This is a genomic window from Bradyrhizobium sp. JR3.5 (assembly GCF_054057015.1).
On record NZ_JBSRYV010000002.1, the window covers coordinates 4,356,474 to 4,414,144 of the forward strand.

The following is a 57,671-nucleotide window of genomic DNA, read 5'->3' on the forward strand; positions in this document are numbered from 1 at the left end:
CCAAGTGCAGCGATCGCGGCGCGGCGGATGAGGCCGGGTAGCACGCTGACACGATACCAGCCCGGCGCATCGACGCTGTCGCGGCCGACGAACTCGTCGGTCAGTTCGGCCGCGGTTCGTGCCGCCGCTGCGGCGTCGAGCGGACGTCCGAGAAGTGCCGCTTCAAGCCGTGGCCATCGCCGCGCGCTCGGTTCGACCGACCCGACCGCAATCCGTGCCGCCTGGACGCGGTTCGCCGCATCGACGCTGAGCGATAGGCTGACGATGGCGACCGGATAATCGCCCGATCGGCGCAGTGGCAGGCGGGCATGGGCCGTCTTGCGCTCCGCCCGAGGCACGATGATCCGTGTCACCAGGCGGCCGGGTGCGAGCGCTGATCGGACCGCGAGGAAATCCGCGAGGCCGATGCGGTCGCGACCGTCGCGGCCCGAGATCTCGACATCGGCATCGAGACAGAGCAGCGCCGGCACGCAATCCGCCGCGGCGAATTCCGACGCCGCGAGATTGCCGCCGATCGTCGCCATCGCGCGGATCGCGGGGTTGGCGGAGCCTCCGGCGGCGGCTGCGAGGCCGGCAAATTCCGGAAGGCCGGCCAAAGCTGCCGCAAGCGCCGCGTGCGTGACCGCCGCGCCGATCTCGATGGCATCGCTGCCGATCCGGACCGCGGTCAGCTCGGCGATCCTTACGATGGCCACATAGTGGCTCCTGAGCGGTTCGTGCCGGATCGGCGATCGCATGATCCATGTGCCGCCGGCCAAAGGGGCGCCAGCGGCACCATATTCGCTCAACGCGTCGAGTGCGGCGGCGAGCGAAGGCGCGACATAGATCGATGCCGGCGCATCGCGCGCTGAGACCGGGATGTTCTGGATGGGAGAGCCTGATATCATTGGCGTCGCTCCTGCCGCAGGCGATCGAGCAGCACGCCGATGATGACGATCGCACCGAGCACGACCATCTGGACGTATCCGTCGATCCGGGTGAGGTTCATGCCGTTGGAGAGAATGGTGATGAACAGGGCGCCGAGCACGGCGGTGCCGACGCCGCCGCGGCCGCCTGCCAGGCTCGTTCCGCCGACCACGGCGCCGGCAATCGCCTGCAGCGACAGCGCGCCGCCAAGGTTCGGTTCACCCGATCCGGTCCGCGCCGTCATCATGATCGCGCCGAGCGCGGCAAGCCCCGAGCACAGCACATAGGTCGCGACCAGGATGCGCTTGACCGGCAGGCCGGCGACCGCCGCGGCACGCGGGTTGGTGCCGATCAGATAGAGCGACCGGCCGAACACGGTGCGCGCCAACAGCAAATGAAGCGCGATGCCGACCGCGAGGGTGATCACAATCGCCGCCGGCGCGCCGAAGATGCTGCCGCTGTAGAAGATCTGCGAGAACGGTGCCGGCACGCCTTGTACCGGCCGTCCGGCCGAAAGTGTGGTCGCAATCCCGATCGCGATATTGTAGCTGCCGAGGGTCGCGACGAAGGGATTGACCCCGAGCAGCGCGACGACGACGCCATTGAAGAGGCCGCACGCGATGCCCAGGGCGAAGCCGGCGCCGAGCCCGGCGAGCAGCACGGCGCCGGCGCCGTGACCAGACGCCGTGGCGCCGGCCATCGCGAGCGCGCTGCCGACACTGACCATCGACACCGTCGGGCCGAGTGCAAGGTCGAAGCCGCGCGTCAGGATGACCACGGTCTGCGCCATCGCGAACAGCGCCAGATAGCTGGTCTGCTGTGCGATGTTGAGCAGATTGGCCGGCGACAGCACCCCGCGGTCGACCGCGGCGAAGCCGAGCAACAGCACTGCCAATGCGACCGGCAGCACCGCGCTCCAGAGCCGGCAGCCCAGCGTCAGCTTCGGGCGGTCGGTGTCCTTGGCGGCAACGGTCAATTCGAGATCAGACACGCGGCTTGCTCCGTCGGCTGAGTTCGTCGAGCGCCACGGCTGCGACCATGATGACGCCGAGGAAGACCGGCTGGAGCCGCGAGTCGACGTGCAGGAGGTTGAGTGCGTTGCCAAGGATGGTGAGGAACAGTGCGCTGATGGCGACAATCTCGATGCGCCCGACGCCACCGCGCAAGCTGACGCCGCCGATCACGGCGGCGGCGATCGACTGCAGCATCATCCGGTCGCCGCCAAAGCTTGCCTGGCCGGAGCCGACCTGTGCCGTCAGCAGAATGCCGGTCAATGCCGCAAGGACGCTCGAGACCACGTAGGTGCCAACGATATGGCGCTGGATCGTCACGCCCGACACCACGGCGGCGTCGACATTGCCGCCGATCGCGTAAACGTAGCGGCCGAACAGCGTGCGCCGCTGCGCAAACACCATCACCAGGATCACGATCAGCGCGACGTGGGCGGCGGTCGGCAGACCGAATGCCTGGGCGCGTCCGAAGCCTTTCACGAATATTTCGGGCATGCCGTAAACGGGAATGCCGTTGGTGATCATGAGGCCGACACCGGCGGTCGCGGACATCGTGCCCAGGGTCACCACGAAGCCGGAGACCTTGAGCTTTGCCACGCAGAAGCCGTTGACAAGCCCGACCGCGACGCCGCAACCGAGCCCGGCCGCGACCCCGCTTGCGATGATCAGGACGTTGGAGCCGGGAAATGCAGCCGCGGTGGCCGCCATGGTCTTGGCCGTGACGACGCTCGCCAGGGCGACCACTGCGCCAACCGAAAGATCGAAGCCGCCCGCGATGATGACCAGCGCCTGGCCGCAGGCGACGATTGCCAGCAGCGAGGCGTTGCGCAGGATGTTGAGGACGTTGATGATGCCGTAGAACTGCGCGTCGACCGCCGACATGCCGGCCACGAGCACCACAAGCAGGGCCGGCAGCAACCCGATCCGGCCTGCGATCGACCGGAGGCTGACCAAGCCCCGTGGCGCTGCGGCTACCAGCGCCGTGTTCATGCGACCGCCGCGGCGAGATGATCGCGGAAGAAGCTCGAAAGCACATTCTGCTCGGTCTTTGCGGCGCCCGTCAGCTCGGCGGCGATGCGGCCCTGATGCATGACGTAGAGCCGGTTCGACAGCGCCAGCACCTCGGGCAGTTCGGACGAGACCACGATCACGGCGGCGCCGGCCTCGACGAGGCGCTTCATGAATTCGTAGACCTCGAGCTTGGCGCCGACGTCGATGCCGACGCTCGGCTCGTCGAACAGGAACACAGTCAGCTCGCGCGTCAGCGCGCGTCCCAGCATCACTTTCTGACGGTTGCCGCCCGACAGCGCGCCGGCGCTGCGCTCGATGTTGGGCGGCCTCAGCTGCAGCTGCTCCATGATGCCCGCGATTGTCACGCGTTCGGCGGCCTGCCGTAGGACGCCGAAGCGGGCGAAGGCGGGCAGGTCGAGCCCGGTCATCGACGCGTTCTCGCGGATCGGACGGGACAGCGCGAGCCCCTCGGCGATCCGGTTGGCGGGGAAGTAAGCGACGCCGCGCTTGAGGCTTTGTCTTGGCGATGGAAATTCGTAGGGCGCGCCGTCGATCCGGATCGCGCCCGCTGACGCGCGCTCGATGCCGTAGATGGCGCGGATCAGCTCCGACTTGCCGCAGCCGACGAGGCCCGCGATGCCGGTGATCTCGCCGGCCCGGGCATGAAAATTGACCTCCCGGACGCTGCCGTCGGCGAGCGTCAGGTTCTCGACGTCGACCATCACCTTGTCCGGTTGGTGGGCGATGGCGGGAAACAGCAGGTCGATGGTGCGGCCGGTCATCAGTTCCACGAGTTCGCCGTCCGTCGACCTCGCGGCATCGAGGGTCCCGATGTGACGGCCGTCGCGAAGCACCGTCACACGGTCGGCAAGGGCGCGGATTTCGCGCATGCGGTGCGAGACGTAGATCAGCCCGACATTCTGGCTCTTCAGGCGCGCGATCAGCTCGAACAGCCGCCCGGTCTCGCGTTCGGTCAACGAGGCGGTTGGCTCGTCGAGGATCAGAAGACGGACGCGGCCGAGAAGCGCTTTGGCGATCTCGGCCATCTGCTGATGCGCGCGGGACAGATCGTCGATCCGTTGCGCGGGATCGAGGTCGAAGCCGAGCTCGTCGATCAACGCCCTGGCCCGCTTGCGCATCTCGCGTGCGCGCAAGACGCCGCCGCGGGTGACTTCGCGGCCAAGGAACAGGTTCTCTTCCACGGTGAGGCTCGGGATCAGCGAGAACTCCTGGAACACCGGACTGATGCCGATCTCGCGCGCCCGCTGCGGCGTCAGATGTTGGATCTCCTCGCCGCCGAACTGGAACGTGCCTTCGTCGGGTGGAAACGTACCGGATATGACGTTGATCAGGGTCGACTTGCCGGCGCCGTTCTCGCCGAACAGGACGTGAAGTTCGCCGGCACGCACATCGAGGTCGACGCGGTCGAGTGCACGGACGCCGGTGAATCGCTTCGATATCCCCCGCAACTGAAGCAAGGGCTCGGCCGGCCTCGGGTCGATCTCGACGTTCATCCGCTTCTCCGTGAGCCGTGAGCAAGCAGGCGGGAGCATGCTCCCGCCTCGACCGTTCGGGTCGGCTTACTCGGCCATGCTTACTTGGCCTTGACCGAATAAACCGGCGTCCAGCTTGCGGGCGCCAGCACGAGATCCATCTGCAATTTCGGTGCGGAGGTCTTGTCGATCACCGTGGCCACCGGCTGCACCAGGCTCATGACCGGCTTCTTCTCGATGAGACGCACCGCCTGGTCGATCGCGATCGCGCCTTCGCCGACGGGATATTGGGTTGCGAAGGCGAGGATGTCGCCGCGATTCAGCGCGTCGAGCATGGCCTGGTTTTCGTAGGATGACACGATCTTCAGGTCGCTTCGACCCGCCTCGGCAACGGCGCCGATGGCCGCTTCGGCGGTGGGGGCGGTGCCCCAGATCACGTTCATGCTGGGATAGGCCTGCAATGCGTCCTGGATCAACTGGAGTTGCACCGCAACGCCGGAGTCGCCGAACTTCTCAGCCAGAATCTTGGCGTTCGAGTTCTTGGCGATGGCCTTCTTGAACCCTTCGTTGAACGATTCCGCCCAGCCCGAGCCGGCCGGACCGGGGAACGTCACGATGTTGAGCTTATCACCAGGCTTGGTCTGCGCCAGCAGGCCGTCGCCGGTGACCTCGCCCATGGCGACGAAATCGACGTAGTTGGCCGCGGGCAGTGCGTTCGGCGGCAGCGGATTGGTGACGCCGACCACCGGCACGCCCTTGGCCTTGGCCTCCTCGAACTTCTTGCTGAGCCCCGCGCCGGAGATCGCGCCGACGATGATCGCGTCCGGTCCGCTCGCCATGCAGTCATCGAACTGCGAAAGCTGCTTGGGCAGGTTCTCGTAGCCGCCGGCCTCGTAGAGGTTCATGTTGACGTTCATCGCATCGGCCTGTTTCACGATGCCGTATGCGACGGCGACCCAGAAACTGTCCTTCATGTGTGGAAACAGCACGCACAGCCTGTAGGGCTTCTCGGCCTTCGGCAGCGGCGTGTAGTCCGCCGGCTTCGGCGTGCCGGATGACGCGTCGTAGACCTTCATTGGAAACCACGGTGTCTCGGTCCCGGCCGCCGCCGGCGTGGCGGCGCTGGCAAGAGCGAGGGCCGCGGCGATGCCGAGCACGGAGCGGATCGGCCACAGTCGGTTGGAAGAAAGGCACGTCGTGATCGTCATAGCGCTATCCTCATGGTTTGAATGAAAGTGCAGGCGATGCGGGGGAGGCGACGGCTCGAATCCTCTTTGGTGCATGGACTGCGCCGTCTGCCAGCGGCGCGGCTGCCGGTGACAATCAGCCCGCTTTCCACATCGCGACCGAGCGCCGCTCGAACGCTTCGCGGAACTGGCGGGTGGATTCGGGAAGCAGCGCACCGGTGCCCCAGTCGAGGATCACCGCGTGGCTGCGGATCACATCGAACGCGTTGATCTCTCCGTTCCGGTAGCGCTGTGCCACCTTCTCCGGATCGAAACGGGCATTGGCGACGCGCTCGGAGCGGATCTTGGCGCGGAGCGCCGCGGTCGCGACCTTGTCGATTTCGTAGTTGCAGAGCTCGGCGTCGATGGTGTGCACCACGACGCCATAATCCTTGGCGGCACGATCGACCGAGACATAGTCGTCCTTGATGTCCTCGATCACGAGGTTCGGATCGCGCTCCAGCGGATCGCCGAACCCGCCGCCGCCGGCGGTCGGACGCGAAAAGACGTCGCCTTCGCCGATCGGCACGTCCGAGAAGATCGAGCCCAATCGCTCCTCGGCGGCGCTGCCGGCGCGCTTCAAGGTCAGTCCGTGCGGCATCGACGGCAGACCACCCTCGATGCCCCACACGATGGCGCGCTCGCGGTCGCAGATATAGGAGATCACGGTCTTCTCGGCCTGCAACATCCGCGACGTCTTCACCACGCCGGCGCCGCCGCGCCATTTGCCGGGGCCGGGCGAGTCCTTGAGGATCTCGCATTCGGTGGTCAGGATCGGGTTGGCGCGCTCCTGGCCTTCGACCGGCTGCGACATCAGGCCGGTGCCGAAGCAGGCGGTCGTGACATTGCTGCCGTCCTTGCCGTTGCGTCCGCCCCAGCCGCCGGGCAGCCAGTCGTAGAACATGAAGATCGGCTTGTCGGCGCTGCGGGCGTCGAGACCGCCGGTGAGCAGGTATTCGAGATTGAAGGCGCAGGCGAGCGCGCGCTCCGGCATTAGCTTCGACCACATTTCGTAAATCGAGTTCATGATCTTCTCGAACGGCATCAGGAAGCCGGTGACCGCGATCGGCCATTTGGCATCGACGATCGAACCTTCGGGGGCGATGATGTCGAAGCAGCGGTAGAAGCCGGAATTGAGCGGCAGATCGGGGAAGAAGGTCTTCATGCCGGCGGCGACAGCGGAAAAGGTCGCGCCGAACGCCGAGTTGTAGATCGAGCCGATGGTCGGATGGCTGCCGGTGAAATCGTAGATCGCGCGGTCGCCCTTGATCGTCATCTTGATGCGGATCGGAATCATGCCTTCGCCGCCCGCCGGATCGCGGTCGATGTAGTCGACGGTTTCCCACTCGCCATCGGGCAGCGCTGCGATGCGCTGGCGTGCCGAGCGCTCGACATAATCCTGTACGGCGGCAAGCCCGGTCTTGACGGTATCGCGGCCGTATTTGCCGACCAGACGCAGGATCTCGCGCTCGCAGACGGCGGTTGCTTCGGCCTGTGCCTGGATATCGCCGATGATCGAGGCCGGGTCGCGCGTGTTGGAGGCGATCAGATGCGCGACGTCCTTGCGCAAGCCGTTCTTGTCGAACAGGCGGACCGGCGTGATGCGCAGGCCCTCGCGGAACATCTCGCGGGCGGCGACGTCGAACGACCCCGGCACGCTGCCGCCGACGTCCGACCAGTGCCCGTTGGACTGGCTGAAGGCGATGATCTTGCCGTCGGCGAAGATCGGACGGATCAGCCGCACGTCGGAAAAATGCGTGCCGCCGGCATAGGGATCGTTGATCGCAAAGACGTCGCCCTCATGCATGTCGCCTTCGAAATGACGCATCACGTCCTTGCAGGTGAAATGCAGCGTGCCGACGTGCACGGCGATATCCTGGTTGCCTTGCGCCGCGCATTCGCCGTTGGCGTCGTGCAACGCGCTCGAGAAGTCGCGGTTGTAGATGACGAAGGAGTAGCAGGTCCGCAGCACCTGCTCGCCCATCTGGTCGACGCTGGTGATGAAGGAATTCTTCAGAACCTCGAAGGTTACGGGGTCGAGCGGGAGAGCTCCGGCCATGGTTCACTCCTTCACGCGGATGATGATGTTGAGATATTTGTCGACCTCGGCGGCGGCGCCGGGCGGCACCACGGTCGTCGCATCGAGCTGCTCGATGATCGCGGGGCCTTGAAAGGAGAAGCCGCAGGGCAGGTCGTCGCGCTGATAGACGGGCGTATCGAGCCCGCTGCCGTCGAACCAGACCCTGCGGCGGCCAACCGGCTCGGGGCTAGCGCCGGTCGGCTGGTGAACGGCAAACTCGGCCTTGGGAACCACGCCGACTGCCTTCAGATTGAGACGGAAGAAGCTGACCGGCGCGCTGTCGCGGCGGAAATTGTACTCGCGCTGGTGCTCGGCGTGGAAGCTCTGCACCAGGTCGGCGATCGCGTCGATCGGCTGCGGCGCGTTCACGGCGAGCGAACGCCACTGGCCGCGGTACATCATGTCGATCGACCGCTGCAGCACGATATCGTTCTGCGCGACGCCCTCATGGGTCAGCCGCGCGAGCGCGGCCTTCTCAAGCTCGGCGAACTGCGCCTCGATCTCGCTGGCGTCTGCATCGGCCGCGTCGACCATGCAGCTCTGCGAGAAATCGTGCTGCATGTCGACGAGCAGGCATCCGAGCGCGGAGGTCACGCCGGGATTGGGCGGCACGATCACGACGGGAATCGACAACTCGCGCGCGACGTCGACGCCATGCAGGGCGCCGGCGCCGCCGAACGCCACCAGCGCAAAGTCGCGCGGGTCGTAGCCGCGACTGATCGAGATCAGCCGCACCGCATCCGACATGTTGGCATTGGCGACCTTGACGATCGCGTCTGCGGCCTCGTGCAGGCCGAGGCCGAACGGCTTGGCGACGCCGCTCTCGACGGCTTTCCGCGCCAGCTCGGGGTCGAGCTTCACCTTGCCGCCGGCGAGATCGGTGCCGAGCCGGCCCAGCGTGACATTGGCGTCGGTGTTGGTCGGCTGGGTGTTGCCGTTGCCATAGCAGGCAGGTCCCGGATGGGCGCCGGCAGATTGCGGGCCGTTGCGCAGGGAGCCGGCGGGATCGGTCCAGGCCAGCGAGCCGCCGCCGGCGCCGATGGTGAGCACCTCGATCGAGGCGAAGCGGATCGGATAGCCGAATTCGATGTGCCAGTCCTTGGTGACGCGCGAGCGGCCCTCGTAGGCAAGCGACACGTCGGTGGACGTGCCCCCCATGTCGAGGCCGATCGAATTGGGAAAACCGCACAGGCCGGCGATATAGCGGCTGGCGATGGCGCCGGCGGCGATGCCGGAGCCGGCGAGGCGCGCCGCGAAGTCCTTGACGCTTGCCGGCGTCATCACCCCGCCGCCAGTGTGCAGCAGCAGGAGATCGCGCGTGTAGCCCTCGTGCGCCAGGCGTTCGCCGAGCCGGCTCGTGTAATTGACGACCACCGGGCTCACGACGGCGTTGGCAACCGTGGTCGAGAACCGCTCGTGCTCGAAGATCTCGGGAAGCACCTGCGAGGAGATCGACACCGGAATGTCGGGCATCTCCGCCAGCAGGATGTCGCGCATCGCGCGCTCATTGGCGCCGTTGAGATAGGCGTTCATGAAGCAGACCGCGACCGCGGCGACGCCGCGACGCTTGAGGATACGGGCGACGTCGCGCGCGGCCTCGACGTCGAGCGGTTCGATCACCTTGCCGCCGGCATCGACGCGCTCGGGCACGGTCAGGCGATCGCGCCGCGGCACGTAGGGCCGGACAACGTCCTTGTAGGTGTCCCAGAGGTCTTCCTTGTTGGCGCGCCTGATCTCGATGACGTCGCGGAACCCCTTGGTCGTGACCACGGCGGTGCGGGGCAGGCGGCGCGTGATCAGCGCGTTGGTGGCAACTGTCGTGCCGTGCGAGAACAGCGCCACCCTGGAAAGATCGATTCCGGCCTTGGACACGCCGCCCATGATGCCCTCGATCGGATCGCGCGTGGAGGAGGTCTTCTCGATGCGGATGAGACCTGTCGTTTCGTCCATAATGCAGATGTCGGTGAACGTGCCCCCGACATCGACAGCCACGCGAAGGTCCTGCACCATGCGTCTTCCTTTCGAACAAGCGTTTCGCCGATCTTAGGCAGAGCGGCGGCCCGCCTTCTTGACGCTGAGCGCAGGAAGACTTGTGCGAGAGAGCGAACCGCATCGCGGGCCATGCGTGCCCGGACCGGCGGCGGGCTGCCCAGGAAGCGGTCAGGCAAACGGTCAGATGGGTGCGGTCGCGATGCCCCGTTCAGGCGTTGGCGGCGCGCGAGGTGGCGCGCGCCTCGCTCGGGGTGCAGCCGAACCGGCCGCGATAGTTGCGGCTGAATTGCGCCTGGTCGGCAAAGCCCCATTGGTAGGCGATTTCGGAGATGCTCTTGCGGCAGCTCGCGTCGCGCAGCAGGGCGTCGCACATCGATAGCCGCTGGTTGCGGATGTAGGCGCAGACGGTCAGGCCCTCGCCCTCGAAGATCTGGTGCAGATAGCGCAGCGAAATGCCGCAGCCGTCGGCGACCATCTGTGGCGTGAGCCGCATGTCGTCGAGGCGGGCACGGATGAACTGCTCGCAGCGCAGCAGGTGGCCGTTGCGCACCGAGGACGAGTGGCCGGTCAGCACGCGGTCGTCGGATTCGATGGCCATCGCAAGCAGCTCGATGAGGTGCTTGCCCATCATCGCGCGCGCCGTCTCGTCCATTTCCTCGATCCGCTCACTGGAGAGGCGCAGCGTGTCGACGAACAGCGCGCCGACGCTGCGGCTGGCGTCGAATTGCAGCGTGGCGAGGCGCTCAGGCCGCGAAATCCGGCTGCGCAGCACCGCGCTCGGGATCTTCAGACACCACAGCGCCGTCGGATCCTGATGGCTGAACTCGTAGGGGAGGTGGCTGCGCTCGATCAGGAACGCGCCCGGCCGGCAGTGCACGACCTTGCCGTCCTGCTCGAAACGGATTTCGGCAAGTTCGGGCACCGTGATCAGGAAGGATTCCTCGCGCTCGTTCAGGAGGTGCCGTTCATGGCGCTTGTACAGCAGGCCGTTGGCGATGTTTCGCGAGACCGAGAGGGGACCCATCGACCAGGCGCCGAGGCGCGCATTGAAGTCGCGCGTGCTCGGGAAGCGCAGGTCGAGCGAGTAATAAGTCTTCGAGACGACCTCCTGCCAGTACTGGCGGCGGGTCTGCAACGGGATGTCGTTGGTCGTGTAGGTGACTTGCATGTCTCACTCCCCGCCGCCGGCTGTGCCTCCGGTCGTCGTGTCCCGGCCAAAGTTTGGCGAGGACTGCCGGACGGCGTCAAGTCGAATAAAACGGAAACAGATATTCTAGATTTCGATCGCCTCCTCGGCCGGGTGCCGGTGATCCATGCTGAGAGGAGGCCGGGCCGGCCCCACGCCCGCAACCGCAAAGCGCATGAAATCGCGGAACGCCATCGCGGCTTCCGACGGCTTGGTGTCGCGCCGCCAGGCTAGACCGATATCCATGCTGGGCACCTCGTCCTCGATGACCCGGGTCTCGATCCGCTGTCCCTCCAGCGACCAGGGCCGGTAGATCAGGTCGGAGAGAATGGCGATCCCCATGCCGCCCGCGACCATGGAGCGCACGGCTTCGACCGAGGAGGTGCGGAAGATCGTCTTCGGTTCGAGCGAGGCGTTGCTCCAGTAGCGCATCGAGGTGTGCTTGGCCTCGTCGACGGTGAGCATGACGTAAGGATAGGTGGCGATCTCAGCGAGATGGACCCGCTCGGCGCGAGTCAGCGGATGCTCGGGCGCAAGCCACAGGCGGCGCGGCGATCGCAGCAGCGTCTCGCTGGTGAGCTTGGCGTTGTCGCGCAGGTTCGAAACCAGCATCACCGCGAGATCGAGCGCGCCGTCGACGAGCGCGCGTTCAAGCACGTCACGCGGGGCCTCGAACAGCTCGATCGTGATACCGGGAAAGCTCGCCTGGAAGCGCTTCTGGTGACGCGGCAGGAAATAGCCCGACACGGTGTAGGTGACGCCGATGCGGACCGTCCCGAACAGTGGTCCCGCCGATATCTGCGTGTTCCGCACCGCTTCGGCGACGGCGGCGAGGATTTGACGGCCCTGGGACAGGAAGCGGCTGCCCTCCATGGTGACGGTCACGCCGTTCGGCGCGCGCTCCAGGAGGCGGGCGCAGACGGTCGCTTCGAGCTGTTGAATGGCCGCGGTGACCGCGGATTGCGAGACGTTGAGGTCGATGGCCGCCTGGCTGATGCGCCCGGTTTCGGCGGCGGCGACGAAGTAGCGGATCTGTTTCAGAGAAACGGACATCGCGGTTGTTCCGATGTTGCCTAACTTATGAGCGGTGTTTCTCAGCCCGGCTGCATTCGGTGCAACTCTCGTGCCGACAGGTACAGAGCTCGCGGTGACGTCAATATCAGGCGCGAGAGGCCGCAACCGACGGCCTGAAGCCTGGAATACGCGCGGCCACCCCGATCGGTGGCCGCGGTCTTTGGCGGATAGGGGCAGCGGCTGTCGGCGGCTACGCCAGCGCGTTGTGCAGCTTGCCCAGCAATTCCGACCGGCTCTTGCGGGCCGCAAGCGCCTGGTTCATGTCGACCTTGACGAACTTCACCGGCGTGTTGGGCTGCAGCTGGCCGATCAGGTCCATGTCCGCGGCGATGACGGTCCCGACCATGAAGTAGCCGCCGCCGGAGACTGCGTCACGATGCAGCACGATCGGTTCGGTGCCACCGGGAACCTGGATCGAGCCATAGGGATAGCAGGCATCGGTGATGTTGGACGGGTCGGAGCCGGCGCCGAATGGCGGTTCGCGCGGAACGAATTCGAGCGGCTTGCCGCCCTTGAAACGGTAGCCGATCCGGTCGGCTTCCGGCGCCACCTTCCAGGTGTCGGAGAAGAAGCCGTTGCCGGCCGCCTCGGTGATGCGGTGCCAGTAGAGACCGGGCATGGCGCGCAGTTCCGTCGGCATTCCTGCCGGCTGCCCGCGCAAATCCCTGGCAACGGTGCGTCCATCCTTGCCCGTCGCGGCAGCACTGCCGATTGGCAGCTCGTCGCCGGCCTCGAGCTTGCGACCCTTGAAGCCGCCGAGCGCGCCGAGCGCGTAGGTCGAGCGCGAGCCGAGGACGACGGGCACGTCGATGCCGCCAGCGACCGCGATGTAGCCGCGCGCACCCTGCTTGAGGAAGTCGAAGGAGAGGATCTGGCCGCGCTTCACCCTGAAGCTGGTCCAGGTTTCGCGCGGCTCGCCGTCGAGTTTCGGCGGCAGCTCCGCGCCGGTGACCGCGACGGTTGCGTCCGCGGTGAATTCGAGCTCGGGTCCCATGAACACGGCTTCAAGCACGGCGGCGCCTGCCTCGTTGCCGACCAGCAGATTCGCTGCGACCAGCGCGTGACGGTCCATGGCGCCGGAGAGCGGGATGCCGATGTGATAATAGCCCGGACGTCCGAGATCCTGGACGGTGGTCGCAAGACCCGGCTTCAAAACCCTAACGGCCATGGAGAACTCCATCGAGCTTGGCGTTGTAGGCGTCAACGTCGCGGTTGAAATCGGTCAGCGAGAACGAGACGTCGCGGATCACTGGCGCAAAACGGCCGGCGTCGACGTCGGCGACAGCTGCGTCGTAGGCCGCCCGGTCGATCGGCTTCCACTTTACGATGTCGCCTGGTTTGAACAGGCACATGAAGTCGCGCAAATAGCTGATGTTCTGGTTCGGATCATAGATCGGCATCGGCGTGATGCCGAACATCTGATAGCCGCCGGCGCCGCGTACCGAGTAGATGCAGCTGAAGCAGCCGCCATGTCCGACAGTGAGCTTCGGTGTGTCGGTGCGCGGGCGCAGATATTTCGGCGCCTGAAGCTGTCGCTTGCGCTCGACCATCTGGTAGAGGAAGGGCAGTCCGGCGACGAAGCCGACCATCGAGACGAACCAGGGCGCGCTGGAATGCGCCTTGATGAAGGCGTCGACGCTATCGAGGCCGTTGATGCGCGCGGCGTATTCGAGGTCGGTCCCGTTCGGATCCTGATGACGCTCGCGGAAGCGCATCAACGTCTCGTGCGTCCAGGGATCGTTGTACAGCACGGGAATCTCGATGATCCGCGTCTTGATCACCGGTTCCGATTTCTCGGATGCGGAATCCAGCCGCTTCAGTTCGGCCAGCAGATCGTCGGGCTTGATCTGATCCGGATCGAACTTGACCTGATAGGACGCGTTTGCCGGGCAGATCTCCGTGACGCCCTTGATCTTGGCGTCGCGCACCGCATTGGTGATGAAGAGGCTCTTGAAAAAGGCCTCGAGCGACATCGCTTCGCCGACCTCGGCGAAAATGTGTTCGTCGCCGCCGAAGGAAAATCGAGTTTGCATGACTAGCGGCCTCCTGTTGCTGACGGGGCGGATTCTCTCGCCATCATGGCGCGACCTTCACGGCCGATGGCGGCTGAGCGGTGGCAAGGCCGGCGGCGTGGGATTCCAGCCATGGTTCGAGCCAAGCCGTATGGAAGCGTCCGGCCTTGACGTCGGCGTCGCGCGCCAGCGCCTGGTGCAAGGGCTTTGTCGTGGAAATGCCCTCGACGCTGAGCTCGGCAAGCGCGCGCTCGAGCCGTCTGATGGCGCTCGGTCGATCCTTGTCGTGCACGATCAGTTTGCCGAGCAGGCTGTCGTAGAACGGAGGCACCGTGTAGCCCTGATAGAGCATGCTGTCGAAGCGCACACCATCGCCGCCGGGCACGCTGAGCGCACTCACCGTACCCGGATTGGGCAGGAAATTTCTGGCGGGGTCCTCGGCGTTGATGCGGACCTCGATCGAATGACCGCTGACGCGCACCGCGTCCTGCTGGATGCGCAAGGGCTCACCGCCGGCGATCCGGATCATCTCGTACACGAGGTCGATGCCGGTGACCATTTCGGTGACGGGATGCTCGACCTGGATGCGGGTGTTCATCTCGAGGAAGTAGAATTCGCCGGTCCTGTCGTCGTAGAGATATTCCAGCGTCCCGGCGCCACGGTAGTTGACCGCCTTGGCCAGCGCCACCGCGGACGTGCAGAGTTTTTCGCGCACGGCCTGGGTGAGCGAGGGCGAGGGGGCCTCTTCCCAAACCTTCTGGCGGCGCCGCTGCAACGAGCATTCGCGCTCGAAGCAATGGATCACGTCGCGTCCATCGCCGAGCACCTGGACCTCGATGTGCCGTGCGCCCTCGATCAGCTTCTCGACGTAGAGCCCGCCGTCGCCGAACGCCGCGAGCGCCTCGGCCTGCGCCTGCGGCATCAGATGATGAAATTCCTCGGCGGACCGTGCGATGCGAATGCCGCGTCCGCCGCCGCCCGCAGCGGCCTTGATCATCACCGGGAAACCGGTTTTCTCGACCAGCGCGAAAGCCGCATCCGCCGACTCCAGCCGCCCCTGACTGCCGGGAACGGTCGGCACACCGGCCGAGGCGGCGGCCTCGCGCGCTGCGACCTTATCGCCCATCAGCCGGATCGATTGCGCAGTCGGGCCGACGAAGATCAATCCGGCTGCTTCCACCGCGGCCGCGAACTCGGCATTCTCGGCCAGGAAGCCGTAGCCGGGATGAATGGCGTCGGCACCGGTGCTCTGCGCCGCAGCGAGGATGGCCGCCTGGTTGAGATAGGATTTTGACGCCTGCGGCGGACCGATGTCGACCGCTTCGTCGGCGAGCCGGACCGCGAGCGAATCCTTGTCGGCCTTGCTGTAGACCTGGACCGTCGCAATGCCGAGATCGCGCGCTGCGCGGATGATGCGCACTGCGATCTCGCCGCGGTTGGCTATGAGGAGCTTCTTGATCGCCATGGCTGGTCGGAGGTCAAACGTCGATTTCGGCGATCGGCTGGCCGGCCATCACGGCATCCTCGTTCTCAGCCAGGAAGCGAACGATCTTGCCGGCGGCGCCGGCCTTCACCTCATTGAACGATTTCATCACCTCGATGAGCCCGATCGTGTCGCTCTCCGTGACGACGTCGCCGTCGTTCTTGTAGACTGGCTTGTCGGGGGCGGGCTTGCGGTAAAAGATGCCCGGGAGCGGCGAGAAGATCTGCTGCGTTGCCATGGTTTCCTCGTGGGTAATTGGTTTTTTTCGCGACGGCTCAGCGTGCGGTGAGGTAGGGGCGAACCGCTTCGCGGACGGCTTCCGCGATGGCGACGGCGTTCGGCGTGTCGGAGTGAATGCAGATCGAATCGGCGCCGACGACGATGTCGTTTCCCGCCACCGTGCGCGTCTTGCCCTCGTTGACGGCTCTTGCGCAGCGGGTGGCGGCCTCGGCCGGGTCCTTCGCCTCGTGCTCGCGGGTGATGATCAGGCTGCCGTCGGCATTGTAGTCGAGGTCGGCGTAGTATTCGGCGACGAAGGCGTGGCCGCGGCGCTCATAGACCTGCTGGTGCAGCGTTCCCTTCATGCCGAGCAGCGGTACCTTGTAGACATCGGCTGCGTCAGCCACGGCTTCGGCGATGTCCTCGTTGCGCGACGCCATGCCGTAGAGCGCACCGTGCGGCTTGATATGATTGAGCGCCATGCCTTCGGCATCCAGGAACGCCTTGAGTGCGCCGATCTGGTAGAGCAGGCAGTTGGTCAGCTCCTCGCGGCTGATTTTCATCTCCCTGCGGCCAAATCCCTGCAGATCCGGCAACGAGGGGTGCGCGCCGACCTTGACGCCGAACTCCTTGGCGAGCTGCACGGTCTTGCGCATGTGGTTGAAGTCGGAGGCATGAAAGCCGCAGGCGACGTTGGCGACGTCGATATGGGGCATCAATGCCTTGTCGTCGCCCATCTTGTAGAGGCCGTAGGCCTCGCCCATGTCGCAGTTGATCACGACCATCCCCTGATTTCCTTCCAACTGGCTTTGCATACGACCGTCGCGGCCGCCCCGGGGTGCTTCTGACGCACCGGGGCGGCGCGTTGCCGGGTTACTTGGACACCAGATAATCGAGCGGGATCTTTTCCGAGATCGTCCACTGGTCGACCACCTTCGGCTTGCCGGCCTCGGTGTCGACGATCAGGTAACGGCCCTGGTTCTGGTGGTGGATGTCCTTGGTGAAGGTGCGCGGCCCGAACAGCGTGGCCTCGTTGTTCATCTTCTCGAGCTCGGCGACGACGGGCGCCGCATCGGTCGATTTGGCGCGTTCGACCGCCTTGGCCCAGACATCGATCAGGACGTAGCCCGGATAGACGTATTGGCTGGACGGGTCGCCGCCGGTGACTTCCTTGTACTTCTTGTTGAACTCGTTGACCTTCGGGTTCGGATCGTCGCCGTAGACCGAGCCCTGCACGGGAACGTAGAAGTTCGACAGGTCCGGAACGGCGTTGATCCAGTAGCTGCCGTCGACGCCCGAGCCGTTCAGGATCATCGACTTGATGCCGGCGGCGCGGATCTGCTTGATGGCGGACACGGCGCCCGGCATCATCGTGCAGAGCATGATGGCGTCAGGTTCCTTCGGCAAGCTCTTGATCCGCGTGATCTGCGAAGCGATCGAGGCATCGTCGTTCTTGAAGGTGTCGCTGCCGACCAGCTTGGCCTCCTTCAGGCGCGGCAGCATCCAGTCGAAGCCGTCGCAAATGCCCTTGTTGTAGACGGTCCAGCTGTCGAGCAGCCGATAGAAGCTGCGCGCGTTCTTCTTGGTGTACGCCCATTCCGACATGGTTGCGCCCTGCACCGGTGCCAGCACCGAGGCCGAGAACGAGAACGGGCCGACGCCGGGGATGCCGGCCTTGATCGATTCGGCGCAGAGGAAGAAGGAAACCTTGCCGGCGGCCTGCGCCTGCAGCGCAGCGGGTGCGCCGAAATCGTAATCGCAGGAGACGATCACGAGGTCGGCGCCTTGGTCGAGCACCGCAAGACCGGCTTTGGCGCCCTCGGCCTGATCGGTCTTGGTGTCGGCAAACACCGGCTTGATCTTCTTGCCGAGCAGGCCGCCGGCCTTGTTGATCTCATCGATCCGGATCAGCGCCGCGTCCTGCGCCGGCTTGTCATAGGCCTGCATGAATCCGGATGCCGCGGTCGCAAAACCAACGACGATCTCGTCGGCCGCCTGGGCCGGCGTGAACCAGAGCGCGGATGCTCCGGCCAGAATGCCGAGTAATGTCGTAAAGCGCATATGCCACTCCTCCAATTTTACAAACGAGCGTCAGTGCAGTTCCTTCAGTGCGGTCTGGACCGGCCGGGTCAGGCGCCGCTGCAACGGCCATCGGCGCCAGGAGAACTCCCGGTTGCGGGTCAATCCCGTCGGCAGGTACATCAGGATCACGATGGTGATGATGCCGATCGCTATCTCCTGGACGCCGTTCGGCAGGCCGATGGTGTGCCCGCCCAGGCTGACGCCCTTTTCGAGATCACGGAACAGCTCGATCAGCACCGATATCGCGACTACGCCCGAGACCGCGCCGCTGAGGCTGTACATGCCGCCGACCACCAGCATCGACAGCGTGATGAAGGTGGTCCGCAGATAGAATGCGCCGGGATTGACGATGCTCAGGAAATGCGCGTACAGCGCGCCGGCGAGCCCGATGATGAAGGCGCTGACGACGAAGGCGACCAACCGCTCGCGGACGATGTCGATGCCGGAGGCGCTGGCGGCGACCGCTTCGTCGCGAGTGGCGCGCAGCGCGAGCCCCGAGCGCGAGATCGAATAGAGATAGGCGATCGCGATGGCCACGGCGCCGCCGATCCATGCGGTCCAGACATTCATGGTGGGCGGAATGCCGACGATCGAACCTTGTCCGCCCGTCACTGAATCCCAGTTCGAATAGACGTTGTTGATGACGCCGAGCAGGCCGAAGGTCGCAATCGAGGCGGCAATGCCCGACAGGCGCATGATGACGCGCCCGACGATCAGCGCGAACAATGCGGCAAACAGGCCGGAAATCGGCGTCGCCACCCACATCGGCAGTTGCGCATGGAGCAGCCACGCCGGCAGGCCCTTGAGCGTGATCGACTTCATCACCGGCGGAATGGTGAGCCAGGCGGTCATGTAGGCGCCGAGGCACATGAAGCTGATATGGCCGAACGACAGCAGGCCCGAATTGCCGACGAAGACGTAGAGGCCGACCACCACCATGATGTTGATGAACATCTCGACCACGGTGCGGTTGAAGGCCCGGCTGCCGAACTGATAGGAGAGGGCGGCCATGATGAGCAGCGCCACGATCAGCACGATCGGCGTGATGATCGTTTGCCGGATGACGGACGGCCGCTGCGACATCGATCAGACCCTCTGCTTGGCGGATTTCGGTGCGAACAGGCCCTGCGGCCGCACCAGGAGGACGACGATGACGGCGCCGTAGACGAAAGCGTCCCGGAACACGCGGGCGTCGTGCGGCAAGGTCGCCTGGAACACGACGCTGGCCGCACCGATCAGGAAGCCGGCGGCAACGGCGCCGGGTATGCTGCCGAGGCCGCCGATCACGGTCGCGATGAACGCGATCAGCATCACGTTGGCGCCCATGCCGATGTCGGCGGTGCCGGAATTGGTCGCCAGGATCAGGCCGATCGCCGCCGCCAGCATGCCGCTGATGGCAAAGGCCAGCAGGATCACGCCGTTGGCGCGGACCCCGAGCATGCGCGCCATGGTGAAATTGTCGGCCGCCGCGCGCATCTCGAGCCCATAGCGCGTGCGCTTCAGGAACAGGACGAGGATCGCAAGCACGGCCAGCGTGATGATGATGGTCACGACCTGAAGCATCGGGATGTGCGCGCCGAAGACTTCGACCGGCAGCCCGAGGCTCGGCCACAGCGTGATCGACTTCGGCCGGCTGGAAAACAGCATCAGCAGGACATGCCGGATGACGAAGCCGAGCGCGAAGGACGCGATCATCATCGTCGCCGGATTGGCGTTGCGGAAGCGGCGGAAGACGACGACCTCCGACAGGATGGACAGCGCGGCGCCGATCAGCAGCAGCAGCGGGATCAAAAGATAAAACGGCAACTGGCCGGCAAACACGATCGCCGCCGCATCGATCGACGGCCACAGCATGGCGAAGACGCAGAAGGCGATGAAATCGCCGTGGGCGAAGTTGACGAGCCGCATGACGCCGAAGATCAGGGCGATGCCGAGCGCGCCCAGCGCATAGAGGCTGCCGAGGCTCAGCGCATCGAAGATGATCTGGAGCAGCTCGCGCATCTCAGTGATCTCCGAAGCCGAAATAGGTCTGCTTCAGGCGATCATCCCTGACCATGTCGGCCGCGGGGCCCTCGAGCACGATGCGCCCGCCGCGGATCAGGACCATCCGCCCGCCCGTCATCATGGCGCGCGTCGAGCTCTGCTCGACGATCAGCAGCGTGAGCTTGCGCTGGGCCCGCAGCCGCAGCAGGATCTCGTAGACTTGGTCGATGATCTTCGGCGCGAGACCCAGCGACGGCTCGTCGATCGCCATGATGCGGGGCGCGGCCATCAGCGCGCGGCCGATGACCAGCATCTGCTGCTGGCCGCCGGAGAGCATGCCCGCAGGGCTGTGGCGGCGCTCCGCCAGCATCGGGAATTCCTGGTAGACCCGATCCAGGTCGCCGGCGATTGTCTTGCGATCGGCGCGCATGCCGGTGCCGACCTTCAGGTTCTCCTCGATCGTCAGCGCGCCGAAGACGTTGCGTCCTTCCGGCACCAGCGAAAACCCGCGCCGCGCGATGTCTTCGGGCGCGGCACCCGTGATCCTTGCGCCGTCGATCATGATGGAGCCGGAGCCCGGCGGCACGACGCCTGCGATGGCGTTGAGCAGCGTCGACTTGCCGGCGCCGTTGGGGCCGGTCACGAACAGGATTTCGCCTTCGTCGACCGTCAATGTCACGCCGCGGAGCGCCGTGAGGCGCCCATAGCTGACCGTGATGTCGTCGACGACGAGTGCGGTCATGACGCCACGGCCGCTTCGGCTGCGACCGGTGGAATCAGTTCGTCGCGCTGCGTGCCCATATAGGCATGCCGCACGGCATCGCTGTTGCGGATCTGGGCGGGCGGGCCGACTTCGATGATCTCGCCGGAATCGAGCACGAAGATGCGCTCGCAGAGCTCCAGCACGAGGCCGATATTGTGCTCGATCAGCAGCACGCCGACATTGAGCTCGGATGCGATCCTGCGGATGATGGCGGCGAGCTCGTGGCTCTCATGCTCCGACATGCCTGCCGCCGGTTCGTCGAGCAGCAGATATCGCGGCGTGCCCATGATGGCGCGGCCGATGGCAACGCGGCGCTCATCCGTATAGGGCAGCGCGCCGGCAATGCTGTTGGCGAGATGCGAAATGCCGAGCCAGGCCATCACCCGCTCGGCCTCGCTGATGGCGTCGGGACGGCCTTGGCCGAGGCCGACGCCGGTCACTTCCAGGTTGTCCATGACAGGGAGGTCGCGGAAAAGCCGGCCTGACTGGAAGGTCCGCGCCACGCCTTTGCGTCGCAGCATGTGCGCTGCAATGCCGTTGAGTGGCTCGCCTTCCAGCTCCACAGTGCCCGCGCCGACCGGCTGGAAACCGGTCAATACATTGATAAGGGTGGTTTTGCCGGCTCCATTGGGGCCAATCAGTCCGGCGATATGTCCCCGCGGCACGGCCAGTGTGACGTCGGACAGCGCTTTCAGGCCTTCGAATTGGACGCTGACACCGCGCGCGACCAATTCCAAACCTTCGGACATCATCCCAACGCCTTCTCACCCGGAACCGGCGGATTGATCTTTCCGTTCCGTCGGGGGATTGTAAAATTCGAAATATCGTTCGCTGATATCGGAAATTTTTATGTCTCTGACGTTCCGTCAGGTTCGGCACTTCATCGCGACGGCGGAGAGCGGACGCGTTTCCGCAGCTGCGGCAGCTCTGAACGTGACGCAATCGGCGGTCACGTCGTCGATCAAGGCCCTCGAGGCCGAGCTTGGCCGCAAATTGTTCGACCGCCATTCCAACGGCGTGACGCTGACTTTTGACGGCCACGAGTTCTTGCAGCGCGCCCGCGCGATCGAGGCGAGCGTGTCAGATGCGACGCGGGGGCCGCATCGCTGGGGGACACAGGTCGACGGCACCGTGGACGTGGCCGTGAGCTATACCGTTGCCGGATATTTCCTGCCGCCGTTGCTGACGCGGTTCTGGCGGTCTTTTCCCGGCATCACGGTCCGGCTGCACGAGTTTCAGCGTGATGCGATCGAGCAGAGCCTGATCAGCGGCAGCGTCGATGCGGCCATCATGCTGATTGCGAACCTGCATGACCGCCACTCCATTCGCTCGCGGCTGCTGTTGCGCTCGGCGCGTCGGTTGTGGACATGCGTCAATCATCCGCTGCTGCGCAAGGACAACATCAAGCTGACCGACCTGGCGAGCGAGCCTTATCTCATGTTGACCGTCGATGAAGCCGAGCGCTCCGCAATGCGCTACTGGCAGCATACCGCGCACGTGCCCAACGTCATCTTCCGCACCCTGTCGGTGGAGGCCGTCCGCAGCATGGTCGCGACCGGGATGGGGATCACCATCCTGTCGGACATGGTCTACCGGCCCTGGTCGCTCGAGGGACATCGCATCGAGCTCAAGACGCTCGATGACGACGTCCATACCATGGATGTCGGGCTAGCCTGGAAGGGCAACGCGACGCTTTCACCGGCGACCCGCGCCTTCTGCGAGTTCGTCGCCCATTCCTATCCCGGATCGGAGCCGTTCAAGCTCGACTGAGGTCCCGGAGAGGCGCCATTCCAACTCAGCCATGGAATTATTCGACCGGATGGTCAATAAATGCTGGCTCGGACGCGGCCCGGCGCAAGCAGGGCGGTGGTCCCGAATTTTGCCGTCATTTGATTCGCACCTCAAGACGAGAGCCGAATATCCGGCCGAATAGAACGGAAAGACATGGCTCGATCGCGCGCCAAGGACTACGATGACAAGCGCCTCTCGATGCTGCATCGCTCGGCCGAGCTGTTTGCCGCATCGGGCTATGTCGGCACGTCGATGAACACGATCGCGGATGCGTGCGGTGTCTCGAAGGCGCTGCTCTATCACTATTATCCGGACAAGGAAGCGATCCTGTTCGATCTCCTGTCGTCGCATCTCGAGAAGCTCGTGGCGGCGGTTCGGAAGGCGAGCGCACAGGCCGGCGATCCGGTCGAGCGCTTCCGAACGATCGTTGCGACCCTGCTCGAACTCTACCGGCATGCCGACGCCGAGCATCAGGTCCAGATCGCAAGTCTGAATCTGCTGCCGAAGGACAAGCAGCAGCCGCTGCTTGCGAGCGAGCGGATCCTGGTCGGGATCATGTCGGATGCGCTCGCCGCGGCCGTGCCGGCGGCGAAGCAGAAGCGCGTCCTCAAGCCGCTGACAATGAGCGTGTTCGGCATGCTGAACTGGCATTATATGTGGTTTCGCGAGGGCGGGCCGATGACTCGCGCCGAATACGCCGACTTTGTTGCGCAATTGGTGTTGGCGGGTGCCGCGGATGCCGCCGCCAGCCGGCCGCGCAGCAAGGCAAAGCCCGCCGGCCGCAGCCGGCAGGCCGAGTTGCTCTGAGCTGCGCGTTACGTTCGCATCGCATTCATCGTCAGAAGTTCATATGTCGCCGCGGTCTCGCCGGTCCCGGTCGTGATCTCGACGTCCCAGCGCACCTCGCCATACTGCTTGTTGCGCGGCGTCTTCTCCTTCGCGGTCAGCCGCACCTGGATCTGTTCGCCCGGTTGGACCGGCTTCACGAAGCGCAGGCTATCGAGGCCGTAATTCGCCAGCACCGGCCCGTAGTCGGGATCGACGAACAGGCCGGCCGCAAACGACAGCAGCAGGTAGCCATGCGCGACGCGGCCCGGGAAGAACGGATGTCCCTTGGTCGCTTCTTCGTCCATATGGGCGTAGAAGGTGTCGCCCGTGAAATGCGCGAAGTGCTCGATGTCGTCGAGGGTGATCTGCCGCGCCTTCGAGACCAGCGTGCGGCCGATCTCGAGATCGTCGTAGTGATAGCGGAACGGGTGCAGATCACCTTCGAGCATCGGGCTGCCCTTGAACCAGCGGCCGGTGACGCCGCTCAGCATGCGAGGCGAGCCCTGCAACGCGGTGCGCTGCATGTAGTGCTGGAGACTGCGGACGCCGCCCAGTTCCTCGCCGCCGCCGGCGCGGCCGGGGCCGCCGTGAACCATCTGCGGCATCGGCGAGCCGTGTCCGGTGTGTTCGGCCGCGCAGTCGCGATCGATGATCGCGAGACGGCCGTGAAAGCTGCCGATGCCGAACGCGAGCTCGGTCGCGGTCGGAATGTCGTGGGTGTAGACGGACGCGACCAGGCTGCCGCCGCCGCGATTGGTCAGCGCGATGGCCTGGTCCAGATCGTCATAGCCCATCACGGTGCAGACCGGCCCGAACGCCTCGATCTCGTGGACCGCGGTTGCGGTGAGCGGTTTCGCGCAGTGCAGCAGCAGCGGCGGAACGAAGGCGCCGCGTTTGGCGTCGGCGTCGACCAGCTCGAAGTTGTCGGGATCGCCGGCCACCAGTTCGGCTTCGGTGCGAAGCCTCGCCACGTGAGCAAGCACATCGCTGCGCTGGGCGAGGCCGACCAGCGGTCCCATCCTGACCTTCTCGTTCTCGGGATTGCCGATCGTGACTTTGGCGAGACGCTCGCGCAGCGCCGTAATGACGGCGTCGATCTGCGTTGATGGCGCCAATGCGCGGCGGATCGCGGTGCATTTCTGCCCGGCCTTGACCGTCATCTCCTTCGCCCCCTCCTTGATGAAGAGGTCGAACTCCGGACTTCCCGGCACGGCGTCCGGCGCCAGGATCGCGGCGTTGAGCGAATCCCGCTCGGCGATGAACCTGACGGCCTCGCGCGCGATGACCGGATGTCGTTGCAGCTTTTGCGAGGTGTCGGCCGAGCCCGTAAAGGACACCACATCTTGGCAGGTGAGATGGTCGAACAGGTCGCCGGTCGATCCGACGATGAATTGCAGGGTGCCTTCCGGCAGTGCTCCCGATTCCGTGATCATCCGCACCAGCTCGTAGGCGACATAGGAGGTGACGGTTGCGGGCTTGGTGATGACGGGAACGCCGGCGAGCAGTGCGGGCGCCAGCTTCTCCAGCATGCCCCAGCACGGGAAGTTGAACGCATTGATGTGCACCGCAACGCCGCGCAACGGCGTGACGATATGCTGGCCGGCGAACGCGCCGCCCTTGGAGAGCCCCTCGACGTTGCCGTCGAGCAGGTATCTGGTGTTCGGAAGCTCGCGGCGTCCCTTGCTGGCATAGGCGAACAGCGCGCCGATGCCGCCATCGACGTCGATCATCGCGTCGGTGCGGGTTGCGCCCGCATGGAGCGACAGTTTGTAAAGCCGCTCCTTGTGCTGGCTGAGATGGTCGGCCAGCGTCTTGAGCAGGCCCGCCCGCTGATGGAACGACAGCTTGCGGAGATTCTTGCCGCCGACCGCGCGGCCATAGGCGAGGATTTCGCGCATGTCGAGATCGCTTCTGGTCGCGAGCGCCACGACATCGCCGGTGACTGCGCTGTGAATTTCGGCGACCGGTTCGCCGGAACCGGTCCAATGTCCACGGACGAAGCTGTTGAGCTTCATGACGGACTCTCCCGTTCGCGCGCCGCTGGATTGAGGCTGTGTCATTGAAATCGAACCCTTTGACCTGTGATCTATGTTGCGTCTTGCCGTGGCGGCAGAATGTTCAATTCTGCGCCTAGGCGCGTCCGACGAACCGCGGCGCGCGTTTCTCGAGGAACGCGGTCACGCCCTCGGCGAAATCCGACGTCCGCCCGGCGCGGCCCTGGAAATCGCGCTCGAGGTCGAGCTGCGCGTCGAGCGTGTTGGTCTCGGACGCATCGAGCGCCCGCTTGATCAGCGCCAGGCCATCCGTGGGTTGCGTCGCGAGGTTGGCGGCGAGGGCGTGAGCCTCGGTCAACAGATCCGCATCCTCAACCATCTTCCAGATCATGCCCCATGACTGTGCCTGTTCTGCGGAGACAGGCTCGGCCAGCAGGGTCAAGGCGCGCCCTCGGGCAGGTCCGACCAGCCGCGGCAGGAACCAGGTGCCACCGGAATCCGGGACCAGGCCGAGCTTGGCGAAGGCCTGAATGAACTTGGCCGACCGTGCGGCGATCACGATGTCGGAGGCAAAGGCGACGTTGGCGCCGGCGCCGGCCGCGACGCCGTTGACCGCGCACACGACCGGCATCGGGATGCTGCGCAGCTTGCGCACCAGCGGGTTGTAGAATTTTTCAATTCGCACGGAGAGATCCGGCGTCTCGCCCGGCGTGAAGACGCCGTCCGAAAGATCCTGGCCGGCGCAGAATCCGCGTCCGGCACCGGTCAGGATCAGCGCGCGGCAGGATCTGTCCTGCTCGGCGTCCGTCAACGCGGTGAGCAAGGCGGTGTGCAGTTCGGCGCTGAATGAATTCAGGCGAGCGGGCCTGTTGAGCGTCAGGACGCGATATCCGTCGCGGATATCGGTCAACACCAAATCGCTGACCATGATTACCTCCCGTTGCGGCTTCTGATGCCCGAAGGTCGCGTGACCTGCGTTTGGATTACTATTGACCGTCCGGTCAGTCAATTATAATTGTCCACACTCCGACATGGACGGCGTCTTCCGGTTTATCGATCGAGGACGATTCTATTCCCGGTCGCGATCTCGCGCACGACGTCAGATGAGCGTCGCGCGCGCTGCGCTGCGCATTTGCGAAGCTTATGCGCGATGCTTGACACTTGTCAGATCGAGCCATCGGCGGAACCCGCGAAAGGTTCACGTTTGCAGCCGCGCTGCATGGCGCCCAGGCTGCGCTGTGCGCCGCCACAAAACAGCCGTATATGAGCGGCGACTTCCGCCACCATGAGGGCGAGCCGATGACAATGCAGTCGGGCGGTATCACAGGGTTTCGATTCTCGACCGCGCATTTCGGCGAGCGGGACCGCTTGCCGATTTTTCGCGAGCAGATCGGGCGGATGATCGTCAAGCTCGATCCGGAGCCGCTCGACGACGGCGCGTTTCATGCCGAAGCGAATGTGCGCGAATTGTCCGGGCTCGGTATCGGATCGTGGGCGTGCAGCAATCTCAAGCTCGCAAGACCGCGCGAACTGCTCGACGGCACCGACGACCTGATGCTGACGATCATCACGAGCGGCAACACCCGTGCTTCGCAGCGCGGCCGCGATATCGAACTCGGCCCGGGCCAGGCCGTGCTGCAGTCGAGCGCGGAAGCCGGCACCATGGTGGCGCCCGTGTCGCCGAGCCGCTTCGTCGGTCTCCGGTTGCCGCGCAAGGCGCTCGCCTCGCTGGTCAACGATCCCCAAGACATGCTGATCCGCCCTTTGCCGGCGAACACCGAGGCGATGCGGCTGCTGGCGCTTTACATCAGGGAGCTCGATGACAGCTACCAGCTTTCGACTCCCGAGCTGCGCGGCGCCGTCGTCAAGCATCTGATCGATCTCGGCGCGCTTATCATCGGCGCCAACCGGGATGCGGCGGTTGCCGCGGAGGACGGCGGATTGGCGGCTGCCCGGCTTGCCGCGGTCAAGGCCGATATCAGCGACAATCTCAGCTACGGCGACCTCACGCTGCCCGCGGTGGCTGCGCGGCTGAAGCTCACGCCGCGCCATATCCAGAGGCTGTTCGAGAGCGCGGGTTCGACATTCTCGGAATTCGTGCTCGGCCAGCGCCTGGCGCGCGCGCATCATCTGCTGACCGATCCGCGCCACAGCCGCACCACCATTGGCACGATTGCGTTTGAAGTCGGGTTCGGCGATCTGTCCTACTTCAACCGCACCTTCCGCCGGCACTACGGCGTGACGCCGTCGGATATTCGCGCGGTGCCGCGGCGTTCCTGACCGACCGTCTGAATTCCCCTGATGCGGCCCGACCGTTCCTTACGGCTCTCCGCAACCGATCACGGCCCGTGCGAGGCGGTGATCATTAGCGGCCGGTGGAGGCGCGCACAAGCGCCACACGTTGAGGCGGCAGCACCGGTCGGAGCCGGCGTCAAGCCGGCAGAGCCCGAGCCATTGGTGCGGCCGTGATCGGACAAGCCATCAGCCATGTGCTGACGCGCGCACAGGACGATTCCAGGCGCCAATGCACGGCAACGTGTTTCACATTGTTGCCCGATGTCGCATATGTCCAATCCCCCGTCGCCTCAGTCCGAGCCTGCTGCTCATCGCGCGCATACAAGGCAGCCCCCGGTGATCGTTGCGGCTGGCGAGACCAGTCGATTGCGATGCATTGAGGCGACTTGAGACCATCGAGGAGAATATGATGAAGTTTGCACTTCGAGGATACTTTCTTGCGCTTGGCACGAGCCTGGCATTGTCCAGCGCGGCCATGGCCCAGGATATCAGCGTTGCCGTGGTTGGGCCGATGACTGGCTCGGAGGCGAGCTTCGGTCAGCAGTTCAAGAACGGTGCTGACCTCGCCATCGCCGACATCAATGCGGCGGGCGGCGTGCTCGGCAAGAAGCTGAAGCTGGAGGTCGGCGACGACGCCTGCGATCCGAAGCAGGCGGTGTCGGTTGCCGAGAAGATGGCCGGCGCGAAGATTCCGTTCGTGGTCGGGCACTTCTGCTCGTCGACCTCGATTCCGGCCTCGGACGCCTATGCCGAGGGTAACGTGCTGCAGATCACGCCGGGCTCGACCAACCCGCTCTTCACCGAGCGCGGATTGTGGAACACGTTCCGCGTTTGCGGCCGCGACGACCAGCAGGGCATGGTCGCGGCCGCCTATATCATCAAGAACTACAAGACCAAGAACGTCGCGATCATCCACGACAAGACGACCTACGGCAAAGGCCTTGCCGACGAAACGAAGAACGCCATCAACGCGGCGGGCGTGAAGGAAAAGCTCTATGAAGCCTACACCAAGGGCGACAAGGATTTTGCCGCGCTGGTGTCCCGCTTCAAGAAGGAATCGATCGATTTCGTCTATGTCGGTGGCTACTACGCCGAGGCGGCATTGATCCTGCGTCAGATGCGCGAGCAGGGCGTCAATGCCGTGCTGATGGGCGGCGACGCCTTGGTCGACAAGCAGTTCGCCGCGATCGCGGGTCCGCTTGCCGAGGGCTCGCTGTTCACCTTCTCGCCCGATCCGCGCAAGAAGGTGACCGCGGCCGCGACCTTGAAGAAGTTCAAGGACAAGGGCATCGATCCGGACGGCTACACGCTCTACAGCTATGCCGCCTTCCAGATCTGGAGCCAGGCCGTCACCCGCGCCCAGACCACGGACGCCAGGAAGATCGCAGCGACCATCAAGAGTGGCAACTGGGACACCGTGCTCGGCAACATCAGCTACACGCCGAAGGGTGACATCACCCTGATCGACTACGTCGTCTACCGCCGCGACAAGGACGGCAACTACGCCGAGTTGCCGGCCGCCGGTCAATGATCGCTGGCCGCGACATCGGCCGCTCCTCCCTGATCGATGTCGCGGCTGTGCCGGCTCACAGCGCCAACGGACCAACCCTCTGCCAGCCCCGAGGTGTTGGCGCTGTGACGCCTGGTTTCCGGCGGCCAAGCTGCCCTTGGGCAGGTTGCCGCATCAGTCACCGCGTCGAGCTGATCCCGCAACAACGATCCCTTTGAATCCAATTTCGATCGATCACGGCAACCCAAGAGGCAGCACGTGTCTGACATAAGCCTGAGCAATGGCGGCGGCCGCGGCGGTTCAGCCGATTGGCACGCTGCGGGACAATCCCAAGGACCGTCTCAAGGACCGTCCCACTCCTACCCGCTGCTGGTGCGTGATCACGGTCTTGGCACCGCGCTGAAGCTGTTGCTCGAGACCCTGCCTTATGCGCTGGCGCGATGGGGCGTGCTGCTGGGCTTTGCCGCCGCGTGCGTGGTCTGGGCCATCGTCGCCGTGGGCGGCGCGGTCTGGCTCGGCACCCATGTCGCCAGCGTGTTCGGCTATTGCTGGCTGCTTGGCATCCTGCTGCTCGGCGGATGGATCTGGGGCGCCATCCTGCGCTACACGCTTCACATGATCGCCTGCGGCCATGTCGCCGTGCTGACCGAGCTGATCACGCATGGCCGCATCGGCAACGGCAGCGAAGGGCAGTTCGCCTACGGCCGCCGGATCGTGATGGACCGGTTCGGCGAGGTCGCGATCCTGTTCGGACTTGGTGCGCTGATCCGCGCCGTGCTCCGCGCGTTTCACAATGCGCTCGATACGCTTGGCGATTGGCTGCCGGCGCCCGGCATGAAGGCGATCGTCGGTCTGCTCAACACCATCCTGTCGGCCGCGACGCGCTATCTGGACAAGGTGGTGCTGTCCTACGACCTGGCGCGCGGCGGCGACGATCCGAGGCGCAACATCCAGGACGGACTGGTCTACTATAGCCAGAACGCCAAGCCGATCCTGGCGACGTCGGTCTGGATGGTCATCGTCGAGCGGATACTGAGCATCCTGCTGTGCCTGCTGCTGCTGGTCCCCGCCGGCGTGGTGACGGTCTGGTTGCCGGAGGCTGTCAGGGAATATGGCGCCATGGTCACCGTCGTCATCGCGGCCCTGTTGGCGGTGACGGTGCGCGCGGCATTCATCCAGCCGCTATTTTTGATCTGCATGATGATCCGCTTTCACGCGCTGATCGAGAACCAGCCGATCAATGCGACCTGGGTCGGTTATCTCGACGGCCTCACAGACAAGTTCCGGCAGATCGGACGCTGAGACCGGCGGACGGCAGTTCATGCCGAACTGCAAGCCGGCGGGCCGGTGCCGGATGCTCATGGTATTTCGCAACGGAGATGTTCGGTGACCGATATTGCGCTCGACAATGACGGCGTCAGGCTTGCGGCTTCGGTCGATGGCCCGCCGGACGGTGAACCGATCCTGTTTCTGCACGGCCTGTCGCTCAGCCGGGACACATGGCAGGAAACCGGCGGCCGGCTGAAGGATCGATATCGGGTCTGGACCCTGGATTTCCGGGGGCACGGGCACTCGGATCGGGCCCCGAGCTACGCGCTCGCCGACTATGTTTCGGACGCGGCGACCGCATTGGCGGCAATCGGGCGTCCGGCGGTGATTGTCGGGCACTCACTCGGCGGCTGCGTTGCCGGTGTGCTGGCACAGCGCGGTGATGCCAATGTGCGCGCCGCATTCCTCGAGGATCCGCCATGGTATCTTGGCCAGCCGGGCGAGTGGGAGAAATCGGCATTCCCAAAGCTGTTTTCGATCGTCAGCGCGCGTCAGACGGTGTGGCAGCAGGCGCGCGCGCCACTCGGCACCTACCTTGCGTTCCTTGCAGACTCTCCAACGCCCATGGGCGGGATCGGCAGCGATCATTTCGGCTCCCGTCATCTGTTGAGCCATGCGTCTGCGCTGCAGCGGCAAGATGGGCGGTGCTGGGCGGACGGAAACGTTGCGGCCTCGGTTCTTGCGGCGATTCCGACCGAGCGGGAATTCCTCTGTCCGGTCAGGATCGTTCAGGCCGATCCCGGATGCGGAGCGGCGTTGCTGGAGGACCACGATGCGCGCTTCGCGCACGACAATCCGCGTGCCGACATCGTTCGCTATGAGGGATGCGGCCATTCACCCCACCGCGCCATCGCGTTCGAGCAGCGCTTCGCAGCGGATCTGCAAGCTTTCTTGTCGGGCCTGCAGCCTGAGTGAGCACGGGCGCGGCCGCCTCCATTCACGAACCGAAGCGGGTAGATCCATGCAAGAGACGTCCGGCTACGATCCGAACTATGTGATGGGGCGTTCGACCGCGGAGACCGACAGGCTCAAGCGCCAGTCGCAGCTCTACGATACGTCCACATGGCAACTCCTGAAAGAGGCCGGGCTCTCGCGGGGTATGAAGGTCCTCGACGTCGGAAGCGGAGCCGGCAACGTGTCGTTCATTGCCGCTGGCCTGGTCGGCGAAAGCGGGGGGCGGTCGTCGGGGTCGACAGCAACCCCGCCATTGTTGAGGAAGCCGCGGGCACGGCGCGCTCGCTCGGCCTGAGCCAGGTCTCGTTCCGGGTCGGCGATATCAGCACGATCGAGCTCGACCGGGATTTCGATGCGGTCGTCGGCCGGCTCGTGCTGATCTATGTGAAGGATCCCGCGGCGCTGATTCGACACTTGCTCGGGCACGTCAAGCCTGATGGCATCGTGGCGTTCCAGGATCTCGACTGGGGCGAGGGGCCGATCGCCAATCCGCCGTCGCCGCTGCTGTCGCAGGCGTGGGGCATTGTGAAGGAGATGTTTCACCGGGCGGGTCTGAACAACCGCATGGGATTGTCGTTGCACGGCGCCTTCGTCGCAGCCGGGCTTCCCGCGCCGCGCATGAGCCTGTTTGCGCCGGCCGGAGGCGGGACGGATTTCGACGGTTACGACTACATGGCGAGCGGCCTGCGCAGCAATCTGCCGCATATCGTCAAGCTCGGCGTTGCCACGGAAGCGGATCTGGCGCTGGACAGTTTTGCCGAGCGCCTGCGCAGCGAGGTGGTCGCCACGCAGGGCGTTTTTGCGCTGCCGACCTTCGTCGGCGCGTGGTCGCGCAGGCGGCCGGGCTGAACCGTGATGTCAGGCGTTGCCGACGACCGCGTCGACGAACGTCGTGGCCAATTCCCTCAACTGCTTGCGGCTGTATCCGGCGCGCTCCATCACGGCCAGCCCGCGCGTGTACGTCACGATGACGCGCGCCAGCCGGTTCGCATCGGCCGCGCTGCGCTTGCCCGGCGCCGCACTGACAGCCTTGCCGATCAGATGCTCAAGCCGCGTGAGCACGTCCTGCACCCGCTGACGCACATCCGCGCTTGAAATGGCTGCGTCGAGCGCCGTGCGCGTGGTCAGGCAGCCGCGCGGCGGCGAACCGTCAGTCATGTTGACGATGATCATGTCGAAGAAGTGCCTCAGCCCCGCCGCGGCGTCGCCGTGGGAGAGCGCGTCGCCGGCCGCCTCCAGGAACTGCCCGGTATACTGATCGAAGGCGCGCAGGAAGATCGCTTCCTTGTCGCCATAGGCGTTGTAAAGGCTGCCGCGCTGCACGCCGGTCGCCGCCGCGAGGTCCTGCATGGTCGCGTCGTGCAGCCCCTTGCGCCAGAACACGTCGAGCGCGGTTGCGATCACCTCGTCCTCGTCAAACTGACGCATGCCTACCATTCGGTTTGCTCCAGCAGACCATTATTGACACTATCGTCAAGATTGACAATCATGTCAAGAATGATGCCCAGGAGGTCCAAATGATCACCGCCGTCACGACGTTCAGATTGCCGAAGCCGGTCAACCGCGAGGAAGCGCGCAGCATCTTCCTGAGCACCGCACCGCTCTATCGCGACGTGCCGGGGCTGTTTCGCAAGACCTATGTGCTGTCCGAGGACGGCATGACGGCCGGCGGCATCTATTTCTGGAACTCGAGGGGTGAGGCGGAAGCGCTGTACACCGCTGCGTGGCGCGCCCGCGCCCGCGAGAAATACGGCGCGGATGCGACGGTCACATACTTCGAGAGCCCCGTCGTGGTCGACAATGTCGCCGAGCAGATTGTTGCCGACCGGTAGCAACAACGCAGCGACGGCGGAGGCACATCACAGCGCATTGAGCACCCTGCGCGAGGGAGCGAGCGGCAGCCATTCCGGAATCTGTCGCTTGGCGAGCCAGTATGGCCGCCAGATTGCGCGCCAGGTTGGGCGGTCGAGTGGCGCAGTGCCCCATTTGCGTTGCGCCATGTCGATCCGCAACAGGTCGTGCGCATGTAACCATTGGCGCGCTGCCCACCAAATCTCGCGCGGCACGGCGGTGTTTCGGATTCCATTGAGCTCGACGATGCTTGGCAGTGGATCCGCAAACTGGACCGCAATCCTGAGGGTGGCGACGCGTTGTCCACAACGCCTGACGCTCCAGAGCCGCGAGCGATTATGAGCGAGATTGGAGCCGTAGGTGCGGAGGCAATTCTGCATGGCCTCGGCTTCTTCTGCGATATCCGCCGTCGAATTCAGTGGGATGAAGTGGTAACCGGCAACGTGACCTGGCTGCAGCCACATATCTGCGATCGGCTGAGAGCCGAGGCTGACATGCAGCGCAACCATTGTGCGCCACGCGTTGGCGGCCGCGAGCGCCGAGCCGATCTGCATGTTCGGTGTCCATCTCCGGTCGATCAGCGTATGCCCCAGCGTGGTCGGCTGGGTGGAGAACCACGCCCACAGACTGACGAGCCGCAGCCGCCCAGGATCGGTACGCGGCGGCACCCGGACCAGCTCGCGCGCGATCCAGACGGCTGCCGGTGCATGTGCGAGTTCGGCAACCGTGGCGACGGATTGCAGCCAGATCGGCGTGAGCTTGGGCAATTGCGGCAGGTGGTTCGCGATCTGTCGGCGAAACAGTTCGTCATCGGGTAGCGCCGTGATCGGACGTGTGAACGCTTCCGGAGGCAGCCTTCGCAGCCAAAGCGGAATGCCTGCCGCGTCTGCGGCATCCGCGAGGGATTGGCCATCGATGACGCGTGTGATTGCACGCGCAGGGTCGAGCGCGGTCCGCGGCACGGCCAGCGCAAGCAGCAGGCCAGGAAAGCTTGCGGCAAGGTCGGCAAGACGCGTGTGCCGCATGGCGAGCGCGCGGATTTTTCCCTGAACGTGCGGGTGATATCTCCGCAGCTGTCGTTCGAGCAGCGCAGAGCGTTTGGCCTCCCGACGAGAGGCCACCAGAAGCGGCAAGGTCATGACAATGGTTTCCGCAAGCGCGGAGCCGTATGGCTCGCGGTAGATTAGATTGCGTATGGGTGTTGCGATTTCACCCGGGATTCGATCCCGGGACGCGCGTCAAATATCGCGCGGCGAACCCGGGAAGCGTACAAACCTGAACATCGTCGCCTCCTTCATTGGAATTGCGGAGCGCTCCCATAGCCCATTTCCCACCAATAAGCAACGTGAAGTTGTCGATCGCGTTTCAGCGATACGTCCTGTGTGCGATGAGTCTCACCGCGAAGTTGGTGACCAAGGTCTCTTCACGATCCCGGTCAACGACGCTAGTCTTGTCAGAGGGGCTAACAAGAAACGTAGGTGGGAAACTCCAATGACCCAACAACAACCCTCCGGTCCAGGTTCCCCCGCGCTGCCACGCCGCAGGCTCGGCCGCACCGGGCTCGATGTCTCCATTCTCGGCTTCGGCACCGCGCCGCTCGGCGACCTCTTCGCGCGGCTCGACGACCCTACCGCGATCGCAGCAGCGGAGCGCGCGTTCGCGCTGGGCGTGAACCTGCTCGATTCCTCACCGCTCTATGGGCATGGTCTCGCCGAGCATCGCTGCGGCACCGCGCTGCGCCGCGTGGCGCGTGACGACATCGTCGTCTGCACCAAGGTCGGGCGCTGGATGGACCCGTTCCATGGCCGCGGCGACGGCTCGAATTTCGTCGGCGGCCAGCCGCATCGCGCGGTGGTCGATTACTCCTATGACGGCACCATGCGCTCGGTCGAACAGTCGCTGCTACGGCTCGGCACCGATCATATCGACTTGCTGCTGATCCACGACGTCGACGTTTGGACCCATGGTGCCGATGCGATCGAAGCCAGGTTCCGCGAGGCGATGGAGGGCGCCTATGTCGCGCTCGACAAATTGCGCGCCGAGCGCGTGGTCAAGGGCATCGGCATCGGCGTCAACGAGGCCGAGATGTGCGTGCGCTTCGCCAGGGCCGGCACGTTCGACACCATGCTGCTCGCCGGCCGCTACTCGCTGCTCGAGCAGCCCGCGCTTGCCGAATTCCTGCCGCAGGCGCAGGCGCAGGGCATCGGCGTGATGCTCGGCGGCGTGTTCAACTCCGGCATCCTGGCGACCGGCGCGGTTGCCGGCGCCAAGTACAATTACAAGGACGCGCCGCCCGACGTGATGCGGAAGGTGGCGGCAATCGAACGCGTCTGCCGTATCAACGGCGTGGCGCTCGCGACCGCCGCGCTGCATTTCGCGCTGGGCCATCCGGCGGTCGCGAGCGTCGTGCTCGGCGCACAAACGCCGCACGAGGTCGAGCGCAACGCCGCCGCCTTGTCGTCGTCCGTCCCCGCCGCGCTTTGGCGTGACCTGAAAGCCGAGGGGCTGCTCGACCAGCACGCGCCGGTGCCGGCATGATGCGGATTGATGCCCATCACCATGTGTGGACCTTGGCGCGCGCCGATTACGGCTGGCTGACGCCCGAACGCGGGCCGATCTACCGCGACTTCGGCTTGGCCGACCTGATGCCGCATCTCGCCGCGGCCGCCATCGAGGGTACGATCCTGGTGCAGGCGGCGCCGACCGAGGCGGAGACGGCGTTCATGCTCGACGTCGCCAAGGGCTCGGAGCTGGTGCGCGGCGTGGTCGGCTGGATCGATTTCGATGCCGCCGATGCCGCGGCGCGGATCGATGCGATCGCCGATCGCGAACTGCTGGTCGGTCTGCGGCCGATGGTGCAGGACATCGCCGATGACGACTGGCTGCTGCGGCCGGAACTGGCGGCGCCGCTCGAAGCCATGGTGCGGCATGGTCTGGTCTTCGACGCGCTGGCGCTGCCGCGCCATCTGCCACGGCTTGTTCAGCTGGTCGATCGCCATCCGGACCTGCAATTCGTGCTCGACCATTTCGCCAAGCCGCAACTCGCGACCGGCGACATCGCGGCCTGGAAGACCGACATCGCAAGCCTTGCGTCACGGTCCAACGTCGTCTGCAAGCTGTCGGGCCTCGCGACGGAGGCGGCGCCGAACTGGCAGGTCGCCGATTTGCGCGAGGCCGTGGATCATGCACTGGCATGTTTCGGGCCGCAGCGGATGCTGTGGGGCAGCGACTGGCCCGTCGTCAATCTTGCCGGCGGCTATGCGCAATGGTTCGCGGCGACAGAGACCTTGCTTGCTGATTTGTCAAGTGAGGCAAGAGCTGCGATTTTCGGCGGCAATGCGGCGCGGGTCTATTTGTCAAGTCGCGGACGGCCAACATCCCGGAAATAGCGCGCGCAAGGCGCCAAATTTGATCCACAGCGCGCCTTGATGAATCATTCCGGGATGGTCCATAAGCGGCGTCCGCGCCATCGGTGATTTGGCGGCGCAACGGGGTGAGAGAGACAGGCGTGGCAAAGATCCATCATCAGATTGCGCAGGAGCTGGGAGTTCGCGACGAGCAGGTCGAGGCGGCGGTGACGCTGCTCGACGGCGGCGCCACGGTGCCCTTCATCGCGCGATACCGCAAGGAGCTCACCGGCGCGCTCGATGACGCCCAGCTGCGCACACTGGAAGAGCGGCTGACCTATCTGCGCGAGCTCGAGGAACGGCGCACCGCGGTGCTCAATTCGATTCGCGAGCAGGGCAAGCTCGATGCCGCGCTCGAGGCCCAGATCATGGCCGCCGACAGCAAGGGCCGCCTGGAAGACATCTATCTGCCGTACAAGCCGAAGCGCCGCACCAAGGCCGAGATCGCCAAGGAGGCCGGCCTCGAGCCGCTCGCCGATCTCCTCTTGACCCAGCCGCAGAACGATCCGAACGAGGCCGCTGCTCCCTTCGTCAATGCCGAGAAGCAGGTCGCCGACGTCGCCACCGCGCTGGACGGCGCGCGCGCGATCCTGGTCGAGCGTTTCGCCGAGGATGCCGATCTGATTGGCGCGCTGCGCGAGGAGATGTGGTCGAACGGCATCATGGCCTCGACCGTCCGCACCGGCAAGAAGACCGAAGGCGAGAAGTTCAAGGACTATTTCGATTTCTCCGAGCCGCTGCCGAAGCTGCCGTCGCATCGCATCCTGGCGCTATTCCGCGGCGAGAAGGAAGAGATCCTCGACCTCGCAATCAAGCCGGAGGCGCAGGAGCCGGTGGTCGGCGTGCCCGGCCTCTACGAGCTCCGGATCATGAACCGCTTTGCGATCTCCAACCAAGGCCGCAAGGGCGACAAGTGGCTGACGGAGACGGTACGCTGGGCCTGGCGCACCAAGATTCAGATCCATCTCAACATCGACCTGCGGATGCGGCTGTGGACCGCGGCCGAGACCGAGGCGGTGCGCGTGTTCGCGTCAAACTTGCGCGACCTGCTGCTGGCGGCGCCGGCCGGACCGCGCGCCACCATGGGGCTCGACCCCGGCTATCGCACCGGCGTCAAGGTCGCGGTGATCGATGCCACCGGCAAGGTGGTGGCGCATACGGCGATCTTTCCGCACGAGCCGCAACGGCGCTGGGATGAGGCACTGGCCATTCTCGGCAAGCTCGCGATCGAGCATGGCGTCGAGCTGATCGCGATCGGCAACGGCACGGCCTCGCGCGAGACCGACAAGCTCGCCGCCGAGCTCGTGAAGCGGCTGCCCGAGCGCAAAATGACCAAGATCGTGGTCTCCGAAGCCGGCGCATCGGTCTACTCGGCCTCCGCCTTCGCCTCGAACGAATTGCCCGACCTCGACGTCACCATTCGCGGCGCGGTCTCGATCGCGCGGCGCCTGCAGGATCCGCTGGCCGAGCTGGTCAAGATCGATCCGAAGGCGATCGGCGTCGGCCAGTACCAGCACGATCTCGGCGAGGCCAAACTGGCGCGCTCGCTCGATGCCGTGGTGGAAGACTGCGTGAACGCGGTCGGCGTCGATGCCAATACCGCTTCGGTGCCGCTGCTCTCACGGGTGTCGGGCATCGGACAGGGGCTGGCGCAGAGCATCGTGCAGCACCGCGACGCCAACGGCCCGTTCAAGTCGCGCAAGGCGCTGAAGGAGGTGCCGCGGCTCGGGCCGAAGGCGTTCGAGCAATGCGCCGGCTTCCTGCGCATCAGCAATGGCGAGGACCCGCTCGATTCATCCGGCGTGCACCCGGAAGCCTATCCTGTCGTGCGCCGTATCCTCGAGGCCACCAAGAGCGATATCAAGGCGCTGATCGGCAATGCCGACGTGGTGCGCGGGCTCAGGCCGCAATCCTTCGTCGACGACACGTTCGGTCTGCCGACCGTCACCGACATCCTGCGCGAGCTGGAAAAGCCCGGCCGCGACCCGCGTCCGGCGTTCAAGGCGGCCGTGTTCAAGGACGGCGTCGAGGAGGTCAAGGACCTCAAGAAGGGCATGATCCTTGAAGGCACCGTGACCAATGTCGCCGCCTTCGGTGCTTTCGTCGATATCGGCGTGCACCAGGATGGCCTGGTGCACATCTCCGCCATGTCCCGGAACTTCATCAAGGACCCGCGCGAAGTCGTGAAGCCGGGCGATATTGTCAAGGTCAAGGTTCTGGACGTCGAGGTCGCACGCAAGCGCATCGCGCTGACGTTGCGGCTCGACGACGAGATCGGGCCGAAGAAGGACAACGCGGGCCCGTCGCGCGATTTCTCGCGCGGCTCGGCCAAGATGACGTCGTCGGCTCCGCGCCGTCCGCAGGAGCAGTCCGGCGGCGGCGCGCTCGCCGAGGCGCTGCGCCGCGCGGCCGAGAAGAGCGGGCGCAGCAAGCCGACCTGAGCCGCAGACGAGGGCGGCAAGCTGCGCTCACCGCCCTGTTTCAAATCGACTGCGTGACGCGTCTGGCCGAGTTGCCTAAGCAATCCCCGTCATCCTGAGGCGCGAGCTCTTGCGAGCCTCGAAGGATGCACGGCCCCATCTCTGGCCGATTCATCCTTCGAGGCCCGTTCCGCGGGCACCTCAGGATGACGGGGCGGCAGGGGACGTCCTGCCTAAAGCTTGCCAGCGGTGGACTTCACCAGCGCGTCCGCCACGCCCTTGCCGTAGGCGGAATCGGCCTTGCTGCAATTCGCAACGTGCCGTTCCTGGATGTGCTTCGACGCCTGGCCGACCTGGCGGGCGGTGTTGTCGAACAGCGCCTGCTTTTGTGCGGCATTCATCTTGCGGAACAGATCGCCCGGCTGCTGCCAGTGATCGTCATCCACGCGGTGATCCCAATGTGCAGCGGCGCCGGTAATCTCGAGCGGCGGCTCGTTCAGTTGCGGCTGGTCGGTCCACTCGCCATGGCTGTTCGGCCAATAGGTCAGCGTGGCGCCCAGATTGCCGTCGGTGCGCATCGCGCCATCGCGGTGATAGCTGTGGAACGGACATTTCGGCGCGTTGACCGGGATCTGGTGGTGGTTGACGCCGAGCCGGTAGCGTTGCGCGTCGCCATAGGAGAACAGGCGGGCCTGCAGCATCTTGTCCGGCGAATAGCCGATGTCGGGCACGACATTGGCCGGCGTGAACGCCGCCTGCTCGACCTCGGCGAAGACATTCTCCGGGTTGCGGTTGAGCTCGAAATGGCCGACCTCGATCAGGGGATAATCCGCCTTCGGCCACACCTTGGTCAGGTCGAACGGGTTGAACGGGAAGGCCCTGGCCTGCGCGTCCGTCATCACCTGGATGAACAGCGTCCAGCGCGGGAAGTCGCCGCGCTCGATGCTATTGAACAGATCGCGCTGGTGGCTCTCGCGGTCCTTGCCGATCAGTGCTTCGGCCTCGGCGTCGGTCAGGTTCTGGACACCTTGCCGGGTGCGGAAATGGTATTTCACCCAGACGCGCTCGTTGTTGGCATTGATCATGCTGTAGGCGTGGCTGCCGAAGCCGTGCTGGTGGCGGAAGCTTTTCGGAATGCCGCGCTCGCTCATGACGATGGTGACCTGGTGCAGCGCTTCCGGCAGCAGCGTCCAGAAGTCCCAGTTCATGTCGGGGTCGCGCACGCCCGTGCGCGGATGCCGCTTGATCGCGTGGTTGAGGTCGATGAAGCGCAGGGGATCGCGGAAGAAGAACACCGGCGTGTTGTTGCCCACCACGTCCCAATTGCCTTCGTCGGTGTAGAATTTCAGCGCGAAGCCGCGGATGTCGCGCTCCGCGTCCGCCGCGCCGCGCTCGCCGGCAACGGTGGAGAACCGCGCGAACATCGGCGTCTGCTTGCCGATCTCCGAGAAGATGCTGGCCTTGGTGTAGCGCGTGATGTCGTGGGTGACGGTGAAGGTACCGTGCGCGCCGGCGCCCTTGGCGTGCATCCGACGCTCCGGGATCACTTCGCGGTGAAAGTGCGCCAGCTTCTCGATCAGCCACACATCCTGCAAGAGCGCCGGCCCGCGCGGACCCGCCGTCATGATGTTCACATTATCGGCAACGGGTGCGCCGGAGGCGTGGGTCAGAAACGGTCTCTTGATTTCGTCGTTCATCGAAAACTCCTTGCTGGAAGTCAGCACTCGTCGTCCCGGCGCCCGGAGGAGCCTGATAAAAGACGATTGCATCGCGGATCGGTTACGGCCGGCGCAACGGGGGAGACCCGGTGATCGACAAATTGTGAACCGGATCTGCGATCCCGCCGCGACGACGTGTGTCTCTTGGATCGGCGCAGGATTAAGAAACCCGGCGGATCGATTCAACAACCGCCATCCGCTGATTCCAGCCAAATGTCCGTCGATCCCGGCCAACGCAGGCGCGGCCCGTGATCCAGCCATTTGCGGCGCGTGCCGGCCTCCTCGCCAATCCTAAATCCGGCGTCAGAATCTGGCGCATTTGTCAGTTGAAGTCGGCCTCACGCTTGCGTCTTCTGATCATGCTCTGCGTGCGGCGACACGAGGTTTGCCGCGGTCCCAATCAGGGAGGATTTCATGACGAGCAGGCTCTTCACGTTTATCACGGCGGCGACGCTCGCTGTCAGCGTTGCGCTTGCACCCGTAGCCTTCGCCAGAGGTGGCGGCGGTGGCGGTGGTGGGCACGGCGGTGGCGGTGGCTTCGGCGGCGGCCATGGCGGCGGTTTTGGTGGCGCCATGGGCGGCGGCATGCACGGTGGCGGTTTTGGTGGCGGAATGCATGCCGGCGGTTTCGGTGGCGGCATGCGCGGTGGAGGTATGGCGTTCGCCGCCATGGGCGGCAGCGGACATTTTGCCGGTGGGCATTTTGGAGGCGCGCGCTTCGCCGGTGCACCGGCGTTCGGCCCGCGCTTCGCCGGCGCCGGATTCCACGGCTCGCGCTTCTTCCATCATGGCGGCTTCTTCCACCACCACCGCTTCCATCGCTTCGCCTTCTTCGGCGGGCCCGCCATCTATGCCGATTACTATGACGGCTGCTACCGCAGGGTATGGACGTCGTACGGTCCGCAATGGATCAATGTGTGCGGGGACTATTGGTGATCGCCCAACGAACCGCACCGTTGTCGCGGCCGTCGCCAGGCGTTCCATCCAGCCCCGGAATGGGATAGTCTGGCGGCGACCGTTGCGGGGCGCTCGGAGAGTTTGAGAACTCGGGGAGTTCAGGACAACTCGGAGAGTTCAAGAACATGACCGGAGCTCACCGCCGCATTCTCGTCGTCGAGGACGATCCGGAAACCGCGGGTCAACTCGTCGAGGAGCTTACCACCAGCGGTTATGACGTGGATCTGGCGGCGAGCGGCCGCGAGGCGCTGAGCCAGGGCGCGGCGCGCGACTATGCTGTGATCACGATCGATCGCATGCTGCCCGACATCGACGGCATCACGGTGATGCGCCAGATGCGCGACGAAGGCATCGCGGTGCCGTTCCTGATCATCAGTGCGCTCGGCGAGGTCGATGATCGCGTACGCGGCTTGCGCGCCGGCGGCGACGACTATCTGGTCAAGCCGTTTTCCTTTGTCGAACTGCTGGCGCGGCTGGAGGCGCTTGGCCGCCGCAGCGAGACCGTTGCCAAGGAGACCATCCTGCGGGTCGGCGATCTCGCGGTCGATCTGATCGCGCGGACGGCAAGCCGCCGCGGCCGCAAGATTCCGCTGCTGCCAAAGGAATTTCAGCTGCTCGAATATCTCGCGCGCAACGAAGGCCGCGTGGTGTCGCGCGCCATGCTGCTGCAGCACGTGTGGGACCTGCACTTCGATCCTTCCACCAACATCATCGACGTCTATGTCGGCCGGGTGCGCCGCAAGGTCGACGACCAGCAAGCCTATCCGCTGATCCACACGATCCGCGGCATCGGGTACTGCCTCCGTGCTCCTGGCTAAGACCCTCAGATCGTCGACGTTCCGCCTAGCGTTGATCGCGATCGGTACGTTCGGCCTGATCGTGTCCGCGATCTTCGCCTATGTCTACTGGTCGACGCTGTCCTATGTGCGCGACAGGTCCGACCGCGCCATCATGACCGAGCAGGCAAGCCTGGATGATGCCTATGCGCGGTCCGGCCGCGATGGCCTGACCGCGTTGATCGCGCAACGCATCGCAAACAAGGGCGATCAGGTTTATCTGCTGGTCGGCCCCGGCTCCGTGGTGCTCGCGGGAAATCTCAAGCAATGGCCGGCCGACACCGCTGTGGACGGCTGGACGGAATTTCGGATCTCGCTGCCGCAGCTGCCTTCGGGAACCGCGCTCGTGCGCGCCGTGACGACGACCTTGCCAGGCGGTGATCGGTTGCTGGTCGGCCGCGACATCAGCGATCTCGACGGCTTCATGGCGCAGATCAGGGCCGCGGGGATCGCGGTCGTCGTGCTGATCATCGGCCTTGCGGCCGCCGCCAGCATCGGGGTCACGCGGCGAACGGTCGGCCGGATCGAGTCGATCAATGCGACCAGCCGCGCCATCATGCTCTCCGGGCTCGACCAGCGCATCCCGCTCCATGGCAGTCATGACGAATGGGATCGCGTCGCGGAGAACCTCAATCTGATGCTGGATCGCATCCAGACCCTGATGGGCGACGTCAAGCAGGTCAGCGAGAATATCGCCCACGACCTGCGCACGCCGCTGACCCGCATGCGCGGCCGGCTCGAGAAGGCCTATCACGCCCCGCGCAACGGGGAGGGCGATGCGGCGCTGATCGGCGACACCATCGCCGATCTCGACGCGGTGCTCGGGATGTTCGCGTCGATCACGCGGATTTCCGAGATCGAGACGCGGGCGCGCAGGGGCGCGTTCCGCACCGTCAATCTCGTCGAGATCGCAGGCGAGGTGGTCGAGCTCTACGATGCCGCCGCCGAAGAGGTCACCACCCATCTCGACCTAGCGGGCGATCCGGCAGTATTGGTCACCGGCGATCGCGACCTCCTGTTCGACGCCATCGCAAATCTCGTCGACAACGCCATCAAGCATGGCCGTCCGGGCGGACGGGTGACCGTGACCTGCGACAACGACGAGGGCGGGCCGGTGATTTCGGTCGCCGACGACGGCCCCGGCATCCCAGCCGAGCAGCACGATCGCGTCTTCAAGCGCTTCTATCGGCTCGAGCAAAGCCGCTATACGCCAGGCAACGGCCTCGGCCTCAGCCTGGTCGCGGCGGTCGCAAGCCTGCACGGCGCGCGCATCGAACTGCGCGACAACGCACCGGGACTGTTGTGCAGGCTCGTGTTTCCGCCGACGGAGACGTAGCGAGTGTTGGCGCTGTCGCGAGGACGCGGACGCGGCTCACAACTCGGACCACACACTCGCCGTCGTCCTGGCTTTCGCAAGGACTACGATGCGGTGAGAGCATGTCAAAACCGCCCCGCCATCTCCGCGAGCCGGCGGTGCGCGGCCTCGCGCGCCGCGCGGATCGGCTCGGTAGGGCCGGTGGTCGGGCCGATCGGCACGAAGCGGACGTCGCTGACGCCGATGAAGCGCAGCACCTCGCGCAGATAGGGCGTCGCCATGTCGATGCGGCCGCGGTTCATGCTGGTGACGAAGTCGCTGCCGCTGGCGATGATCACGACCGTCGGGCGGTCCTTGAGCAGCGGCAGATAGCCCAGCGCCGGATCGAAGCGGAAGGTCAGGCCGGGCTGGATGATGACATCGAGCCACTGCTTGAGCTTGTAGGGGATGGAAAAATTCCACATCGGCGTCGAGATCAGCACGCGGTCGGCCAGCGACAGCCGCAGCGCCAGGCGCTCGGCGACGGCAAAGGCATCCTGCTGCGAGTTGGTAAAGCTCTTGCCGCCGATCCGGGCGTATTTCGCCTCGAGCAGATAACCCTCGAACTCCGGCAACGGCTCGCGCCACAGATTCATCGCGTCGATCTCCCAATCCGGCCGTACCTCCCGGAAGCGATCGAGAAAGATGCGCGCGCCGGCCGCCGATTCCGAATCCGCACGGGGAGAGCAGGCGAGATGCAGCAGCTTTGGCAATGTCCGCCTCTCAGCCGAGCGCCTTGATGACGGTGTCGGCGTTGGTCACCACGGAGACGTTCTGCAGCGCGAAGTTGATCGCAGCGTTGTGCCAGTCGGCATTCATGGTTGAGCAGCAATCTTCCGGCACGATCATGAAATAGCCCTTGTCGGCGCCGGTACGCGCGGTGTGCTCGACCGACATGTTGGTCCAGGCCCCGGTGTTGATGATCATATCGCGGCCGGTCGCTTTCAGGATGGTCTCGAGCCGCGTGCCTTCCCAGGCGCTCATCCGCATCTTCTCGACCACGAAGTCGCCCGGACGCGGTTCGAGACCGGAGACCGGCGCCGCGCCCCAGCTGCCGCGCACCATCGCCTTGCTGTCGACCAGCCCTTCGAACAGCGGCGCGTTCAGCGTCACGCCCGGCGCGCCCGGCTCGACCACGAACCAGACATGGATGATGGCGACGCCGCGCGCACGCGCCGCCTCGGCCACACGGCGGACATTCTCGACGACGTGCTGCTGGCGGGCATGCGCCGGCGCGCCGGAAGAGGCGAACGCGCCGCCATCCATGATGACGTCGTTCTGCATGTCCTGGATGATCATCGCGCAGCGTTGCGGATCGATCTGCATCTCGCCAGCGGCGAGATTGGGCGCCGGAGTGGAGGACGATACGGCGCTGGCGCCGCCACGCTTGCCGTTCATATAGGGCTCATGGCGCGGCCCGACCTTGGTCGGGATCGCGTACACCGAATGGGTCGCGGTCAGATAGAGCGTGCGGAAATCGGCGCCGCCCCAGGCGAGGTTGGCGACGAGCTCGGGCAGGCGGACCTTGCCGAGCAGGTCGCCGGCGGGCGAATAGACCCAGACGCCGCCGGGCGCGGTGACCCAGACATTGCCGCGCTGGTCGCACTTCATGCCGTCGGGCAGGCCGGGTTCGAGCTCGGAGCGGATGCCGGAGGCGAACACGCGCGGATTGGCGAGTGAGCCGTTGGCGCCGATGTCGAAGGCGCGGATCAGTGCCTGCACGGTGTCGTTGACATAGAGGATGCGCTCGTCGGGCGAGAAGCACAGTCCGTTCGGCTGCTCGAACAGATAACGGTCGACCAGCAGTTTCGGCGCGCCGCCGCCCGACGGCACCCGATAGACGCCCTGGAAGCCAAGCTGGCGCGGCCGCTCGACGCCATAGACCGGCATGCGGCCGTACCAGGGATCGGAGAAATAGATGGCACCGGAGGAATGCACGCAGACGTCGTTCGGACTGTTGAGCTCCTGGTTCTCGTAATGCGAGGCCAGCACCTCGCGCTGCCCGTCAGGCCGCTCACGGATCAGCGACGACGTCGCGTGTTCGCAGACGACCAGATTGAGGTCCGCGTCATAGGTCATGCCGTTGCATTTGTTCGACGGACGCTTGACCTCGACCACGCCGCGCCGTGCATCCCAGCGCCGGCGTACGTCGCCCGGCATGTCGGAGAACAGCAGGAAGTGATCGACCGGATGCCAGATCGGTCCCTCCGTGAAATCGAAGCCGGTGCCGACCTGGCCGACCGGTGCATAGGGGTCGATCAGGTCTTCGAACTCCGCGCGCAGCGTGACATGCGTCATCGCGTTCGTCCTCGCTGTTACGCCGGAAACCAGTTGCGTTGCGGCAGGCTCTGCACGACGGGCCCGGGCACCTGGTCGTGCATCCGGCCGACCACCATGCCGCCCTCGATCTTCGCCGGGCGATCGTGCACCGGCAGCAGATAGCGCGAGCTGGAGAGCAGCTTCTTGATCGCGGCCTTCTCGGCGCGCTTGCTGGTACCGTGGTTGCCCGTGGTGCGCGGCTCGGCGTCCTGGATTTCGTTGAAGGGCGTCACGATCTGGTCGTTGAAATCGTAGATCACGTCACCGCAGATCGTCGCGATGCCGTCGGCGGTGTGGATGTGGATGTTCATCGAGCCTTCGGTGTGGGCGTTGGCGGCGTCGCAATAGACGCCCGGCATCAGCTCGACCGGGCCGGTGATCTCGAGGTCGAGGAAGCGCAGCGCGCTCTTGGTGTGCAAGCGGTCGATCAGGTGCTTGATGTCGGGTGCGGGATATTGCGGGTGCATCAGGCCGGAGACGGAATATTCCAGTTCCTTGCGATTGACGACGACGGTCGTGTTCATTGGGAACAGATCGTCCTTGCCGGCATGGTCGATGTGCAGATGGGTGTGGCAGACGAAACGGACGTCGCCCATGCGCACGCCGTGGCGGGCGAGCTGGTTCTCGATCATGTTCTCGTGGAACTGGAGGCCGCGCATGCCGAGCGTCTCCATGATCTGGTTGGAGCGATAGCCGGTATCGACCAGCACGGGGTAGGGGCCGCCGAGGATCAGGAAGCCGAGCGTCAGCACTCGGCGGGTGCGGCCGCAATTGTGCCCGAGCACGAGGAAGCTCGATTCCAGCTCGATATCGCCATAGTCCAGGATCTTGATCTCCAACGGCATCTTTCTCCCTCCCAATTCGTGTTCGTTGTTATGTTCGTCCGCAGCGCGCCTATGGCCCCAGCCGATAGACCCGCGCCGCCGTTGTGCTGAAGATCGCCTCGCGCTGCTCGCGGCTGAGCCGTTCGGCGGCCGCCTTGAAGGCGTCGATGAGATCGCGGTAGCTGGTCCACAGCTTCTCGATCGGAAAGTTCGAGCCGAACAGGCAGCGGTCCGCGCCGAAGATCGCGACCGTGTCGATCATGACGCCGGCGATATGCGTGGTATCGTTGCGATGGATGAAGGTGCCGAGTCCGGACAGTTTCGACACCACGTTGGGACATTGTGCGAGCCGGGCCATGCCGGCGCGCCAGGCGGCGCGGCCCTGCGGCGACAGATCCTCCAGCATGCCGGCATGTTGCAGGATGAACGTCACGTCGGGGCAGGCCTCGGCGAGGCCGGCCGCATCGGCCATCTGCGGCGCGAACACCTGCAGGTCGAAGCTCCAGCCATAGTCGGCGAGATGGCCGACATTGCGCCGGATCACCGGATCGGTGCAGAGATCGGGACGGGCCGCGAAGCGGTAGAGCGGGTTTTCGTGCCAGTGCAACTGCATGCGTACCCCGCGCACCAGAGGATAACGCTTCAACCGATCGAGCTGCGGACGGACGTCGTCGACGGTGAAATCGGCATAGGCGACGAGCGCGTGCGGCCAGCCGTGCCGGTCGGCGGTCTGCTGCACCCAGGCCGCCTCGTCCTCGAACTGGCCGTTCGGCCAGTTGGTCTGGACATAGACCGATCGGGTGACGCCGGTCCCCTTGAGGTCGTCGAGATATTCCTCGATCGGGTAGTCGCGGCGGATCGGCTCGTAGGGGCCGAAGATGCGCGGCTGCATCGGGCCGGACAGCCAGGCGAGATCGGCCCGACGCCAGATGTGATGATGTCCGTCGACAATGCCGGTCACGCAGCTCTCCTTGTTCCAAGCGACAGCAGGTGCGCAACCACGGCTGCGCTCGATCCGCCGTCCACGAGATCGACAAAGCGCTGGATCGCGATCAGCGCCTCGGTTTGCGGCTTGAAGCCGGGCGAGGTTGCGAGCGGCGTCAGCCAGCTCACCCGCCAGGCCCGGCGCGACAGCTTTGCGACGGCGTCGCGCAGCGCGGCCGGATCGCCGCGCTCGAGGCCGTCCGAGACGATCACCACCGCGGCGCCGCGGGCATATCCGCCGAACCGCGGCACAGCGAGGAAGGCTTGCAACGCGTCGCCGATCCTTGTGCCGCCGTCCCAATCGCTGACCAGGAAGGAGGCGGCGTTCAGCGCCTGCTCGCGACGCTTCAATCGCAGCGCCCGGGTGACACGGGTCAGCCGCGTGCCGAAGGTGAACACCTCGACATTGCTGGCCGCCTGCACCAGCACATGTGCGAGCCTCATGTTCTCCTCGGTGCGCGCCTTCATCGAGCCGGAGACGTCGATCAGGAGCAGGATCTTGCGCGGACGCTGGCGGCGGCGCATCCGGCCGAGCCGCAGCACCTCGCCGTCATTGCGCACGCTGTCACGCAGGGTGCGGCGAAGGTCGGCGAACGGGCCGCTCTTCGCGCGCCGCCGCCGGTGGCCGCGGCGCCGCGGCAGCCGCCGGTCCGCCTCGCGCGACAGCCGGCGCAGCGGATCGCTGGTTGTTGTCTGCGCAAAACGGCGCTCGACCAGTGCTTCGGCGTGCGCCGCGGCGAGGCCGGATTCATTGGCCTCATCGGCGAGCGGCGGCTCGTCCTCGCCGCGGCCTTCCTCCTGCAGGCGAACGGTCTCCTCGTCCTCGCCCTCGGCCTGCTCGATGGCATCAGTGCCGCGGAAATGGATGTCGAACAACCGGTCAAACGTCGCGCGGCGCTCCGGCGGCGGCGCCAGCGTGGCTAGCCCGGCCCGGCGGATGTGCTCCAGGCTGCGCGGCCCCAGCAGTTCGATCGCGGCGAGGAAGCTCGTCGTCTGTTCCGGCGCGACCAGGAAGCCGTTGGCGCGCAGCAGCGCGACAAAGGTGACGAAGATCTGCGCGGCGCGCGGCAGCTTGAGATCGTCGCTCACGCGGCTGCCTCCGCGATGATCGCATCGAGCCGGGGTGAAATGAAATGCAGATCCTCCTCGTCCTTCAGCGCAACGCCGATCGAGCGCTTGAAGGCATCCGGCCAGCGCGCGCCACCCTTGTTGAGCAAGGTTGCGGCCTCGGCCCAGTCGACCGCCTCGGCAACCCCCGGTGCCTTGCTCAGCGGCTCGCGGCGCAGCCGGCCGACCGCGGCGACCACGGCGCGGGCAGTCGCCTCGGCGACGCTGGAGGCGCGCATCATCACAATCCGGGCCTCGCGCTCGGCATTCGGATAATCGATCCAGTGATAGACGCAGCGCCGCCGCAGCGCCTCGTGCAGGTCGCGCGTCCGGTTCGAGGTCAGCACCACCACGGGATGCTCGGCGGCGCGCACCGTGCCGCGCTCGGGGATCGAGATCTGGAAGTCGGAGAGGAACTCGAGCAGGAAGGCCTCAAACTCCTGGTCGGCGCGGTCGATTTCGTCGATCAGGAGCACGGTCGCGTCCGGCGCCCGAAGTGCCGCGAGCATCGGCCGCTCGATCAGGAACGACTCGCCGTAGATGTCGATGCTCTCTTCGCCCGCCTGCCGGATCGCCAGCATCTGGCGCGGATAGTTCCACTCATAGAGTGCGGCGGATGCGTCGATGCCCTCATAGCATTGCAGGCGGATCAGCCTGCGGCCGAGCACGGCGGCGATCGCTTTCGCGGCCTCGGTCTTGCCGACACCCGGCGCGCCCTCGAGCAGCAGCGGCTTGCCGAGCGCGAGCGAGAGATAGGAGGCGGTCGCGATGCCGTCGTCGGCGAGGTAATAGGCCGCGCGCAGCGCCTTCTCCAGCGCCTCGGGGCTGTCGATACCGACAATGTTGCTGCGGACCGGCATGAAGAGACCTCAGCGCCGCGGTTGCGGCCGTGCACCGCCTTGCGCCTTGATCGCGCGCAGCACTTTCTCCGGCGTGATCGGCAGGTCGTCGATACGCACGCCGACTGCATTGAAGATCGCGTTCGCGACCGCGGGCAACACCGGATTGGCGCACATCTCGCCGGGTCCCTTGGCGCCGAACGGGCCGTCGGGCGCCGGGCGTTCCAGCACCGCAATGTCGTGCGGGCAGATATCGCCGGGGCCCGGCATCAGGTATTCGACGAAATCGCGCGGGCCATGCACCGGCTCCGGATAATAGGGCTCCGGCGTCTCGTAGAGCGCGTGGCTGACACCCATCCAGGCGCCGCCGACCAGCTGCTGCTCGACCAGCCGCGGATTGAGCGCGCGGCCGAGCTCATAGGCAGAATCCATCCTGACCATGTCGACCTCGCCGGTCTCGTCGTCGACCTCAACCTCCGCGACGAGACAGGCATGCGCATAACAGGTCGCCGGCGACATCTCGCCGGTTTCGGGGTCGACGTCAGACAGCGGCACCAGGAAGATACCGCGGCCGGAGATCGTCTTGCCCTGCTTGAACTGCGCGGCAATCGCGACGTCCTTGGTCGAGATCGAGCGGTGCGGCGCACCCTTGACGTGGATGTTACCGCGGCCGTCGGTCTCGAGATCGGCGGCGTTCACCTCGAGCTCCTCGGCGGCCGCCTCCATCATCACGCCGCGGGCTTCCCGCGCCGCGGCCATCACGGCGTTGCCGACGCGATGGGTGCCGCGCGAGGCGAACGAGCCCATGCAATGCGGGCCGGTGTCGGAATCGGCGGTGTCGACATAGACGTCCTCGACCGGCACGCCGAGCGTTTCGGCGCAGATCTGCCGCGTCACCGACTTCATGCCCTGGCCGAGATCGATCGAGGACAACGCCACGGTAAATTTGCCGCTCGGGTTGGAATGCACCAGCGCCTGGCTCGGATCGCCGCCGAGATTCATGCCGATGGGATAGTTGACTGACGCGATGCCGCGTCCGCGATGCCGGGTCATGGTCAGCGCCTCCTGGTGCCGAAGACGGATGAGAAGCGGGTGGCACCATGCGACGGCGAGGCCGGCCGCGGTGGCGGAGGTGATGGTGGCGTTGAAGAGGGCGGCGGAGGCGGCTCGCGGGTCGTGGCCGGCGCGCGGTCATACGTCGTGCGCTGCTGGATCGGTGCGGCCGCCGGCGCATGCGTCTCGCGCGGCGTCAGCGTCACGGCGGCACGGATCCCGCCGCCATCCTTGCGCGACGACATGCGCTTGAACTCCTCGCGGAGCGGCCATTTGGCCTTCTCCGCGGCGACCTGCACGCATTCGATCAGCGCAGTGTTCTTGGCCTCGCGCCGATGCGCCTTCATGTCGCCGTCGCGATACGCATTGAGGATACGGAACTCCATCGGGTCCATGCCGACGAGATGGGCGAGCTTGTCCATCTGGCATTCGATGGCGAAATCCATCGCCGTGACGCCGAAGCCGCGCATCGCGGTCGCGGGCGTCCGGTTGGTGAAGACGCAGTAGACGTCGCCATGGACGTTCGGGATCGTGTAAGGGCCGGGCAGATGCGCGGCGCATTTCACCGCCGCATAGCTCGACAGCCGCGTATAGGCGCCGCTGTCGAAATAGGCGCGCACCTTGCGGGCGACCACGCGGCCGTCCCGCATCACGCCGTCCTTGATGTGGATGCGCTCGGCACCGCGCGGCGGGCCGTATTGCATCTCCTCCTCGCGCCCGAATACGTAGCGCACCGGTCGTCCGGTCAGCATCGCGCCGAGGATGCAGAGCGGCTCGGTCAAGGTATCGACCTTGCCGCCGAACCCGCCGCCGACCGTGCCGCCGATGAAGTGGAAGGTGTTGGAGGGCACATCGAGGATCTTGGCGCAGGTGTCAACCGAGAAGAACAGCGCCTGAGTCGAGGTGTAGACGATGTAGCGGCCGTTGGTGTCCGGCGCTGCGATCGAGCCGTTGGTCTCGGTCGGCGCGTGCTCGATCGGCGACATCTGGTAGCGCTGCTCCAGCACATGGTCGGCGGAGGCGAGCGCGCGGTCGGCGTCACCAAAGCGAAGCTGCTGGCGATCATAGGTCTCGTGATAGGTGAAGGTGTTCTTGGGGTACACTTCGTTGACCACGGGCGCGCCGGGCTTCAGCGCGTCTTCAACGTCGAACACCGCCGGCAGCGGCTCGTAGTCGATCTTGACCTTGGCGATCGCCTCAAAAGCTTCGCGCGGGCTGTCGGCGACGATCGCGACGATCGGCTCGCCCTTGTAGCGCACCTTGTCGACCGCGAGCGACGGCTCGTCGTCCTTGCCGAAATTGATCAGGCTGAGCAGCGTGTTCAAATTGCGCGGCACGTCGGAGGCGCGGATCACGCGCCGCACCCCCTGCGACCGCTCGGCCTCCGAAGTGTCGATGCGCCGCAATCGTGCATGAGCATGCGCGCTGCGGACCACCTTCAGGTGCAGCATGCCCTGCAGCTTGTGATCGTCGAAATAGGGCGAGGTGCCGGTGACATGGCCGAGCATGTCCTGGCGCTGTGTGCCCTTGCCGATTTCTTTCAGATTATCGTCGCGCTCGTCGGCGAAGAGGTCCTTGCGCAATTCCAGCATGGCACTGTTCCCTTACGCGCGGGCCCGGCCACCGGAAGCGGCGGCCAACACGGCGTTGATGATCGGCTCATAGCCGGTGCAGCGGCAGATATTGCCGGAGATCGCCTCGACGACTTCGGCGCGGCTCGGCTGTGGATTGCGGTCGAGCAGCGCCTTGGCGGCCATCAGCATGCCCGGCGTGCAGTAGCCGCACTGCGCGGCGAAATTATCGGCGAAGGCGCGCTGCAGCGGGTGCAGATTGGGACCGTCCTTGATGCCGTCGAGCGTCTCGACCGAGCGGCCGGCGACCGTTTCGGCCAGCGTCAGGCAGGAGAGATGCAGTTCGCCGTCGATCAGCACGCTGCAGGTGCCGCAGCCGCCCTGGCCGCAACCGAATTTCGGCGTCATGTCGCCGATCAGCTCGCGCAGCGCGACCAGAAGATTGGTGCCGCCATCGACGAAGATCGCGACGTCACGGCCGTTGTGCTGAAATTGGAGAGGGGTCTTGGCCATCGCGATTTATTCCTGACCGGACAACAGGCGCCTGAGATGCACGCCGACGATCTCGCGGCGATACCAGGCGCTGGCGAGCGCATTGTCCTCGGGCGAAGTTCCTTCGACGGCTGCTGCCGCCGCTGCGCTGATCGTGGAGGCGTCGAGCGAGCGTCCTTCCAGCGCGCGCTCGGCGGCGCGGGCGCGGATCGGGGTTGGCGCCATTGAGCCGAGCGCGACGCGGGCACCGACGATGCGGCTGCCGTTGACCGGCAGATGCGCCGCGAGCGTGATCACCGCGCCGCCCTTGGGCTTGATCCGCGCGATCTTGCGGTAGCGGAAAGCGTCAGCGCTGCCGGGCTTGGCAAAGGAGATCGCGAGCACCAGCGTGCCGGCCTGCCGGTCGCGCGATTGCAAAAATTCCTCGACTCCGATCTCGCGGCCGCCGAGCCCGCCCTGTACCGACACGATTGCATCGAGCGCAAGCATCGCGACCGTGAAGTCGCCATACGGCACCGGCGCGAACAAATTGCCGCCGACCGTGCCCATGTTGCGCACCGCCGGTCCGCCGATCGAGCGGGCAGGGCCGTGCAGGAAGCCGAGATCGCGCTCGGCCAGGATCCGTGCGAAGGTGACGCCGGCGCCGAGCGTGATGCGCGAGCCCGAGGCGTCGATCCGCGTCATCGCCTGGTCGCTGGCGCGCACGACGGTCGAGATCGAGATGTCGCCCTCGTTCAGCGCCCGCATCACCAGCGTGCCGCCGCCGAGATAGCGGGCGCTGCGATCCGACAGCGCGGCCGCTGCCTCGTTGGTGCTGGTGAAGGTCTTCACCGTGACTGGCATGATGTCTTACCCCGCTTACGCGGCCTCCTTCAGATGCCGGCGGATGGCGTCGAAGCCGGCCTGGTAGATGTCTTCCGCAACCATGTGCGTGATGCGATCTTTGTCCTCGGTCCGCGTCATGAAGCGCGATTCCCAGTGCCAGAAGGTGCGGTCGCCGTCGGTGACCGGCAGCAGGCGGACATGCGCCACGTAGTTGAACATCGGGACCGGCGTGTCGAGCAGGCAGTAGCTGAAGCTCTGCTCCAGGTCGGACAGCGCCAGCAATTGCTCGCGCAGCTCGGAGCCGTCCTTCAGCTTGAAGCGCCTGACACAGCCGATCTTGTCGGACGGCTGTGCCCGCTCGATGCCGCTGGTCGCGACCGCTGGGTGCCAGCGGTCATGGCCGTTGAAATCGCGCAGCACGGCCCACACCGCATCGGTCGGTGCATCCAGGATCGTGCTTTTGACGATATGCGGCACGGTCAGCTTCCAATATCTCGCGTTTGCATCAATGCGGCCGCGCGTATCACCTCTCCCCAACGGGGAGAGGCCGGCGCGTAGCGCCGGGTGAGGGGGCTCCGGCCCCACGAGGGACGGCAACCCCTCACCCGGATCGCATCATGCGATGCGATCCGACCTCTCCCACAGGGGGAGAGGTGGACCGTCTGCTCGGCGATATCTGGCCTATGCATTTCGCTATCCCCCGAACGCCCGCTTCAGCGCGTCGAATCCGCCCTGGAACACGCCGCCGCCGATATTGTTGACGAGCTCGGCCTCGCGCTCCGGCGCGCAGTCGAACTCGGCGGTCCACTCCATGAACGTCTGGTCGCCATCGGTGACCGGTGTCAGCCGCAGCGTCGCGACATAGTTCTCGACGCCCATCGGCGATTCCAAGATCGAGTAGGTGCAGAACATGTCGTAGTCGGACAGGCCGAGCAGCTTCTCGCGGATGCGATCGCCATTGCGCAGGCGGAAATCCCTGACGCAGCCGATCTTGTCCGAGGGTTCGCCGCCCTCGATCCGGCTTTCGGCGATCGCAGGGTGCCAGTTCGGCAGCCCGTTGAAATCACGGACGCGCGCCCAGACCCGGTCGTTGCGGGCGTTGACGACAGTAGAGACGTAAACCCGTGCCATGTTGCGAGCTCAGTCCTTCTTGCGCGGCGTGCGTTCGGGGCGCGGCTCGCCGCCGCCCTCGGGCGCTGCCGGCTTGGCGTCGGCGCCGCTCTTGCGTGCGGAGTCCTTGATGCCCTGCATGTCCCGGGCCTCGCGGATCAGGCCGGGCATCTTCGCGAGGCTGCCGCCCTCGACGCCGATATCCGACAGGATCGAGTCGATCAGCGGCGCCTGCACGCGGTAGCGCAGCGCCGAATCGATCACCTCGTCGGTGGCGCTGCGGCCGGAACCGCCGCCATTGCCGTTGCCGTTGAGCCCGTCGACCTGGAGGATGCGGATGCCCTCGATCTTCTCCATCGGCTTGACGCTCTCGCGCACGATGCCCTCGATCCGGTCGAGCAGCTTGCGGCGGAACAGCGAGTAGCGCGCCTGGTCGGTCAGCACGTTCTCGGCCTCGTTGAGCAGGCGCTGCGCCTCGGCCTCGACGGTAGCACGGACCCGTTCGGCCCCGGCCGCGATCCTGGTTTCCTCGGCCTGCTTCTCGGCGAGCAGCACCTCGACGGTCTTGCGCCGCTTGGCGATCTCGCTCTCGCGCGCGGTGACGACGCGCTCGGCCGCCTCGGTGGCATGGACCCTCGCGTCCTCGGCGGCAGCGCGCGCCGCGGATTCCTCCAGCGACTTCTGGTGCAGCGCGATGGCCTTCTCCATCAAGGCGGTCTCGACGTCCTTCTCCCTGTTTACCTCGAGCTTGCGCAGCTCGCGCTCGCGTCCGATCCGGGCCTCGTCGAGGCCGCGGTCGGACGCGATGCGGGCGCGCTCGACTTCTTCACGCGCCGCGATTTCGGCCTCCTGCAGCGATTGATTGCGGGCGACCTCGAGTTGCTCGATCGAGCGGCGCCGTTCGATGCGCGCCGCCTCCAGCGCCTGTTCGCGGGTCACATCGGTGGTCTCGACCTCCTTGCGGGCCGTGATCTCGGCCTGCTTCACCTGCCGGTCGGCATCGATCCGCTCCGAGCGCTTGGCGGCGAGCGCGATCACGCGCTCCTCGTCGGCGAGCTCGATCGCTCGCTTCTGGTCGATGTTGAGCACCTCGCGGGTCCTGGAGGAGGTGATCCGCTCGCTCTCCAGCGCCAGCTCGACATCGATGCGCTGCCGCTCGACCGCGTCGCGGCGCTTCAGCTCGGCGGCCTCGATCGCTCCGGTGCGCTCGATCTCGAGCGCGCGGGTCTCGCGCTCAGCACGGATGCGCTGCGCGGCGACCGACTTCTCCAGCGAAATGCGTGCCGCCTCGATCGATTCGCGCGAGGCGATGTCGGCTTCCTCGATCGCACGGGTGCGCGCGATCTCGAGCGCCCGGACATGTTCCTCCTGCGCAATCCGCGACGCCTCGGTGGCGTCGCGCGCGGTGATCCCGGCGATCTCGATCGCCTGGTTACGCTCGATCTCGAGCTTGCGCGTGGTGTGATCGGCGGCGATGCGCTCGGCGGCCAGCGTCTTCTCTCTGATGATGCGGGCGGCCTCGACCGATTTCTGGGCCTCGATCTCGGCTTCCTGGATGGTCCGCACCTGCTGGATCTCCAGCGCGCGGGTGCGCTCGTCGGAGGAGATGCGCTCGACATTGACCGTCATGGTCTGGGCGATGCGCGCCTTCTCGGTGGCCTCGCGCGCCGCGATCTCGGCCTCCTCGACGGCGCGGGTGCGCTCGATCTCGCGGCGGCGGGTTTCTTCCTCATTGGCGATGCGGGCGTCGGTGACGACGCGATCCTGCTGGATGCGGGCCTTTTCGATCGACTCGCGGGCAGCGATCTCGGCTTCCTCCACCGTGCGCATCCGCTCGATCTCGCGCTGGCGGACCTCGCGCTCGGAAGCGATGCGCGTGGTGTCGACCGAGCGCTGGTTGGCGATCCTTGCCTTCTCGATCTCCTCGCGCGCCAGCAACTCCCGCTCTTCGACCGCGCGGGTGCGCTCGATCTCCCGATGCCGGGTCTCGCGTTCCGACGCGATCCGGGCCTCGGTGATCGCCTGCTCGTTGGCGATGCGCGCCTTATTCGATGGCTTCGCGCGCGGTGATCTGGGCCTGCTCGGCCTCGGTCTCGCGCAGCGCGCGCTCGCGAGCGACTTCGGTTCGCTGCAGGGCGCGGCGCATCTCGATGTCGCGTTCTTGCTCGAGGCGGGCGGTCTCGCTCTCGCGCTCGATGTCGAGCGCCTGCCGCTCGGCCTCCAGGTTGCGGGAGCGGATCTTGATCATCGAGTCCTGCTCGATGTCGTTACGCAGCTTGCGCTTGGCCTCGATGTCCTCCATCAGGCGGGTCAGGCCTTCGGCGTCGAAGCGGTTCGAGGGGTTGAAATATTCGAGGTCGGTCTGGTCGAGATCCGTGATCGCGACCGACTCGAGCTCGAGACCATTCTGCGCCAGCGCTTCGGCTGCATTGGCCTTGACGCGGGCGACATATTCGCCGCGCTGCTCGTGCATCTGCTCCATCGTCATCTCGGAAGCAACCGAGCGGATCGCGGAAATGAACTTGCCGGAGAGCAGGGTGTGCAGCTGCTCGGGCTCCATGGTGCGGCGGCCGAGCGTGGCGGCGGCGATCGAGACGGCTTCGCGGGTCGCCTGCACCCGGACGTAGAAATCGGCCTCGATGTCGACGCGCATGCGGTCACGGGTGATGACGGCATCCTGCCTGGAGCGCACGATCCCCATCGGCAGCACGTTCATGTTGACCGGCGTGTAGTCGTGGATGAACGGCAGCACGAAGGCGCCGCCATTGATCACCACGCGTTCG

Annotated in this window: 50 protein-coding genes and 1 pseudogene (2 of these 51 cut by a window edge); 14 read left to right on the top strand and 37 right to left on the bottom strand. The window is 65.7% G+C overall.

The genetic code is table 11. The features are described from left to right. The 19 genes from ACVWW1_RS37825 to ACVWW1_RS37915 form a co-directional block, all read right to left on the bottom strand. Positions 1-887 carry the 5' portion of an FAD binding domain-containing protein gene (locus ACVWW1_RS37825; protein WP_456659379.1) on the bottom strand. It extends 7 nt beyond the left edge of the window, so only the first 887 of its 894 coding nucleotides appear in the window; it begins with the start codon at positions 885-887; the stop codon falls past the left edge of the window. Then, positions 884-1,897: an ABC transporter permease gene (locus ACVWW1_RS37830; RefSeq protein ID WP_456659380.1), complete on the bottom strand. Its 1,014-nt coding sequence runs from the start codon at positions 1,895-1,897 to the stop codon at positions 884-886. Before ACVWW1_RS37830 ends, ACVWW1_RS37825 begins: the two co-directional genes overlap by 4 nt. After that, positions 1,890-2,906, bottom strand: a complete 1,017-nt coding sequence (locus ACVWW1_RS37835) for an ABC transporter permease (protein WP_456659381.1) — start codon at positions 2,904-2,906, stop codon at positions 1,890-1,892. The genes ACVWW1_RS37830 and ACVWW1_RS37835 overlap by 8 nt, the downstream gene beginning before the upstream one ends. After that, the gene (locus tag ACVWW1_RS37840; RefSeq protein WP_456659382.1) at positions 2,903-4,441 is read right to left on the bottom strand and encodes a sugar ABC transporter ATP-binding protein; all 1,539 of its coding nucleotides are present in this window, start codon (positions 4,439-4,441) and stop codon (positions 2,903-2,905) included. Before ACVWW1_RS37840 ends, ACVWW1_RS37835 begins: the two co-directional genes overlap by 4 nt. Positions 4,442-4,521: 80 nt before the next feature. Then, positions 4,522-5,628 carry a TMAO reductase system periplasmic protein TorT gene (gene torT / locus ACVWW1_RS37845; RefSeq protein WP_456659383.1) on the bottom strand — a complete coding sequence of 369 codons (1,107 nt, stop codon included), beginning with the start codon at positions 5,626-5,628 and terminating at the stop codon, positions 4,522-4,524. A gap of 115 nt (positions 5,629-5,743) precedes the next feature. Next, positions 5,744-7,705 (bottom strand): hydantoinase B/oxoprolinase family protein, encoded by a 1,962-nt coding sequence (locus ACVWW1_RS37850; RefSeq protein WP_456659384.1) that lies wholly within the window; start codon positions 7,703-7,705, stop codon positions 5,744-5,746. Between the two features lie 3 nt (positions 7,706-7,708). After that, on the bottom strand, positions 7,709-9,733 hold the full coding sequence (locus ACVWW1_RS37855; RefSeq protein ID WP_456659385.1) for a hydantoinase/oxoprolinase family protein: 2,025 nt from the start codon (positions 9,731-9,733) through the stop codon (positions 7,709-7,711). Between the two features lie 193 nt (positions 9,734-9,926). Beyond that, complete coding sequence (locus tag ACVWW1_RS37860; RefSeq protein WP_456659386.1) at positions 9,927-10,886, bottom strand: AraC-like ligand-binding domain-containing protein; 960 nt, start codon at positions 10,884-10,886, stop codon at positions 9,927-9,929. A gap of 105 nt (positions 10,887-10,991) precedes the next feature. Further along, positions 10,992-11,957, bottom strand: coding sequence for a LysR family transcriptional regulator (locus ACVWW1_RS37865; RefSeq protein WP_456659387.1), 966 nt, complete (start codon positions 11,955-11,957; stop codon positions 10,992-10,994). A 211-nt stretch (positions 11,958-12,168) separates the two neighbouring features. Further along, entirely contained in the window at positions 12,169-13,146 is a 978-nt protein-coding gene (locus tag ACVWW1_RS37870) for a 5-oxoprolinase subunit C family protein (RefSeq protein WP_207835420.1), read from the bottom strand. Then, positions 13,136-14,011 (bottom strand): 5-oxoprolinase subunit B family protein, encoded by an 876-nt coding sequence (locus ACVWW1_RS37875; RefSeq protein ID WP_456659388.1) that lies wholly within the window; start codon positions 14,009-14,011, stop codon positions 13,136-13,138. Before ACVWW1_RS37875 ends, ACVWW1_RS37870 begins: the two co-directional genes overlap by 11 nt. A gap of 43 nt (positions 14,012-14,054) precedes the next feature. Continuing rightward, entirely contained in the window at positions 14,055-15,455 is a 1,401-nt protein-coding gene (locus tag ACVWW1_RS37880) for an acetyl-CoA carboxylase biotin carboxylase subunit (protein ID WP_456659389.1), read from the bottom strand. 13 nt (positions 15,456-15,468) lie between these two features. Further along, complete coding sequence (locus tag ACVWW1_RS37885; RefSeq protein WP_456659390.1) at positions 15,469-15,711, bottom strand: acetyl-CoA carboxylase; 243 nt, start codon at positions 15,709-15,711, stop codon at positions 15,469-15,471. Between the two features lie 37 nt (positions 15,712-15,748). Next, positions 15,749-16,477 carry a LamB/YcsF family protein gene (locus ACVWW1_RS37890; protein WP_456659391.1) on the bottom strand — a complete coding sequence of 243 codons (729 nt, stop codon included), beginning with the start codon at positions 16,475-16,477 and terminating at the stop codon, positions 15,749-15,751. An 88-nt stretch (positions 16,478-16,565) separates the two neighbouring features. Continuing rightward, on the bottom strand, positions 16,566-17,753 hold the full coding sequence (locus ACVWW1_RS37895) for an ABC transporter substrate-binding protein (protein WP_456659392.1): 1,188 nt from the start codon (positions 17,751-17,753) through the stop codon (positions 16,566-16,568). Between the two features lie 30 nt (positions 17,754-17,783). Beyond that, a complete protein-coding gene (locus ACVWW1_RS37900; RefSeq protein WP_456659393.1) occupies positions 17,784-18,857 on the bottom strand; it encodes a branched-chain amino acid ABC transporter permease in 1,074 nt (357 codons plus the stop codon). 3 nt (positions 18,858-18,860) lie between these two features. Next, positions 18,861-19,775, bottom strand: coding sequence for a branched-chain amino acid ABC transporter permease (locus ACVWW1_RS37905; RefSeq protein WP_456659394.1), 915 nt, complete (start codon positions 19,773-19,775; stop codon positions 18,861-18,863). A 1-nt stretch (position 19,776) separates the two neighbouring features. Continuing rightward, on the bottom strand, positions 19,777-20,499 hold the full coding sequence (locus ACVWW1_RS37910) for an ABC transporter ATP-binding protein (protein WP_342713055.1): 723 nt from the start codon (positions 20,497-20,499) through the stop codon (positions 19,777-19,779). After that, positions 20,496-21,269: an ABC transporter ATP-binding protein gene (locus ACVWW1_RS37915; RefSeq protein WP_176533313.1), complete on the bottom strand. Its 774-nt coding sequence runs from the start codon at positions 21,267-21,269 to the stop codon at positions 20,496-20,498. The genes ACVWW1_RS37910 and ACVWW1_RS37915 overlap by 4 nt, the downstream gene beginning before the upstream one ends. 100 nt (positions 21,270-21,369) lie before the next feature. On the opposite strand from ACVWW1_RS37915, the gene ACVWW1_RS37920 reads away from it, so the two are divergent. After that, entirely contained in the window at positions 21,370-22,290 is a 921-nt protein-coding gene (locus ACVWW1_RS37920) for a LysR substrate-binding domain-containing protein (protein ID WP_456659395.1), read from the top strand. A gap of 174 nt (positions 22,291-22,464) precedes the next feature. After that, the gene (locus tag ACVWW1_RS37925; protein ID WP_456659396.1) at positions 22,465-23,118 is read left to right on the top strand and encodes a TetR family transcriptional regulator; all 654 of its coding nucleotides are present in this window, start codon (positions 22,465-22,467) and stop codon (positions 23,116-23,118) included. 8 nt (positions 23,119-23,126) lie between these two features. Here ACVWW1_RS37925 and paaZ read toward each other — a convergent pair whose 3' ends face one another. Both paaZ and paaG read right to left on the bottom strand, forming a co-directional pair. Next, positions 23,127-25,154 carry a phenylacetic acid degradation bifunctional protein PaaZ gene (paaZ, locus tag ACVWW1_RS37930; protein WP_456659397.1) on the bottom strand — a complete coding sequence of 676 codons (2,028 nt, stop codon included), beginning with the start codon at positions 25,152-25,154 and terminating at the stop codon, positions 23,127-23,129. 115 nt (positions 25,155-25,269) lie between these two features. After that, positions 25,270-26,061: a 2-(1,2-epoxy-1,2-dihydrophenyl)acetyl-CoA isomerase PaaG gene (gene paaG / locus ACVWW1_RS37935; protein WP_456659398.1), complete on the bottom strand. Its 792-nt coding sequence runs from the start codon at positions 26,059-26,061 to the stop codon at positions 25,270-25,272. A gap of 233 nt (positions 26,062-26,294) precedes the next feature. On the opposite strand from paaG, the gene ACVWW1_RS37940 reads away from it, so the two are divergent. From ACVWW1_RS37940 to ACVWW1_RS37960, 5 genes are all read left to right on the top strand, one after another. Continuing rightward, positions 26,295-27,413, top strand: a complete 1,119-nt coding sequence (locus tag ACVWW1_RS37940) for an AraC family transcriptional regulator (RefSeq protein ID WP_456659399.1) — start codon at positions 26,295-26,297, stop codon at positions 27,411-27,413. Positions 27,414-27,837: 424 nt separating this feature from the next. Continuing rightward, positions 27,838-28,959 (top strand): branched-chain amino acid ABC transporter substrate-binding protein, encoded by a 1,122-nt coding sequence (locus ACVWW1_RS37945; protein WP_456659400.1) that lies wholly within the window; start codon positions 27,838-27,840, stop codon positions 28,957-28,959. Positions 28,960-29,196: 237 nt separating this feature from the next. Further along, on the top strand, positions 29,197-30,240 hold the full coding sequence (locus ACVWW1_RS37950; protein WP_456659401.1) for a hypothetical protein: 1,044 nt from the start codon (positions 29,197-29,199) through the stop codon (positions 30,238-30,240). A gap of 84 nt (positions 30,241-30,324) precedes the next feature. Beyond that, on the top strand, positions 30,325-31,182 hold the full coding sequence (locus ACVWW1_RS37955) for an alpha/beta fold hydrolase (protein ID WP_456659402.1): 858 nt from the start codon (positions 30,325-30,327) through the stop codon (positions 31,180-31,182). 147 nt (positions 31,183-31,329) lie between these two features. Next, the gene (locus ACVWW1_RS37960) at positions 31,330-32,070 is read left to right on the top strand and encodes a class I SAM-dependent methyltransferase (RefSeq protein WP_456659403.1); all 741 of its coding nucleotides are present in this window, start codon (positions 31,330-31,332) and stop codon (positions 32,068-32,070) included. A gap of 9 nt (positions 32,071-32,079) precedes the next feature. Here ACVWW1_RS37960 and ACVWW1_RS37965 read toward each other — a convergent pair whose 3' ends face one another. Next, a complete protein-coding gene (locus tag ACVWW1_RS37965; protein WP_456659404.1) occupies positions 32,080-32,625 on the bottom strand; it encodes a TetR/AcrR family transcriptional regulator in 546 nt (181 codons plus the stop codon). 113 nt (positions 32,626-32,738) lie between these two features. On the opposite strand from ACVWW1_RS37965, the gene ACVWW1_RS37970 reads away from it, so the two are divergent. After that, positions 32,739-33,053: a monooxygenase gene (locus ACVWW1_RS37970; RefSeq protein ID WP_456659405.1), complete on the top strand. Its 315-nt coding sequence runs from the start codon at positions 32,739-32,741 to the stop codon at positions 33,051-33,053. A gap of 27 nt (positions 33,054-33,080) precedes the next feature. Here ACVWW1_RS37970 and ACVWW1_RS37975 read toward each other — a convergent pair whose 3' ends face one another. Then, entirely contained in the window at positions 33,081-34,211 is a 1,131-nt protein-coding gene (locus tag ACVWW1_RS37975) for a hypothetical protein (protein WP_456659406.1), read from the bottom strand. Positions 34,212-34,563: 352 nt separating this feature from the next. Between ACVWW1_RS37975 and ACVWW1_RS37980 the strand changes: the two genes are divergently transcribed. From ACVWW1_RS37980 to ACVWW1_RS37990, 3 genes are all read left to right on the top strand, one after another. Beyond that, positions 34,564-35,610 (top strand): aldo/keto reductase, encoded by a 1,047-nt coding sequence (locus tag ACVWW1_RS37980; RefSeq protein WP_456659407.1) that lies wholly within the window; start codon positions 34,564-34,566, stop codon positions 35,608-35,610. Continuing rightward, positions 35,607-36,461 (top strand): amidohydrolase family protein, encoded by an 855-nt coding sequence (locus ACVWW1_RS37985; protein ID WP_456659408.1) that lies wholly within the window; start codon positions 35,607-35,609, stop codon positions 36,459-36,461. The genes ACVWW1_RS37980 and ACVWW1_RS37985 overlap by 4 nt, the downstream gene beginning before the upstream one ends. A gap of 119 nt (positions 36,462-36,580) precedes the next feature. Next, complete coding sequence (locus ACVWW1_RS37990; RefSeq protein WP_456659409.1) at positions 36,581-38,920, top strand: Tex family protein; 2,340 nt, start codon at positions 36,581-36,583, stop codon at positions 38,918-38,920. Between the two features lie 212 nt (positions 38,921-39,132). Here ACVWW1_RS37990 and ACVWW1_RS37995 read toward each other — a convergent pair whose 3' ends face one another. Next, positions 39,133-40,596, bottom strand: a complete 1,464-nt coding sequence (locus ACVWW1_RS37995; protein ID WP_456659410.1) for a catalase — start codon at positions 40,594-40,596, stop codon at positions 39,133-39,135. A 435-nt stretch (positions 40,597-41,031) separates the two neighbouring features. Between ACVWW1_RS37995 and ACVWW1_RS38000 the strand changes: the two genes are divergently transcribed. From ACVWW1_RS38000 to ACVWW1_RS38010, 3 genes are all read left to right on the top strand, one after another. Next, on the top strand, positions 41,032-41,553 hold the full coding sequence (locus tag ACVWW1_RS38000; protein ID WP_456659411.1) for a hypothetical protein: 522 nt from the start codon (positions 41,032-41,034) through the stop codon (positions 41,551-41,553). A gap of 146 nt (positions 41,554-41,699) precedes the next feature. Further along, the gene (locus tag ACVWW1_RS38005) at positions 41,700-42,392 is read left to right on the top strand and encodes a response regulator transcription factor (protein ID WP_456659412.1); all 693 of its coding nucleotides are present in this window, start codon (positions 41,700-41,702) and stop codon (positions 42,390-42,392) included. Beyond that, on the top strand, positions 42,379-43,746 hold the full coding sequence (locus ACVWW1_RS38010) for an ATP-binding protein (protein ID WP_456659413.1): 1,368 nt from the start codon (positions 42,379-42,381) through the stop codon (positions 43,744-43,746). Before ACVWW1_RS38005 ends, ACVWW1_RS38010 begins: the two co-directional genes overlap by 14 nt. Positions 43,747-43,850: 104 nt before the next feature. Here ACVWW1_RS38010 and ACVWW1_RS38015 read toward each other — a convergent pair whose 3' ends face one another. From ACVWW1_RS38015 to ACVWW1_RS38075, 13 genes and pseudogenes are all read right to left on the bottom strand, one after another. Next, entirely contained in the window at positions 43,851-44,477 is a 627-nt protein-coding gene (locus tag ACVWW1_RS38015) for an FMN-dependent NADH-azoreductase (RefSeq protein ID WP_456659414.1), read from the bottom strand. Between the two features lie 10 nt (positions 44,478-44,487). Then, positions 44,488-46,062, bottom strand: coding sequence for an isochorismatase family protein (locus tag ACVWW1_RS38020; protein WP_456659415.1), 1,575 nt, complete (start codon positions 46,060-46,062; stop codon positions 44,488-44,490). A gap of 17 nt (positions 46,063-46,079) precedes the next feature. Further along, a complete protein-coding gene (locus ACVWW1_RS38025) occupies positions 46,080-46,928 on the bottom strand; it encodes an MBL fold metallo-hydrolase (RefSeq protein WP_456659416.1) in 849 nt (282 codons plus the stop codon). 49 nt (positions 46,929-46,977) lie between these two features. Further along, complete coding sequence (locus ACVWW1_RS38030; RefSeq protein WP_456659417.1) at positions 46,978-47,868, bottom strand: amidohydrolase family protein; 891 nt, start codon at positions 47,866-47,868, stop codon at positions 46,978-46,980. Next, on the bottom strand, positions 47,865-48,980 hold the full coding sequence (locus tag ACVWW1_RS38035) for a vWA domain-containing protein (protein ID WP_456659418.1): 1,116 nt from the start codon (positions 48,978-48,980) through the stop codon (positions 47,865-47,867). Before ACVWW1_RS38035 ends, ACVWW1_RS38030 begins: the two co-directional genes overlap by 4 nt. After that, positions 48,977-49,858, bottom strand: coding sequence for an AAA family ATPase (locus ACVWW1_RS38040; protein WP_342726979.1), 882 nt, complete (start codon positions 49,856-49,858; stop codon positions 48,977-48,979). The genes ACVWW1_RS38035 and ACVWW1_RS38040 overlap by 4 nt, the downstream gene beginning before the upstream one ends. Positions 49,859-49,867: 9 nt before the next feature. Then, complete coding sequence (locus ACVWW1_RS38045; protein ID WP_028333322.1) at positions 49,868-50,890, bottom strand: xanthine dehydrogenase family protein molybdopterin-binding subunit; 1,023 nt, start codon at positions 50,888-50,890, stop codon at positions 49,868-49,870. 2 nt (positions 50,891-50,892) lie between these two features. Beyond that, positions 50,893-52,482: a xanthine dehydrogenase family protein molybdopterin-binding subunit gene (locus ACVWW1_RS38050; protein WP_456659419.1), complete on the bottom strand. Its 1,590-nt coding sequence runs from the start codon at positions 52,480-52,482 to the stop codon at positions 50,893-50,895. Positions 52,483-52,494: 12 nt separating this feature from the next. Continuing rightward, positions 52,495-52,974: a (2Fe-2S)-binding protein gene (locus ACVWW1_RS38055; protein ID WP_029082752.1), complete on the bottom strand. Its 480-nt coding sequence runs from the start codon at positions 52,972-52,974 to the stop codon at positions 52,495-52,497. A gap of 6 nt (positions 52,975-52,980) precedes the next feature. Beyond that, positions 52,981-53,796 carry an FAD binding domain-containing protein gene (locus ACVWW1_RS38060; protein ID WP_456659420.1) on the bottom strand — a complete coding sequence of 272 codons (816 nt, stop codon included), beginning with the start codon at positions 53,794-53,796 and terminating at the stop codon, positions 52,981-52,983. 15 nt (positions 53,797-53,811) lie between these two features. After that, positions 53,812-54,255, bottom strand: a complete 444-nt coding sequence (locus tag ACVWW1_RS38065) for an SRPBCC family protein (protein ID WP_456659421.1) — start codon at positions 54,253-54,255, stop codon at positions 53,812-53,814. Positions 54,256-54,471: 216 nt separating this feature from the next. Continuing rightward, positions 54,472-54,909, bottom strand: coding sequence for an SRPBCC family protein (locus ACVWW1_RS38070; protein ID WP_092124412.1), 438 nt, complete (start codon positions 54,907-54,909; stop codon positions 54,472-54,474). Between the two features lie 9 nt (positions 54,910-54,918). Further along, a pseudogene (locus ACVWW1_RS38075) lies at positions 54,919-57,671 on the bottom strand (flotillin domain-containing protein) (it continues 140 nt past the right edge of the window).

Bases quoted from the DNA above. Each gene is read 5' to 3' on its own strand.
- ACVWW1_RS37970 (WP_456659405.1), top strand. From the start codon at position 32,739: ATGATCACCGCCGTCACGACGTTCAGATTGCCGAAGCCGGTCAACCGC.
- ACVWW1_RS38045 (WP_028333322.1), bottom strand. From the start codon at position 50,890: ATGACCCGGCATCGCGGACGCGGCATCGCGTCAGTCAACTATCCCATC.
- ACVWW1_RS37915 (WP_176533313.1), bottom strand. From the start codon at position 21,269: ATGTCCGAAGGTTTGGAATTGGTCGCGCGCGGTGTCAGCGTCCAATTC.
- ACVWW1_RS37920 (WP_456659395.1), top strand. From the start codon at position 21,370: ATGTCTCTGACGTTCCGTCAGGTTCGGCACTTCATCGCGACGGCGGAG.
- ACVWW1_RS37945 (WP_456659400.1), top strand. From the start codon at position 27,838: ATGAAGTTTGCACTTCGAGGATACTTTCTTGCGCTTGGCACGAGCCTG.
- ACVWW1_RS37875 (WP_456659388.1), bottom strand. From the start codon at position 14,011: ATGCAAACTCGATTTTCCTTCGGCGGCGACGAACACATTTTCGCCGAG.
- ACVWW1_RS37900 (WP_456659393.1), bottom strand. From the start codon at position 18,857: ATGTCGCAGCGGCCGTCCGTCATCCGGCAAACGATCATCACGCCGATC.
- paaZ (WP_456659397.1), bottom strand. From the start codon at position 25,154: ATGAAGCTCAACAGCTTCGTCCGTGGACATTGGACCGGTTCCGGCGAA.
- ACVWW1_RS37890 (WP_456659391.1), bottom strand. From the start codon at position 16,477: ATGGTCGTGATCAACTGCGACATGGGCGAGGCCTACGGCCTCTACAAG.
- ACVWW1_RS38060 (WP_456659420.1), bottom strand. From the start codon at position 53,796: ATGCCAGTCACGGTGAAGACCTTCACCAGCACCAACGAGGCAGCGGCC.
- ACVWW1_RS37880 (WP_456659389.1), bottom strand. From the start codon at position 15,455: ATGGCGATCAAGAAGCTCCTCATAGCCAACCGCGGCGAGATCGCAGTG.
- ACVWW1_RS37985 (WP_456659408.1), top strand. From the start codon at position 35,607: ATGATGCGGATTGATGCCCATCACCATGTGTGGACCTTGGCGCGCGCC.
- ACVWW1_RS37960 (WP_456659403.1), top strand. From the start codon at position 31,330: ATGGCAACTCCTGAAAGAGGCCGGGCTCTCGCGGGGTATGAAGGTCCT.
- ACVWW1_RS37840 (WP_456659382.1), bottom strand. From the start codon at position 4,441: ATGAACGTCGAGATCGACCCGAGGCCGGCCGAGCCCTTGCTTCAGTTG.
- ACVWW1_RS38000 (WP_456659411.1), top strand. From the start codon at position 41,032: ATGACGAGCAGGCTCTTCACGTTTATCACGGCGGCGACGCTCGCTGTC.
- ACVWW1_RS38070 (WP_092124412.1), bottom strand. From the start codon at position 54,909: ATGGCACGGGTTTACGTCTCTACTGTCGTCAACGCCCGCAACGACCGG.
- ACVWW1_RS37905 (WP_456659394.1), bottom strand. From the start codon at position 19,775: ATGCGCGAGCTGCTCCAGATCATCTTCGATGCGCTGAGCCTCGGCAGC.
- ACVWW1_RS37925 (WP_456659396.1), top strand. From the start codon at position 22,465: ATGGCTCGATCGCGCGCCAAGGACTACGATGACAAGCGCCTCTCGATG.
- ACVWW1_RS38055 (WP_029082752.1), bottom strand. From the start codon at position 52,974: ATGGCCAAGACCCCTCTCCAATTTCAGCACAACGGCCGTGACGTCGCG.
- ACVWW1_RS37980 (WP_456659407.1), top strand. From the start codon at position 34,564: ATGACCCAACAACAACCCTCCGGTCCAGGTTCCCCCGCGCTGCCACGC.
- ACVWW1_RS37910 (WP_342713055.1), bottom strand. From the start codon at position 20,499: ATGACCGCACTCGTCGTCGACGACATCACGGTCAGCTATGGGCGCCTC.
- ACVWW1_RS38005 (WP_456659412.1), top strand. From the start codon at position 41,700: ATGACCGGAGCTCACCGCCGCATTCTCGTCGTCGAGGACGATCCGGAA.
- ACVWW1_RS38050 (WP_456659419.1), bottom strand. From the start codon at position 52,482: ATGCTGGAATTGCGCAAGGACCTCTTCGCCGACGAGCGCGACGATAAT.
- ACVWW1_RS37995 (WP_456659410.1), bottom strand. From the start codon at position 40,596: ATGAACGACGAAATCAAGAGACCGTTTCTGACCCACGCCTCCGGCGCA.
- ACVWW1_RS37975 (WP_456659406.1), bottom strand. From the start codon at position 34,211: ATGACCTTGCCGCTTCTGGTGGCCTCTCGTCGGGAGGCCAAACGCTCT.
- ACVWW1_RS37835 (WP_456659381.1), bottom strand. From the start codon at position 2,906: ATGAACACGGCGCTGGTAGCCGCAGCGCCACGGGGCTTGGTCAGCCTC.
- ACVWW1_RS37870 (WP_207835420.1), bottom strand. From the start codon at position 13,146: ATGGCCGTTAGGGTTTTGAAGCCGGGTCTTGCGACCACCGTCCAGGAT.
- ACVWW1_RS37860 (WP_456659386.1), bottom strand. From the start codon at position 10,886: ATGCAAGTCACCTACACGACCAACGACATCCCGTTGCAGACCCGCCGC.
- ACVWW1_RS38040 (WP_342726979.1), bottom strand. From the start codon at position 49,858: ATGCCGGTCCGCAGCAACATTGTCGGTATCGACAGCCCCGAGGCGCTG.
- torT (WP_456659383.1), bottom strand. From the start codon at position 5,628: ATGACGATCACGACGTGCCTTTCTTCCAACCGACTGTGGCCGATCCGC.
- ACVWW1_RS37895 (WP_456659392.1), bottom strand. From the start codon at position 17,753: ATGCGCTTTACGACATTACTCGGCATTCTGGCCGGAGCATCCGCGCTC.
- ACVWW1_RS38025 (WP_456659416.1), bottom strand. From the start codon at position 46,928: ATGCCGTTGGAGATCAAGATCCTGGACTATGGCGATATCGAGCTGGAA.
- ACVWW1_RS38020 (WP_456659415.1), bottom strand. From the start codon at position 46,062: ATGACGCATGTCACGCTGCGCGCGGAGTTCGAAGACCTGATCGACCCC.
- paaG (WP_456659398.1), bottom strand. From the start codon at position 26,061: ATGGTCAGCGATTTGGTGTTGACCGATATCCGCGACGGATATCGCGTC.
- ACVWW1_RS37850 (WP_456659384.1), bottom strand. From the start codon at position 7,705: ATGGCCGGAGCTCTCCCGCTCGACCCCGTAACCTTCGAGGTTCTGAAG.
- ACVWW1_RS37865 (WP_456659387.1), bottom strand. From the start codon at position 11,957: ATGTCCGTTTCTCTGAAACAGATCCGCTACTTCGTCGCCGCCGCCGAA.
- ACVWW1_RS37885 (WP_456659390.1), bottom strand. From the start codon at position 15,711: ATGGCAACGCAGCAGATCTTCTCGCCGCTCCCGGGCATCTTTTACCGC.